This window comes from Streptomyces sp. NPDC048275 (assembly GCF_040652275.1).
In the GTDB taxonomy this organism is placed as follows: Bacteria; Actinomycetota; Actinomycetes; order Streptomycetales; family Streptomycetaceae; genus Streptomyces.
Map to the genome: position 1 here is coordinate 56,259 of NZ_JBEZLR010000023.1, position 50,380 is coordinate 106,638.

Genomic DNA, 50,380 nt, shown 5'->3' on the forward strand with positions numbered 1-50,380 from the left:
CCGAGGTCTCCCGGGCGCACACCCGGCCGGGCGCGGGCCCGCGCCATCTCACCTTCCACCCCGACGGCCGCTTCGCCTATCTCGCGAACGAGGTGGACGACTCCGTGGTGGTCTGCGCCTACGATCCGGCGAGCGGGCGGCTCACCCCGGGCGACCCGCAGTCCACGGGCACCGGCGAGGGCACGAACTATCCGGCCCAGATCCTGGTGACGTCGAACGGGTCGTACGCGTATCTCGCCAACCGTGGCCACAACAGCCTGACGCGTTACGCCGTCGAGGCGGGCGGCGCCCGGTTGCGGCTCCTGGACACCGTGCCGGTCGGCGGCGACTTCCCACGCCACATCGCATTCTCGCCGGACGAGCGGCTGCTGTTCGCGGCGAATCAGCGGTCGAGCACGGTCAGCGTCTTCCACGTCGACCGGGCCGGCGGCGAACTCCGGCTCGCGGGCGAGCCGTTCGCCTCACCCGTCGCCGTCTGTGCGCTGCCGCTGTAGCGCGCGGGGGCAGGAAGCGGAACTCGCCTGCGTGAGCAGCACGTGCATCCGCTCCGTGAGCTGCGTGACATCGTCAGCGGGCATGTGGAAGGGCAGGCGTACGTCGCCATTGCCGCGCGCACGCTCGATGCGCAGCGTCAGTCCGTGCCGGTCGACGGCGAGCGGCTGGACGCGTACCGCACCGTGCAGGCTGTCGGGCTCGACGAGGCGGGTCAGCCGCTCGACCGCGTCCGGGTGCGCGTCGGCGAGGTGGGTGATCAGGTGGGACTCGGCCGTCGCCAGCGGGTCGGGGCCGGCGTCGGCGAACTCGCCCAGGTCGACCACGACGGCGCCGGACGCCTCGCGCAGCACCACGCGCGAGGGCCGGAACTCCAGATGCCCGTCCTCCAGGACGAACGAGCCGGCCATCCACAGCCGGGCGCGAATCCGGTTGCGCACCGGGACGGGCGCGACGTCGGCGAACTCGAGGACGGCGGACGGCTCCCCGCGCGGGGCGCAGATCGCGGCCGCGAGCAGCGCGCTGTCCTCCGGCACGTGCAGGAGCACCCTGCCGTCCGCGGTGACGGTGTGCGCGCCGACGAACTCCTCGCGGCCGCCCTCCGCGGTCACCGCGCACGACCACGCCGCGGCGAGCACCGAGCGGGCACGCTCGGCCGCGGCGGGCGCGGCCGTCCAGCTTTGACGGTCACCCATTCGGTCTTCCATCCCGACAACCTCCCTTAGGTAAGCCTTGCCTAACCTACCCAAGTTCTGGGTGTACGCCAACACGCCACACCATCCTGTGAGCACTCTTTTCGGCGCGTGAGCGCACCCGGCTCAGGGAGTGACCGCACCCAGTAGCGCCCGGGCGCACAGATCGCGCACCTGCTCCCGATTCAGCTCCGCACCGCCCCTGAGCCACTCCAGACAGACGGCCGTGGTGAAGGCGAGCCAGCCACGGACGGCGATCCTCAGCTCGGGCCGGTCGGCGGGCAACCGGCCGAAATCCGGGTCCGCCGCCAGCGCCGCCAGAATCTGCCGTTCCTGCGCGGCCAACGCCTGCCGGTAAACCTTGCGTACAGCCTGGTCCCCCGCCGCCTCGGCGCGATGGAAGGCACGAAAGCCGTGCGCATGCGCCTCGGCGTACTCCAGGAAGGCATCGAGCCCGGCACCCAGTTGCTCCCGCACGGGAACCCCGGGCACCGCCGCCGTCAGCCGCAGCATCCGCGCACTCTCGCGCTCCACGACGGCCGAGAAGAAGTCCCGTTTCGTCGGGAAGTAGTGGTAGAGCAGACCGCGCGAGACTCCGGCGATCTCGGCGACCTGCTCGATCCACACCTCGTCGTACGGGCTCTCCGAGAACAGTCTCGCCCCGACGGACAAGAGCTGCTCCCTGCGCTCCTCGGTACTCAGCCGACGGCGCGGGCGACCCCCTCGCTCCCCCTGCTTCCCGGTCATGCCAGCACTTTACTTGACGTCGGTTCAACAACGGGATCACACTGAGAACCGCTATTGAACCCGCGTACAACAGAGTCAACCTGCCGCAGACACAAGGGAGATGGCGTCATGGCTCAGACGACACAGGCCGCGCTGCCCAAGGGGTTCCGCAGCGCGGAACTGGGCTGGCCGGAGCTGCACCGCATCCCCCGTCCGCCGTACCGGGTCCCCGTGCTCGGGGATGTACTGGGCGCGGGCGTCCGCTCGCCGCTGCAGGACTCGATGCGCATCGGGCGCCGGCTCGGGCCGATCTTCCGGCGCAAGGCCTTCGGCAAGGAGATCGTCTTCGTCTGGGGCTCCCGGCTCACGGCCGAGTTGGCGGACGAGGCCCGGTTCGCCAAGCATGTGGGGCTCGGGATCGCCAATCTGCGGCCGGTCGCCGGGGACGGCCTGTTCACGGCGTACAACCACGAGCCGAACTGGCAGCTGGCGCACGACGTCCTGGCCCCGGGCTTCAGCCGCGAGGCCATGGAGGGCTACCACCCGATGATGCTGGCCGTGGCCGAGCGGCTGCTGGACCGCTGGGACCGGGAGCGGGCGGCGGGACGCGCCGTGGACGTGCCCGGCGACATGACGAAGCTGACGCTGGAGACGATCGCCCGCACGGGCTTCGGCCATGACTTCGGCTCGTTCGAGCGCTCCCGCCCGCATCCCTTCGTGGCCGCGATGGTCGGCACCCTGACCTACGCGCAGCGCCTCAACGTCCTGCCCGCGCCGCTGGCTCCCGTGCTGCTGCGCACCGCCACCCGGCAGAACGAGGCCGACATGGCCCATCTCAACCACACCGTCGACAAGGTCGTGGCGGAGCGCCGACGCGGCGGCGGAGACGGGGACCTGCTCGACCGGATGCTGGAGACCGCCCGTCCGGGGACCGGGGAACGACTGACGCCCGAGAACATCCGGCGCCAGGTCATCACCTTCCTGATCGCCGGCCACGAGACCACCTCGGGCGCGCTCTCGTTCGCCCTGCACTACCTCTCCCGGCACCCGGACGTCGCCGCCCGCGCGCGGGCCGAGGTGGACCGGGTCTGGGGCGACACACCCCGGCCGGGCTACGACCAGGTCGCCAAACTGCGGTACGTGCGCCGAGTGCTCGACGAGTCGCTGCGGCTGTGGCCGACGGCGCCCGCCTTCGCCCGGGAAGCCCGTCAGGACACCGTGCTGGACGGGGTGCACCCGATGCGCAGGGGTGCGTGGACGCTGGTCCTGACGGCGATGCTGCACCGGGATCCGGAGGTCTGGGGTGCGGACGCGGAGGCGTTCGACCCGGATCACTTCGACGCGAAGGCGGTACGGACCCGGCCGGCGCACACCTTCAAGCCGTTCGGCACCGGGGCGCGGGCCTGCATCGGCCGCCAGTTCGCACTGCACGAGGCGACGCTGGTGCTGGGGCTGCTGCTGCGCCGCTACGAGCTGCGGCCCGAGCCGGACTACCGGTTGCGGGTCTGCGAGCGGCTGACGCTGATGCCGGAGGGGTTGCGGCTGCACCTCGAGGGCCGCGCACCCGCACCGGACTCAGCGACCGCCCGCCCAGTGGCCCGGGCGGGTGACTGACTCGGGCAGCCTGGTGCCGGCACTGCCCCGGGCCGCGTTCACCTGAGGCTGGGTCAGGAAGAACGCGCCGGTCAGATCGGCGTCCGTGAGGTCGGTGTCGCGCAGATCGGCGCCGATCAGATCCGCGCCGCGCAGATCGGCACCGGTCAGGTCGGCGGCGATGAGGTAGGCGCCGCGCAGGCTGGCGCCGCGCAGGTCGGCCCCCTTGAGCCGGACGCCCATCAGGTCGGCGCCCCGGCGGTCCTTCTTCTTGCCGCGTCCCAGGCCGGCGCGCACGAGTTCGCTGGTCCGCAGCAGCAGTACGTTGACGTCCTGCCGGTGCGCGCCCACGTCCAACTCGCCCAGTTCCTCGGGGGTTCGGCGGGTGAGCCGCTCCGTCTCGTCGAGCGCGCGGCGGACGTCGGCGTGCACCGGGCGGGCCGCCGGGAGCGTCAGCGCCTCGTTCAGGTACCAGAGCAGTTCGTGGAGTTGGCGGACGACGGGGAACACATCGAACATCTGCCGCGCGTGCTCGCGCGTGCCCGAGCGCCAGTCCTGGCCGCCGAAGGTGACCTGGGAGACCTTCTGCCCGGCGCCGAAGCAGTCGTACACGGTGCAGCCCGTGAAGCCCGTCTGCCGCAACCGTGTGTGGATCCCGCAGCGGAAATCGGTCTCCAGGTTCGAGCAGGGCTTTCCGGCGTCCTTGTCGATCGCGAAGTCCGCCGAGCGGGCGAACGGCAGCGCGACACAGCACAGCCCGAAGCACTGGCCGCAGTCGGCCCGCAGATCAAGGCGCCGGTCCAGGGCCACACCGCTGTCTTCTTGCATGGACCCAGCCTACTGAGCCGATCACGGCCGAGCCGGACGATATACGCGTACTCGAGCAGCCGACGGTACTGTTCGGACGGCGTGAGCCGCAGCGCCGTGCCGCCCAACTCCCTTACGGGGCAAGGAACTCACCGATGCCCTGTCGGGATCGGAGAGGTCCTCTCCACACAGGCGAAAACAAGCTCCGCTATGACTGAGCCAACACCCACATACAGAGGAACGCCCCGGACGCAGGAGAGACACCATGTGCACCCACCGGCCGCCGTGCCCCACCGTCGACAGCCCCGACCATCGAGCCGCCGTCATCGTGTCCGCCCACCCGGAACAGGGCTGGAGCCTGCTGTGCAACGGCACGCTCGTCTTCGACGACACCGGTGAGCTCCTGCCGGACGGACGGGTCGTGGGCCCACTGCGGACGACGCTCGTGGGCCCTGCGACGCCGGTCGCCGCCTGAGGCAGGGCCTAGGCCCTGTCGTCAAATTCCCGCCTGCCTCGCGACGCCATGCACGCACTCTCGCCGCACCGGGCGCAGACCCACGTACAACCAGTACGAGGGTCTGCGCCCGGCACGCCGAGAGCACGCACCTGACGCCACGAGGCCCGCCCTCCGGGCGGACGACGCGAATTTGACGACAGGGCCTAGGGTTCAGACCTCGTCGCGCGTCAGCGCCAGCAGCCGGTCCAGGACCCGCGGTCCCCCGGCCCGTACGCCGTCGTGCTCGAACTCGTCGGTCACCCAGGTCCGCAGACCGCCGATGGTGCGGGCGGTCCGCAGGGCGTGCTCCGTGTCGACGTACATGTCGTCGTGGTACACGGCCGCGGCCACCGGGACCTTGTTGGCGGCGAGACGGGCGGGGTCGTAGAGCGGCCGCCAGTCCGTGCGCGAGGCCAGTTCCTCGGCAGTCTCGCGCAGGGGGCGCAGCGCCGGATCGGTGTCGAACATCCAGGGGTGCACGGACTCGCCGGTGAACAGCAGCGGTCCGTCGTCGGTGAGCGTCTTGGCCGCGTCGAACTGCGGGAACTCGGCCCGCACCCGCTCCGCGGACCAGGCGGTGGGCCGGTCGTCCTGGCCGTAGATCGCCTCGTGGACCAGTGCGTACAGCGGGTGACCTGCGTACGACAGGAGTCCTTGCACCTCCTCCTGGAAGGCGTCGGACAGTGCCTGGCCCTGCGGGGTGCGGACGAAGGCCTCCTCGAGGAGGTAGTGCAGGCGGTGGCTGCCCTCGCTGCCGCCGAGGAGGATGCCGAGGGACTGGAAGGCCTCGACGGTGAGCCGGTAGCCGCCGGGCAGGACGGGCTCGTGCCGCACGAGGTACTCGGCGATCTGCCGGGCGCGCTCCACGTCCTGCGGGTAACGCGCGTAGTGTGCGGCGACCTTGCGTTCGATACGGGGATACGCGGCCCGGTAGACGTCGTCCGCGTGCGCGTCCAGTGCGGGCAGTCCCCCGGTGATCAGGGCCGCGCGCAGGCCCTCCGGGGCCGTCGAAAGGTAGTTCACCGTGCAGAAACCGCCGAAGCTCTGGCCGAGTACGGTCCAGGGGTCGCCGCCGGTGAGCCCGGGGCGGATGGCCTCGCAGTCGCGGACGATGGAGTCGGCGCGGAAGTGCGTGAGGTAGTCGGCCTGTGCGCGCGGGCCGCCGCGCAGCGGCAGGGTCTGACGGTTGGCGGGCGTGGAGTGCCCGGTGCCGCGCTGGTCGAGCAGCAGCACCCGGAACTCCTTCAGCGCCCGGCCGAGCCAGGCCTGCTTGCCGACGAAACGGTTGGCGCCGAAGCCGGGGCCGCCCTGGAGGTAGACCAGCCAGGGGAGGTCCTGGTGCGCCTTCTCGCTCGCGACGGCCTCGCGTGCGAACAGCTCGATGCTCTCCCCCGCCGGGTCGTCGTGGTCGAGGGGCACACTGAAGCGGTGGTCGGTGAGGACGACACCGGGCTGGCGGTAGCTGACGGTCAACAGGGCTCCCGAGACGTACGGATTCCAGGCTCCGTCCCAGTTGAACACATGATCCCGGAGGCGCCGCGCCCGGGGATCAAGAAAACCGTACTGAATGGTGACTCAGCGCGTGAGTGGTGACTCAGCGCGCCGACAAGCTGGAGCGGCGCACCACCAGCTCGGGCTGGAGCACCACCCGCTGGTGCTCGTGCGGCGTGGACGCCGTCTCGGCCTCCGTCTCCTCCAGCAGCAGTTCGGCGGCGAGGGCACCCATGGTCATGGCGGGCTGGCGTACGGAGGTGAGCGGGACGGCCGCCGCGGCGGCGAACTCGATGTCGTCGTAGCCGACGATCGCGAGGTCGTCGGGGACGCCGACCCCCGCCGCGTACATGGCCTGCAGGACGCCGAGCGCGAGCAGGTCGTTGGCGCAGAAGACGGCGGTCGGGCGCTCGGCGAGGCCGAGGAGCCGGGCGCCCGCGTCGCGTCCCGCGGCCACGTCGAGACGCTCGGTGGGCAGCTCTCGCAGCGCGCTCGGCGGCAGCCCGGCCTCCGCCAGGGCGTTCAGCGCGCCCGCCCGGCGGTCGCTGACCTGGTTCAGGCCGGGCGGCCCGCTGACGTACGCGATCGACCGGTGGCCGGCATCCACGAGATGGCGTACGGCCAGCGCGCCGCCCGCCACGTCGTCGACGGAGACCGAGCACTCGGTGGTGCCGTCGGCGACCCGGTCGACCAGCACGAAGGGGATGCCGTTGCGGCGGAACGTCTCGATGTTGCGCCCCGTGGCGTCGGCCGGTGTGAGGAGCACTCCGCGCACCCGCTGTTCGGCGAAGAGCGACAGATAGTCGGCCTCCTCGCCGGCGCTCTGCGCGCTGTTGCAGACCATCACACCGAGCCCGGCGTCCCGTGCGGCGCGCTCGGCGCCGCGGGCCACGTCCACGAAGAACGGGTTGCCCATGTCGAGGACGAGCAGGCCCATGATCCGGCTGCGCCCGGCCCGCAGCTGGCGCGCGGACTCGCTGCGGACGTAACCGAGCCGGTCTATGGCCGACAGGACGCGCGCCCGGGTCTCGGAGGCGACGCTGTCCGGGCGGTTGATGACGTTCGACACCGTGCCCACGGAGACTCCGGCGACGCGGGCGACGTCCTTGATACCCACCGACTGGGCCATCGGGCGGAAACCTCCAGGGGGACAAGTAGTGGTGGGCGGGCCTTCACATTACCCGCGCGCCCGCCGACATCGATGGTCAGACGGCAGTACGAAGTCGTTCATGACGGCAGCTTGAAGTCGACGACTTGGAGCGCCGAGGGTGTCGTCCCGCTGGACTTCTCCTGGTACATGATCGACAGCGTCCCGTCTTGCGGGACGCGTGTCTCGTCGATCACGACCTCGCCGAACGCGTTGAGGCCGCTGCCGTCGTACAGGAGCTTCCAGTCGGTGTACCCGGACGACTTCGAGGCGGCGGCTATCCGGCCGAAGGGCATGATCGCGTAGACGTTGTCGTACTTGTCCAGGATCAGCTTGGTGCGCTGGCTGGAGTTCAGCGCGATGGGGATCTCGGTCTTCGTCCAGCTGCCGGAGGCGTTCTTGCGGAGGTGGAAGGCGCGGCCGTTGGTCGTCCGGTCGGTGACGTAGTTGGTCGTGCACTGGCCGAAGCGGCCGGGCACATAGCTGATGATCGCGTGCGGCAGCCCGGTGGAGTCGGTGGCCTGGCTTTCCTGGTTCATCAGGGAGTGGTCGGGGTTGAGGGGGTCGACGACGAGTCCGGGGTCGGTGACGGCCACCTTGTCGGAGCCGCCGGTGGTGCCGACGAGAGTGCCCGCGTCGTTGCGCCAGGTGCGGCCGCGGTCGGTCGAGTAGACGTAGCCGGTGTCGTGATTGGTGATGCCACCGCCGTTGCACATCACCGCGGCCGACTGCTCGCGCCAGGTGAAGAAGGAGTGCAGCCGACCGTTGACGTCGTAGTCGATGCCGTGCAGGTACATGTTGCGGGCGGTGCTGGAGCCGTGCTCGCTGGTGTACGTGCCGGTCGAACTGGACCACTCCCCGAGAGCGGTCCAGGACGAACCGTCGTACTCCGCGAGGGCGTTGCGCCCGTTTCCGGAGATGGCGACCCGATAGCTGAGCTGGAGCTTGCCCTCCGGTGTCGAGACGAACTGCGGGTAGGTGAACTGCGTGGTGAGCGCGAGCCCGTCGAGGCTCGTCTGTACGGCGCCGAAGACCGCGGAGGTCCAGGCTGTCGAGGCGGCGTTGTCGAGCAGCCCCGCCACCGACTTCACGTAGAAGAAGCCGTCGCTGTGGGAGTCCATGTTGAGGTGCAGCCGGCCGTCGGTCTTCGACACGCCCATGGAGATCACGTTGTGCGAGTCGTCGCTCTTGAGCTTGTGGCCGAGGGTGACCGTCGACCAGCTTGACGCGCCGAGCGCACGGCGGGCGACGACCGCGCTGCGGTCGGCGGTGTACCAGACGGCGTACTGGTGGCCCTTGTACGTGAGCAGACCGTTCTTCTGGAACGCGTTGTTGTTGACCAGGCCGTCGTACGACACGAAGTACACGGCCTGGGCGTCCAGTCGGGTGCTGCCGGTACGGGTCACCGAGGGGCCCGGGTCGGCCGCCCGTGCCGTGCCCGGGGCCGCCACGGTGGTGAGCAGGGCCGTCGCCAACAACGTGCGTCGTCTCATGTGCGGAGCTCCTGGTTCGGGCAGGGGAATCGGGCGAGGGAGTCAGGCGAGATGGAAGACTTCCGTGAGGGGCTTCATGGCCTCGTCGGGCCGGGCACCGTCCAGGGATTCGAAGAAGGGTGCCATCTCGGCCTGCCAGCGGGCGTTGACGTCGGTGGCCTCCATGGCGGCCTGGGCCGCCGTGAAGTCCTCGGTCTCCAGATAGCCGACGAGCAGTCCGTCGTCACGCAGGAAGAGCGAGTAGTTGTGCCAGCCGGTGGCCGAGAGAGCTGCGAGCATCTCGGGCCACACGGCCGCGTGCCTCTCGCGGTACTCCACGAGCCGGTCCTGCCGGACCTTGAGAAGAAAACAGACGCGCTGCATGAAGTACCGCTCCCGCGTGAGACGGATCAGAAGTCGAACTGGTCGATGTTCTCGGCCTTGAAGACGGTCGGCTTGCCCAGGTTGATCACGCCGTCCTTGCCTATGGTGAAGGAGCCCATGGCACCGGCCTCGAAGCTCTCGCCCTCCTTGCCGCTGATCTGCCCCGAGGACAGCGCCACCGCCGTACGCGCGGCCAACTCGCCGAGCTTCGCCGGGTCCCACAGCTCGAAGGCGTCGACGGTGCCGTTCTTGACGTACTTGCGCATGTCGTTGGGGGTGCCGAGGCCGGTCAGCTTGACCTTGCCCTTGTACTTGGAGCCGGACAGGTACTGGGCGGCGGCCTTGATGCCGACGGTGGTCGGGGAGATGATCCCCTTCAGGTTCGGGAACTCCTGGAGCAGGCCCTGGGTCTGCTGGAAGGACTGCTGGGCGTCGTCGTTGCCGTACGCGACCTTGACCAGCTTGATGTCCTTGTACTTCGCGTCCTTGAGCTCGTCCTTCATGAAGTCGATCCAGGTGTTCTGGTTCGTGGCGGTCTGCGCGGCGGACAGGATCGCGATCTCGCCCTTGTAGCCGATCTGTTCGGCGAGCAGCTGCACCTCGGTGCGGCCCAGGTCCTCGGCGCTGGCCTGCGAGACGAAGGCGTTGCGGCACTCGGGCTTGGTGTCGGAGTCGTAGGTGACGACCTTGATGTCGTTCGTCATGGCCTGCTTGAGCGCGGTGCACAGGGCACCCGGGTCCTGTGCGGAGACCGCCATCGCGTCGACCTGCTGCTGGGTGAGCGTGTTGACGTACGACACCTGGCTGCTGGTGTCGGTGGCGCTGCTCGGGCCGACCTCCTTGTAGCTGGAGCCCAGTTCCTTGAGGGCCTTCTCGCCGCCCTTGTCCGCGGAGGTGAAGTACGGGTTGTTGACCTGCTTGGGCAGGAAGCCGACCGTCAGGCCCTTCTTGGTGGCCGCCTTCGGGTCGGCCTTGCCGGCGGTCGCGTTCGAGCCGCTCTCGCTCTTGACGTCCTTCTTGGTGGTGCCGCCGCAGGCGGTGACGGCCAGGGCGAGGGAGGTGACGGCGGCGAGCGCCGCACAGCTACGACGGATCGAGGACTGGCGCATGACGTGGATTCCTTATGAGGGTGAGCGGAACGGTTACGAGGCTGGAGTCGAGGCGGCTCTGCGGCCCGCCCTCGCTATGGAGATCTGCCGCGCGACCCGGGGGCCGAGCACGGAGACGACGAGCAGAACGCCGGTGACGACGATCTGCGACTGGGCGGAGACGTCCTGGAGGCTCATCACGTTCTGCGCCGCGCCGAGCAGGAAGACTCCCGCGATGGCGCCGCCGAGCGTGCCCTTGCCGCCGTCGAAGTCGATGCCGCCGAGGAGGACGGCCGCGATGACGGAGAGTTCGAGCCCGGTGGCGTTGTCGAAGCGGGCGCTGGCGTAGTGCAGGGCCCAGAAGATGCCGGTGAGCGAGGCCATGAAGCCGGTGGCGACGAACAGGAGCAGTTTCTGCCGCTTGACCCGGATGCCGGCGAACCGTGCGGCCTCCTCGTTGGCGCCGACCGCGAACGCCGAGCGCCCGAACGGGGTGGCGTGCAGGACGACCACCGCGATGGCGAGCAGCACGAGGAAGGGCAGGAACGCCTGCGGGATGAAGGTGTCGCCGATGCGTCCGGCCGCGAAGTCCAGGTACTGGGTGGGGAAGTCGGTGACCGCGTCCGAGCCGAGCACGATCTGCGCGATGCCTCGGTAGGCGGCGAGCGTGCCGATGGTGACGGCGAGCGACGGCAGGCCGAGCCGGGTCACCAGCAGGCCGTTGACGAGCCCGCACACCACGCCGAGGAGCAGGCACAGCGGGATGATCGTCTCGATCGACATGCCCTGGTTCCACAGGGCGCCCATCACCGCCCCGGACAGACCGGCCGTGGACGCGACCGACAGGTCGATCTCGCCGGACACCACGAGCAGGGTCATCGGCAGGGCGATCAGCGCGATGGGCAGCGTGTTGCCGATCAGGAACGACAGGTTGAGGGCGTTGCCGAAGCCGTCCACGAACCCGAAGGAGAACAGCAGCAGGACGAGGAGGAGGGCGCCGACCACCGTGTCCCAGCGGACGGCGCGCGCGAGAGGCGAGTCAGCCATGGCGGGCGTTCCTCTTCTTCAGGGCGGAGGCCACGCGCAGCGCGACGACCCGGTCGACGGCGATGGCGAGGAGGAGCAGGATGCCGTTGATGGCGAGCACCCACACGGAGCTGACGCCGAGGGCGGGCAGCACGCTGTTGATGGAGGTGAGCAGCAGCGCGCCGAGCGCGGCGCCGTAGACGCTGCCGGAGCCACCGGTGAAGACGACACCGCCGACCACCACCGCGCTGACGACGGTCAGTTCGTAGCCGTTTCCGGTGCTCGAGTCGACGTTGCCGAACCGGGCGAGGTACAGCGCGCCCGCGAGTCCGGCGAGGCCGCCGCAGACGATGTACGCGGTCAGGATCCGCTTGCGGACGGGGATCCCGGCGAGCCGTGCGGCCTCCGGGTTGGAGCCCAGCGCGTACAGCTCGCGGCCGCTGCCGAAGTGCTTGAGGTAGTACGCGGTGACCAGCAGCACGGCCAGCGCGATCAGGGCGAGATACGGGATCGCCGAGATGCCGCCGGAGCCGAAGTCGACGAAGCCGCCGGGGAGGTCGGCCGCGGTGATCTGGCGGGAGCCGACCCAGATGGAGTCGATGCCGCGGATGATGTAGAGCGTGCCGAGGGTGACGACGAGTGCGGGCACCTGGCCGAGGCTGACGAGCAGCCCGTTGACCAGTCCGCAGCCGATGCCGAGCAGCACCGCGAGGAACACCGCGACGACGGGGTTTCCGCCGTCCTGCAGATAGATGCCGGCCGCGAAGGCGCTGATGCCGAGCGTGGAGCCGACCGACAGGTCGACGTTCCGGGTGATCACGACCAGGGACTGGCCGGTGGCAACGAGCACCAGGATGGTCGCGTTCAGCAGCAGGTCCTTGATGCCCTGCTCGGAAAGGAACTCGCTGTTGCCCATCTGGGTGATGGCGATCATCACCAGGAAGACGACCAGGATGGCGAGTTCGCGCATCTTGAAGACGCGGTCGACCAGCCGGGTGCCGTTCGACCTGGGCACTTCGGCGGCGGGGGCGGGGTTGGGCGCGGTCACCGTCATGCGGCGGCCCTCCCGGTGGCGGCGGCCATCACGGATTCCTCGGTGGCTTCGGAGCGTGGGATCTCGGCGGTGAGCCGGCCCTCGTGCATCACCAGCACGCGGTCCGCCATGCCGAGGATCTCGGGCAGATCGGAGGAGATCATCAGGACGGCCACGCCGTCGGAGGCCAACTCGCTGAGCAGTCGGTGCACTTCGGCCTTCGTACCGACGTCGATGCCACGGGTCGGCTCGTCGACGATCAGTACCTTGGGGCCGGTGGCGAGCCACTTGGCGAGGACGACCTTCTGCTGATTGCCGCCGGACAGAGTCGACACGGTGTCGGCGATCCGGGCGTACTTCACCTGCAGCTTGACCGCCCAGTCGAGGGAGCGGCTGCGCTCGGCGCCCCGGTCCATCAGGCCCGCCTTGACCGTCGTCCGAAGCCCGGTGAGCCCGATATTGCGCTCGATGGACATGTCCATCACCAGGCCCTGGGCGCGTCGGTCCTCGGGGACGAGGGCGAGCCCGGCGGCCATGGCCGTGGACGGCGCCCCGTTCGTGAGCGCCTTGCCGTCGACCTCCACCCCGCCCGCGTCCCAGCGGTCGACTCCGAAGACTGCTCGGGCGACCTCGGTACGCCCCGCGCCGACGAGGCCGGCGAGACCGACGATCTCGCCGCGCCGTACGTCGAAGGAGACATCGGTGAAAACGCCCTCGCGGGTCAGACGGCGCACGCTCAGGGCGACCTCGCCGGCCTCGACGTCCTGCTTGGGGTAGAGCTCGTCGAGGTCGCGGCCGACCATCCGGCGTACCAGGTCGTCCTCGGTCATTCCATCGAGGGGCTCGCTGGAGATCCAGGCGCCGTCGCGCAGGGTCGTGACGCGCTGGCAGATCTGGAAGATCTCCTCCAGGCGGTGCGAGATGAACAGCACCGCCGAGCCCTGCTCGCGCAGGGTGCGGACGACTCCGAAGAGTCGGGCCACCTCGCTGCCGGTCAGAGCGGCGGTCGGCTCGTCCATGATCAGGACGCGGGCGTCGAAGGAGAGCGCCTTGGCGATCTCGACGATCTGCTGGTCGGCGATGGACAGCCCACGCGCCGGCCGGTCGGGGTCGAGTTCGACGCCGAGTCGCTTCATCAGCGCGGCGGTCGCCTCGTGGGTGGCCTTGTGGTCGATACGGCCGAGGGCGCGCCGGGGCTGGCGGCCCATGAAGATGTTCTCGGCGATCGACAGGTCGGGGAAGAGCGTGGGCTCCTGGTAGATCACCGCGATGCCCGCGTCCCGGGCGTCGGCGGGACCGTGGAAGACGGTGGGCTCGCCGTCCAGCAGCACCCGACCGGCGTCCGGTCGGTGCACGCCGGCGAGCGTCTTGATGAGGGTCGACTTGCCCGCGCCGTTCTCGCCCGCGAGTGCGTGCACTTCGCCGGGGAACAGCTCCAGGGACACGTCCCGCAGGGCGCGTACCGCGCCGAAGGACTTGGAGATGTCCTCGAGCGCCAGTACGGGGGCCGGACCCGCGTCGGACCGGTGGGTCATGGGGGCTCCTCAACGGCGCGGGCAAAGAAGCCTCACGACGTCGTGAAAGGTTTCAACTAGGTTGCCGGGACGTTAGACAGGTCGCACAGGTCACGTCAATGGGTCCGAGTCGAAATTTTCGATAGTGAGAGGTAGCAACCGAGTCACGGAGAGCGGTCTTCGTCCAGGGGGGTTGACAGCCCTTCTAGGGGCTCATAGCTTCAGCCCGTCTGAATCGTTTCAGAAGACTTGTCAGAGGAGCCCTGAAGTGACCGAGCTTGCCGCGGTGAAGACCGCCCTCAAGACCCAGGCAGTAGAGACGCCGTCGTGGGCGTACGGGAACTCGGGAACCCGCTTCAAGGTGTTCGCGCAGCCCGGAGTCCCGCGCAACCCGCGCGAGAAGCTGGACGACGCCGCCCAGGTGCACGCTTATACGGGTGCCGCGCCGACCGTCGCTCTGCACATCCCCTGGGACAAGGTCGACGACTATGGGGCGCTGGCCAAGTACGCCGAGGAGCGCGGCCTGCAGCTGGGCACGATCAACTCCAATACTTTCCAGGACGACGACTACAAGCTGGGCAGCATCTGCCACCCGGACGCGACCGTGCGCCGCAAGGCCCTTGATCACCTGTTCGAGTGCGTCGACATCATGGACGCGACGGGTTCGAAGGACCTGAAGCTCTGGTTCGCCGACGGCACGAACTATCCCGGGCAGGACGACATCCGCGAGCGCCAGGACCGTCTCGCCGAAGGACTCGCCCAGGTCTACGAGCGGCTCGGGGACGACCAGCGGATGCTGCTGGAGTACAAGTTCTTCGAGCCCGCCTTCTACACGACGGACGTCCCGGACTGGGGCACCGCGTACGCGCACTGCCTCAAGCTCGGCCCCAAGGCGCAGGTCGTCGTCGACACCGGCCACCACGCCCCCGGCACCAACATCGAGTTCATCGTCGCCACGCTGCTGCGCGAGGGGAAGCTCGGCGGCTTCGACTTCAACTCCCGCTTCTACGCCGACGACGACCTCATGGTGGGCGCCGCCGATCCCTTCCAGCTCTTCCGGATCATGTACGAGGTGATCCGCGGCGGCGGCTTCGCGCCGGAGGTCGCCTTCATGCTCGACCAGTGCCACAACATCGAGGCGAAGATCCCGGCGATCATCCGCTCGGTGATGAACGTCCAGGAGGCCACGGCCAAGGCTCTCCTCGTGGATCGCTCTGCCCTCGCCAAGGCGCAGCGGGCCGGTGACGTGCTCGCCGCCAACGCGGTGGTGATGGACGCGTACAACACGGATGTGCGGCCGCTGCTGGGTGAGGTGCGCGCCGAGCTGGGGCTGGACCCGGACCCGGTTGCCGCGTATCACCGGTCCGGGTGGGCGGCGAAGATCGCTGAGGAGCGGGTCGGTGGGCAGCAGGCGGGGTGGGGAGCGTAGCGGCTGCCTCGCGTCTGTCGGGTTGGGCCGGCACCGGGCTGCGGGCCGCAGGTGGCTGGTCGCGCCCACGCGGCGAAGCCGCAAGATGTCACAGCCCCGCGCCCCTGAAGGGGTGCTCACCTCACCCTCCTCTCCATTTTTCACGTAAGGATTGATCACGCATGGCAACCCATCCCGAAGCCGCCGCCCTGCTGGCCCGGTCGCACCGGCTTGGTGCTGATCCGCGCAACACGAACTACGCGGGCGGCAACACCTCCGCGAAGGGCACCGACACCGACCCCGTGACCGGCGGTGACGTCGAGCTGATGTGGGTCAAGGGGTCGGGGGGCGACCTCGGCACGCTGACCGAGTCCGGGCTCGCCGTGCTCCGCCTGGACCGGCTGCGGGCGATGACGGAGGTCTACCCGGGCGTCGAGCGCGAGGACGAGATGGTCGCCGCGTTCGACTACTGCCTGCACGGCAAGGGAGGCGCGGCCCCGTCCATCGACACGGCGATGCACGGACTGGTGGACGCGGCCCACGTCGACCACCTGCACCCCGATTCCGGTATCGCGCTGGCCTGCGCGGCGGACGGCGAGAAGCTGACGGCCGAGTGTTTCGGCGACAGCGTGGTGTGGGTGCCGTGGCGCCGGCCCGGCTTCCAGCTCGGGCTGGACATCGCGGCGGTCAAGGAGGCCAACCCGCGGGCGATCGGCTGTGTCCTCGGCGGCCACGGCATCACGGCGTGGGGCGACACGGCCGAGGAGTGCGAGCGCAACTCGCTGCACATCATCCGCACCGCGGAAGCCTTCCTCGCCGAGCGCGGGAAGGGCGAGCCGTTCGGGCCGGTCGTCGAGGGGTACCAGGCGCTGCCCGAGGGTGCGCGCCGGGACCGGGCCGCGGCGCTGGCGCCGTACATCCGCGCCCTCGCCTCCCAGGACCGTCCGCAGGTCGGCCACTTCACCGATTCCGACGTCGTCCTCGACTTCCTGGCGAGCGCCGGGCACCCGCGCCTCGCCGCCCTCGGCACCTCCTGCCCCGACCACTTCCTGCGGACGAAGGTCAGGCCGCTCGTCCTCGACCTGCCGCCGTCCGTCGGCCTGGACGAGGCGATCGCCCGGCTGAAGGAGCTGCACGCGGAGTACCGCGAGGAGTACGCGGCCTACTACCAGCGGCACGCCGACGCCGACTCCCCCGCGATGCGCGGCGCGGACCCGGCGATCGTGCTGGTGCCCGGTGTCGGCATGTTCTCCTTCGGCAAGGACAAGCAGACCGCACGCGTGGCCGGCGAGTTCTACGTCAACGCGATCAATGTGATGCGGGGCGCCGAGGCCGTCTCGGCGTACGCGCCGATCGAGGAGTCGGAGAAGTTCCGCATCGAGTACTGGGCCCTGGAGGAGGCCAAGCTCCAGCGGATGCCGAAGCCGAAGCCGCTCGCCACCCGGGTGGCGCTGGTGACGGGCGCGGGCAGCGGCATCGGCAAGGCGATCGCCGAGCGGCTGGTGGCCGAGGGCGCGTGCGTGGTGATCGCGGACCTGAACGCGGAGAACGCCGCCGGGGTCGCCGAGGCGCTGGGCGGTCCCGACAAGGCCGTCGCCGTCACCGTCGACGTGACCTCCGAGGAGCAGATCGCCGAGGCCTTCAAGGCGGCGGTGCTCGCGTTCGGCGGCGTCGACCTGGTCGTCAACAACGCGGGTATCTCCATCTCCAAGCCGCTGCTGGAGACCACCGCGAAGGACTGGGACCTCCAGCACGACATCATGGCCCGCGGCTCCTTCCTCGTCTCGCGCGAGGCGGCCCGGGTGATGATCCAGCAGAGGCTGGGCGGCGACGTCATCTACATCGCGTCCAAGAACGCGGTGTTCGCCGGCCCGAACAACATCGCCTACTCCGCGACCAAGGCCGACCAGGCACATCAAGTCCGGCTTCTCGCCGCCGAGTTGGGCGAGCACGGCATCCGGGTCAACGGTGTGAACCCGGACGGGGTGGTGCGCGGCTCGGGCATCTTCGCGGGCGGTTGGGGCGCACAGCGCGCGGCCACCTACGGCATCGAGGAGGAGAAGCTCGGCGAGTTCTACGCCCAGCGGACCATCCTCAAGCGGGAGGTGCTGCCCGAGCACGTCGCGAACGCGGTGTTCGCCCTCACGGGCGGGGACCTCACGCACACCACCGGTCTGCACGTCCCGGTCGACGCCGGTGTCGCGGCGGCATTCCTGCGATGAGCGAGCACCTCAACACCTTCGCCGCGGTCGACCTCGGCGCGTCCAGCGGGCGCGTCATGGTCGGCCGCGTCGGCCCCGACACACTGGATCTGACGGAGGCGCACCGCTTCCCGAACCGGCCCGTCCGCGTCCCCGAAGGACTGCGCTGGGACATCCTCGCGCTGTACGCGGGGGTCCTCGACGGGCTGCGGGCGGCCGGGCAGGTCGACTCCGTCGGCATCGACAGCTGGGCCGTGGACTACGGCCTGCTGGACGCCGACGGAGCGCTGCTGGGCAACCCGGTGCACTACCGCGACGCCCGCACGGAGGGTGTCGCGGAGAAGGTGTGGGCCACTGTGCCCGCCGCCGAGCTGTACGCGGCGACCGGGCTCCAGTACGCGCCCTTCAACACCCTGTACCAGCTGACGGCAGCCCGCTCGACGGCTCAACTCGCCGCCGCCGAACGGCTGTTGTTGATCCCCGATCTGCTGACGTACTGGCTCACGGGCGAGCCGGGCACGGAGCTCACCAACGCCTCGACCACCCAGCTGATCGACCCGCGCACCCGCGACTGGTCGTACGACCTCGCGGACCGGCTCGGCGTCGACCTGAAGCTGTTCGCGCCGCTGCGCCGGCCGGGCGACCCGGCCGGTCTGCTGCACCCGCACGTCCTGGAGGAGACCGGGCTGAGGGGCCCGGTCCCGGTGACGACCGTCGGCTCGCACGACACCGCCTCCGCGGTGGCCGCCGTCCCCGCCGTCGGCGAGCGCTTCGCCTACATCTGCACCGGCACCTGGTCCCTGGCCGGCCTGGAACTGGACGCGCCGGTCCTCACGGAGGCGAGTCGCGCGGCCAACTTCACCAATGAACTGGGCCTTGACGACACGGTCCGCTATCTGCGGAACATCATGGGTCTGTGGCTGCTCCAGGAGTGCGTACGCGCATGGGGGCACCCCGACCTGGAGGAACTGCTGCGGTCCGCCGCCGAGGTCGCGCCGCTGCGGTCCGTGGTGGACGCGGGCGACGCGGCCTTCCTGGCCCCCGGCCGGATGCCGGCCCGGATCGCCGACGCCTGCCGCAGGGCGGGGCAGCCCGTGCCCGAGTCCCGCGCCGAGATCACCCGCTGCATCCTCGACTCCCTCGCACTCGCCCATCGCAGGGCGATCCGCGAAGCCGAGTCCCTCGCCGACCACCCGGTCGACGTCGTGCACATCGTCGGCGGCGGCACCCGAAACGCCCTGCTCTGCCAACTGACCGCCGACGCCTGCGGTCTGCCGGTGGTGGCGGGCCCGGCGGAGGCGGCGGCACTGGGCAACGTCCTCGTGCAGGCCCGGGCCCACGGCCTCGTCGGCGACCGTACGTCGATGCGGCGACTCCTCGCCCGTACGCAGCCCTTGCGGCGGTACGAGCCCCAGGGCGACGCTGCGGCATGGCGCGCGGCCGAGGACCGCCTCACTCGTCCGTGAGCGGGGACTCCCGTGTCACCTGCCCGCCGCGTACTCTGCACCCATCCGATGACCGATCCCAAGGAGCCGCGATGCGTGTCGCCCTGTTCCTGACCTGTGTCAACGACACGCTCTATCCGGACACTGGCCGCGCCGTGGTGAAACTGCTGACCAGACTGGGCGTCGAGGTCGACTTCCCGATGGCCCAGACGTGTTGCGGGCAGGCGCACTACAACACCGGGTACCGGCACGAGGCCGAGCCGCTGGCCCGGAATTTCTCCGATGTCTTCGGTGAGTACGAGGCGATCGTGACGCCTTCCGGGTCGTGCGGCGCGATGGTGCGGGAGCTGTATCCGCGGATGGGCGAGCGGGCGCGGGCGGAGGGCCGCGGGGACACCCTTGCGGCCACGCTCGCCCCGGTCGTGCCGAAGACGTACGAGCTCACCGAGTTCCTGGTGGATGTGCTCGGCGTGACGGACGTAGGCGCGTACTACCCGCGCACGGTGACGTACCACCCCACCTGTCACGGCCTGCGCAGCCTGGGTCTCGGTGACCGGCCGCGCCGGCTGCTCCAGGCCGTCAAGGGACTTGAGCTGCGCGAGTTGCCCGGCGCGGACGAGTGCTGCGGCTTCGGCGGTACCTTCGCCGTCAAGAACCCCGATGTCTCGGCGGCGATGGGCGCCGACAAGGTGCGCAACGCCGAGTCGACGGGCGCAGACGTGCTGTGCGCCGCCGACAACTCCTGTCTCATGCACATCGGCGGCACGATGGCCCGGCTGGAGACGGACATGCGGCCGGTGCACATCGCGGAGATCCTGGCGAGCACGGAAGAGGAGCCGAGCGCATGAGCAGCGGGACCTTCGTCGGCATGCCGGCCTTCCCCGTGGCCGCCCACGAGGCGGTCAACAACCCGACCCTGCGCGGCAATCTGCGCCACGCGACCCACACGATCCGCGCCAAGCGCGCCACCGCGGTCGCCGAACTCGACGACTGGGCCGCCCTGCGCGAGGCGGGCAAACAGATCAAGGACCACACGCTCCGTCATCTCGACCGCTACCTCGTGCAGTTGGAGGAGTCGGTCACGGCGGCCGGGGGCGTCGTGCACTGGGCGGCCGACGCCGACGAGGCGAACCGGATCGTCACGGAGCTGGTGAAGATGACCGGCGAGACGGAGGTCGTCAAGGTCAAGTCCATGGCCACGCAGGAGATCGGCCTCAACGAAGCCCTCGAGGCGGCGGGCATCCACGCCTACGAGACCGATCTCGCCGAACTCATCGTGCAGTTGGGCAAGGACCGCCCCTCGCACATCCTCGTCCCCGCCATCCACCGCAACCGGGGCGAGATCCGTGACATCTTCGCGCGCGAGATGAGCGAGTGGGGCCGCCCGGCCCCCGAGGGCCTCACCGACACGCCCGCCGAACTGGCCGAAGCGGCCCGGCTGCACCTGCGCGAGAAGTTCCTGCGCGCCAAGGTCGGCATCTCCGGGGCCAATTTCATGGTCGCCGAGACCGGCACGCTGATGGTGGTGGAGTCCGAGGGCAACGGCCGGATGTGCCTGACCCTCCCCGAGACGCTGATCTCGGTCGTCGGCATCGAGAAGATCGTGCCGACCTGGCGGGACCTGGAGGTCTTCCTGCAGACCCTCCCCCGCTCCTCGACGGCCGAGCGGATGAACCCGTACACCTCCATGTGGACGGGAACCACAGACTCCGAGACAGCCGACGGCCCCCAGACCTTCCACCTGGTCCTCATCGACAACGGCCGCACCGACACGCTCGCCGACGAGGTCGGCCGCCAGGCCCTGCGCTGCATCCGCTGCTCGGCGTGTCTCAACGTCTGCCCGGTGTACGAGCGGGCGGGCGGCCACGCGTACGGCTCGGTCTACCCCGGCCCGATCGGCGCCATCCTCAGCCCCCAGCTCCGGGGCACCGGAAGCGAGATCGACGCCTCGCTCCCTTACGCCTCCTCGCTCTGCGGCGCCTGCTACGAGGTCTGCCCGGTCGCCATCGACATCCCGGAAGTCCTGGTCCACCTGCGGGAGCGGGTCGCCGAGGGCGGCCAGGTGACGCGACAGGGCAACAAGGTCGTACTCAAGCCCGCGAAGGGGCACGCGGCCGAGCGAGCGGCGATGCGGGTCGCTCGGTGGGCGTTCAGCCACCCCGGCGCACTGCGCACCGGCCAGCGGCTCGCGTCCCGGACGCGCCGCTTCCATCCGCGGACGATGCCCGGTCCGGGCAAGGCATGGAGCGAGACCCGTGATCTGCCGACAGTGCCCGCGGAGCCGTTCCGCGACTGGTGGCAGCGTACGCAGGGCGGAAAGGACATCACCAAGTGAGCAGCAGGGAACTGATCCTGGGCCGGGTGCGGCGCGCGCTCGCCGATGTGCCACGCGACGACGACACGCCGTACGAGCAGGCCGTTCAGCGGAGTTATCTGCGCGAACACGGTGCGCGGAGTGTCGAGGAGACGGTGGATCTGCTGGCGGAGAACCTGGCGGACTACCGGGCGATCGTGCACCGCTGCGAGGCGGCCGAGCTGGCGGCGACGATCGCCGGGCTGCTGGCCGCGCACGGCTCGACGTCGGTGGTCCTACCGCCGGGTATCGACGAGGCATGGCTCACTGCGGCCGAGGACGTAACACGCGTGCCGGACCGGCTCGACAGCACCTCGCACGAACTGGACCGGGTCGACAGCGTCGTCACCGCCTGCGCCCTGGCGATCGCCGAGACCGGCACCCTCGTGCTGGACGGCGGCCCCGATCAGGGCCGCCGTCGCATCACCCTGGTCCCCGATCACCACATCTGTGTGGTCCGCGTCCCCGACCAGGTCGTCGCCTCCGTACCCCAGGCCCTGGAGCGCCTCGACCCGACCCGCCCGCTGACCTGGATCTCCGGTCCTTCGGCGACCAGCGACATCGAGCTCGACCGGGTCGAGGGGGTACACGGCCCACGCACCCTGGAGGTGGTGCTGGTCAGCGGTCAGCCGAGCGCCGAGGTCACCTCGTAGGCACCCGACGGAAGCCGGCAGGGGGCGGTGCCGCCCTCCGAACCGAGGAAGTCGACGCCGGGTACCCGGGACAGGGGTGTCAACATTTCAAAAGCGGACGCCTTCATTCAGCGGTGAGCGGTACCAGGCTGATGAGCGGAGCGTGACCGCCACGGTTAGCGTGAGGGAATGATCCGGTTCGAGCAGGTCACCAAGCGCTACCCGGACGGCACGACGGCCGTGGACGGCCTCTCCTTCGAGGTCGCCGAGGGCGAACTCGTCACGCTCGTCGGCCCGTCGGGCTGCGGCAAGACGACGACCATGATGATGGTGAACCGGCTGATCGAGCCGACGTCGGGCCGGATCCTCGTGAACGGCGAGGACGTCGCCATGGTCGATCCGGTGCGGCTGCGGCGGCGGATCGGTTACGTCATCCAGCAGGTGGGGTTGTTCCCGCACCGGACGATCCTCGACAACACGGCGACGGTGCCCTCGCTCGTCGGCTGGAAGAAGACGAAGGCCCGGGCACGCGCCGCCGAACTGCTCGATCTGGTGGGTCTGGACCCGAGGACGTACGGATCGCGCTATCCGGACCAGCTCTCGGGCGGCCAGCGGCAGCGGGTCGGCGTGGCGCGGGCGCTGGCCGCCGACCCGCCCGTACTGCTCATGGACGAGCCCTTCGGAGCGGTGGACCCGGTGGTCCGGGAGCAGTTGCAGGACGAGTTCCTGCGGATGCAGGAGGCCGTGCGCAAGACGGTGCTGCTGGTCACGCATGACATCGAGGAGGCGGTGCGGCTCGGCGACCGCATCGCGGTGTACGGGCAGGGGCGCATCGAGCAGTTCGACACACCGGGGGCGGTGCTGGGTACCCCGGCCACGCCGTACGTCGCCGAGTTCGTGGGCGCCGACCGTGGGCTGAAGCGACTGTCGGTCACCGAGATCCAGCCCGACGACCTGGAGCAGCCGCCCATCGCCCGCCTGTCGGAGCCGGCCGAGCGGGCCGCCGCCCGGCTGTACGCGGAGAGCGCGCGCTGGGCCGTCGTCCTGGACGCCGAGGGCGATCTGCACGGCTGGGTCGGGGTCGGCGCACTGGAGGCGGGCGGCTTGGTCGGTGAACTGGCCCACCGGATGAACTCCTGGGTTCCGGTGGGCGCCCCCTTGAAACAGGCCTTCGGCGTGATGCTCCAGCACGACGCGGGCTGGGTCGCGGTGCTGGACGGTGCGCGCTTCCTCGGCGTACTGACCCCGGCGAAGCTGCACGAGGCGCTGCGCCGCTCCGTGGACGCTGACGCGTTGGGCGTGCCCCGGGGGCAGGTGTCGTTCGACTCGGTGGCCGATGCGTAGGCGCTCCGCCGGTTGGGGGGCAGGGCGGGCCGCTGGAACACTGCGGGCTGTTTGTGGCTGGGCGCGCCCGCGCGGCGCAGCCGCACACGTCGCAGCCCCGCGCCCCTTACAGGGCGCCGTCAGGCGGTCGGCGTACGCCCGGAGATGCGCACCTCGGGGTCGAGGCACCAGTCGAGGACCGACGGCCAGGAACCGTAGCCCGCGTCCAGGTCCAGGTGGGCGCCGCCGGGGACGATGTCGGTGTCGAGGCCGAGTGGTACGCCGTACTCCTTGGCCGCGCCGGCCGGGCAGTACGGGTCGTCGTCCGTGGCCACCAGCCTGCTCACGCCCGCTGCGGCTCGTAGCTGCGCCGCGGTGGCGCCGGGCCGGCCGAAACCGGCGATGTCCTCATAACCGGCGATGACCTGCTCGGACGGCGGTGTGACCAGCAGGACCCGGTCGGCCCGTGCCGTGCCGCGGGCCACGGCATGCAGCCACAGCGGGACGGCAAGGCTGTGGCAGACGACCACCCGCTCGGGCTGCGGTGCGTCGAGGTGGGCGCGGAGTCGGTCGAGCCAGACGTCCAGTCGCGGGTGGTCGGGGTCGGGGAGCTGTGGGTAGGTCACGGTGTGGCCGCGGGCGGTCAGTTCGTCCGCGAGCCAGTGCTGCCAGTGGCCTTGCGGCCGGTGGTTCTGCCAGCCGTGCAGGATCAGGAAGGAAGGCGAGTGCGAGGTCATGACAGTGATCTTGGGTCCTGCAGTCCTCACGGTCCAGTTAGTGTTTTTTCATGGAACCGGTAAGCGGCACCTTCAGTATCGATCTGCGCCGTCTCGGTGCCCTGCGCGAGCTGGACCGCCGGGGCAGCCTGGCGAAGACCGCCGAGGCCATGCATCTGACGCCCTCCGCGGTGTCACAGCAACTGGCCGCGCTCTCGCGGGAGCTGGGGGTACCGCTGGTCGAGCGGCAGGGGCGGGGGGTCCGGCTCACCGGGCAGGCGCGGGTCGTGCTCCAGCACGCGGATGTGATCGCCGCCCAGCTGGAGCGGGCCCGCGCCGATCTCGCGGCCTGGGGGCTCGGGGAGCGCGGCGCCGTGACCATCGGGGCCTTCTCCAGCGCGATTTCCGGGCTGCTGCCCGCCGCGCTGGTGGAGCTGGCCGAGCAGCGTCCCGACATCGGGATCGCGGTGGTGGAGGCCGAGCCGCCGGACCTGTTCACCCGGCTCGACGCGGGTGAGATCGATGTGGCGGTGGCCGTGGACTTCGCCGCGGCGCCGCCGTTCACGGATCGGCGCTATGCGCGGACCGATCTGCTCGTCGACGTCCTCGACATCGCGCTGCCCGCCGGCCACCGCCTTGCCGCTCTGGACCGGATCCCGCTGCGGGAACTGGCCGCCGATCCCTGGATCGTCGGGGACGCGCGCAGCTGCTGCGGTGCGGTGACACGATCCGTCTGCGCGGCCGGCGGCTTCACCCCGGAGATACGGCACGCGGTCAACGACTGGCAGTCGCTCGCCGCACTCGTCGAGGCAGGGGCGGGTGTGGCGCTCGTACCCCGTCTGCTGCAGCCGCTGCACCGCCCCGGCCTGGTCCTGCGCGCCCCCGAAGGACCGCCGCCCACTCGTCATGTCTTCGCGGCGGTCCGGGCGGGCGCGGAGAACGACCCGGTGCTGACCGCCGTACGGGAACGGCTGACGGCGGCGGGCCGGCGAGCACAGTGCCGCGGACCTGTCACTTCAGCAGCCCCTTTTCCTGCAGATACGTCCGCGCCACGTCCTCGGGCAGCCGCCGCCAGCTGTCCACCTGCTGGTTCATCGACGCCAGGTCCGCGGTCGTGAGTACGTCGTTGAGCTTGCCGAGCGCCTTGGTGACGCCCTCGCCGCCGGCGCGCGAGCGGTTGACGACGGGCACGATGTAGTCGGCATTCTGCAGGTGTTTGTCGTCGGCGAGCAGCACAAGTCCGAATTCGTCCAGGGTCGCGTCCGTCGTCGTGGTCAGCACCATCTGGTCCTGACCGCTCTGCACGGCCCGCTTCGCCTGTGTGGTGCCGACGCCCTTCGGGTCGACGGCGGTGATGTCGATGCCGTACGTCTTCTTCAATCCCGGTTCGCAATAAGGCCGTTGGACGCATTCGTCGCCCGCGGCGAGCCGCACCCCCAGGCCGGACCGGCCGAGGTCGCTGAGCGTCTTGAGGTGATGCTCACGGGCGTACGCCTCGGTCACGGCAAAGGCATTCTGGTCGACGGCCCTGCCGGGGTCGAGCACCGTGAGGCCGCGGGGCGCGGCCAGCTTGCGCAGAGCGGCCATCGTGGCGTCCAGGTCGGGCGAGCCGACGGGCGGGGCGTCGACGCCGTTGGTCTTGGCGTTCAACCAGTCGGCGAAGGTGGCCGCGTACTCCGGGACGACATCGATCTGACCCGATTCCAGGGCGGGTTCGTAGAGTTCGCGGTTGGCGACGGTCAGCATGGACGTCCGGTATCCGGCCTGGTCCAGCAGCAGCGCGTACATCTGGGCCAGCAGGTCGCTCTCGGTGAATCCGGCCGAGCCGATGGTCAGCTGCTTGCTGTCGCCGGGCGGTGCGGTGACCGCTCCGCGGTTCTCCAGGGACGGGCCGGTGGTGCAGCCGGTGAGCAGAAGCACGGCGACACTGGCGACGACGGCCTGTCGTCTCATCGTGAGAGCCCGCTCCAGCGCGGCGCCAGACGTTCGGCGACCTCGAAGATCCCCTCGACGATCAGCGCGAATACGGCGACCAGGACGGCGCCGGCGACGACTTGCGGGGTGCTCGCCAGATTGAAGCCCGCGGTGATGATCCGGCCGAGCCCGCCACCGCCCGCGAGCGCGGCGATGGTGGCGGTCGCGACGAGCTGCACGGCGGCGATCCGTACGCCGTTCATGACCATGGGGAGCGAAAGGGGCAGTTCCACGTGAAACAACATCTGTCGCCCGGTCATCCCCATCCCGCGCGCCGCCCGCACCACGCTGCGGTCGACCTCGCGCATGCCGACGTACGCGTTGGTGAGCAGCGGTGGCACGGCGAACAGCACGAGCGCGACGACCGTGGGGCCTTCGCCGAACTTGCCGAGCGGGGTGAGGAGCAGCAGGACCAGGACGGCGAAGGTGGGGACTGCGCGTCCGATGTTGGAGATGTTGACCGCGAGCGCGCCACCCTTGCCGAGGTGGCCGAGGACGAGGGCGATCGGCAGCGCGATCAGACAACTGACGACCAGGCAGACGGCGGTCAGCACGACATGCTGGGCGAGGCGGTGCCAGATGCCGTCGCTGCCCGACCAGTGCGCCGGGTCGGTGAGCCAATCCCACGCGTCGGTGACCGTCTTCATTCGAGGCCGTTCACGAGCGGGCCGCTCTGGCCCACGGGGTGATCAGCCACTGCACACCGAGCAGCAGCAGATCCGCGGCCACGGCGATGATCACGCACAGCACGGACGCGGTGAGGACCTGGGCCTTGAAGTAGGTGTTCATGCCCGCATAGATGAGGTTGCCGAGTCCCCCGAAACCGACGATCGCGCCGACCGTCACCAGCGAGATGGCCGAGACGGTGGCGATGCGCAGGCCGGCCATGGCGGCGGGCAGGGCGAGCGGGAGCTCGACGGTGAGCAGGAGCCGGACGGGCCCGTAGCCCATGCCGCGCGCGGCCTGTCGGGTCTCCTCGGGGACGGCACGCAGGCCCGCGAGGACGTTGCGCACGAGGAGGGTCAGCGAGTAGAGGACGAGTCCCGCGACGACGAGGGTGGCCGAGAGCCCGTACACAGGCAGCAACAGCGAGAACATCGCCAGGGACGGGATGGTGTAAAGGATCGTGGTCACCGCCAGCACCGGCCTCGCGGACCAGCCCCAGCGGCGGCCGAGGACTGCCAGCGGGACGGCCACGACCAGGCCGACGAGCACCGCGATCGAGGTCAACTGGAGGTGCTGGGCCACGGCGTCGACGAGGATCTGTCGGCGGGTGCTCAGATACTCACCGCAGATCCACTCGTTGCGCGCGAGGCAGTCGTCCGGGGGCGCGGTCACCTGTCCATTGCATCGGGGGCGGACGGGTGTCGGCGCGTTCTGGTGGCCCGTACGGGGTGTCGCGGCGCCGCACTGGCAACCGCCCGGACCATTGGCGACGATGGAACGCGAAGGACGACGGTGTACTGCCGGCGGCCAGGATCCCGACTCCGGAGGGGACGATGACCTCAGATATCCGCTCGGGAGACGACGAGCCGAGCGGGGTCCCGGAGGAATCGACCGCACCTGCCGAGGCGACGGACCAGATTGTCGAACTGCGGGAAGAGGTCGACCAGTTGAAGGAAGCCGTCACCTCGCACGCCACCGTGGACCAGGCAATCGGCATGATGGTCGCGCTCGGCCGGGTGACGCCCGACCAGGGATGGGCCGTACTGCGCGAAGTCTCGCAGCACACCAATATCAAACTGCGCACTGTCGCGGAAATGATTCTGGAATGGGGGCGGAGAGGAGATCTTCCACCCGATGTTCGCGCGGTCCTGGAAGACACCCTCGACAAATACGGGCCCACACAAATACCCGGCGGCCCGCCCACGCCATAGCCGCGGCTTTGGTTTGGATCGAAGCCAACCTGGTAGTTCAGAAAGAGGCGGCACGCTGGCCAACCGCTCCCGGGAGGGTTCGGCAGTGAGCTCGCCCCCAGCAGCCCGGACGAGGTGACTCGCCGGGCGGCTGGGAATGCCGACCGCCGATCGGCCCCTAAGGGCTGTCGTCACATTCCCGTCGTCCGCCTGGAGGGCGGGCCTCGCGCCCGCCGCGGAGCGGCTGATGTCTGCCGTAGGTGCGTGCTGCGGCGGGTGGGGGTCCCCCCTGCTCGAAGAGCTTGGGGGAGCGTGCATGGCGTCGCGAGGCAGGCGGGAATGTGACGACAGGGCCTAAGCCGCGTCTGCGAGTACCTGCTCACGCACCGTGGCGCAGCACGAGCTGAGCAGGCGGGAGACGTGCATCTGGGAGATGCCGAGCTGCTCCGCGATGTGGCTCTGCGTCATACCCCGGAAGTAGCGCAGGTAGAGGATTGTCCGCTCGCGTTCGGGGAGCGCACGCAGGGCCGGTTTCACCGCCTCGCGGTCGACGATCAAGTCGAATCGGGTGTCCGCCGCGCCCAGGACGTCGGCCAGTGCGCAGTTGTCGTCTCCGCCGGGCAACTCGGCGTCCAGCGAGAGGGCGGCGAAGCTGTCCAGGGCCTCGACGCCGGTGCGTACGTCGTCCTCGCTCAGGTGTGCGTATGCGGCGATCTCGGCGACAGTGGGTCGTCGGCCCTGCGTCGTCTGCGACAGCTCCCTGAGTGCGGAGCGCACCCTGTTGCGCACCTCCTGGACGCTGCGCGGGACGTGCAGGATCCACATGTGGTCGCGAAAGTGGCGCTTGATCTCGCCGTTGATGGTCGGGATGGCGTAGCTCTCGAAGGCATTGCCGCGCTCGGGATCGTACCGGTCCACGGCCTTCACCAGGCCCAGTGCCGCCACCTGGGTGAGGTCTTCGACGGACTCACCCTTGCCGCGATACCGGCCGGCCACGCGTTCCGCCATGGGCAGCCACGCCCGGACCAGTTCGTCGCGCAGCGCCTGTCGCTCGGGGCCGTCGGGCAGGCCGGCGAGTCGTGCGAATTCGGTGGCGGTGTCGGGGGCGTCGTCATGCGGGTGTCGCTTCGCTTGGACCGTGGTGCGCATGGTGCTCACAACTCCCTCAGGGGTTGCCGACTGGACAGTCCCCATGGGAGGGCGCGCACAAAACGGTCGGGGACACACCCGCGATCTGGCGGACCAGCTCCCACGGACGTGCCTGCTGTCCGAAGCACTGGACAAACGATTCCCGTTTGTCGGGCAGCCAAAACAATCGCCTATCCGATGTGACGCGGGGCAATGAGCCGAACCTGGAGCGTAATGATTCGGCCCAGCAATTCCCCTCTAGCGAATTCGCCGTGTAAACGAGCGATTCGGGGAACTCGCCCCATAGGAGGTTGCGGTCATGATCCCCATTCTGCTGGTACTGCTTCTGATCCTGATTCTCTTCGGAGCCGGTTTCGCGGTGAAGATCCTCTGGTGGCTCGCTGTCATCGTGCTCGTGCTCTGGCTGCTCGGCTTCCTGTTGCGCGGCAACACGCGCGGCGGGTCCAGGTCGCGCTGGTACAGATGGTGATCGTCCATCAGAACTCGTGCGCATGATGCCCGGTCCACCCGACTCCGCCGTCGGCGTTGACTGCGCGGCCACACCGTGGAAATCTGATACTCAATGCAGAGAATAAAATTCTCATCGATCTCGCGGTCACAGACCGGCGGGACACCTGCGTTGCGGTGTCGAAGGGAGCGTTGCACACGGTGAACGACTTCGAGGCGATGGACTTCTTCCGGGACGACGGGCTTGTCGCGGATCCGTACCCGTACTTCGAGGCCCTTCGCGGGAAGTGCCCCGTACAGCGCGAAACCCATCACGACGTGATGATGGTGACGGGGTACGACGAGGCGGTCCAGGTGTTCAACGACACCGAGACCTTCTCGTCGTGCATCTCGGTGACCGGCCCCTTCCCTGGGTTCCCGGTCCCACTGGAGGGCGACGACGTCACGGAGTTGATCGAGCTGTACCGGGACAGGCTCCCGATGAGCGACCAGCTTCCGACACTCGATCCGCCCGTGCACACGGATCACCGCGCCCTGCTCATGCGGCTGATCACACCGAGACGCCTCAAGGAGAACGAGGCGTTGATGTGGCAGCTCGCCGATCGCCAACTGGACGCGTTCCTCACCGGCGGCGAGGGCGAGTTCATCGGAGGGTTCGCGGCCCCCTTCACCCTGCGCGTCATCACCGACCTGCTCGGCGTGCCCGCGGAGGACCGCGAGGAGTTCGTCGGCGGGCTGGAGCACCGGCCGCAGTCCGACGCCGGCGTCGGGAGTACGGAGACGGAGCTGGCGCACGCTCCGCTGGAGTACCTGTACGCGCGCTTCTCGGCCTATGTCGAGGACCGCCGTCGTGAACCCCGTGACGACGTGCTCACCGGTCTGGCCGGTGCGACGTTCCCCGACGGCCGGGCGCCCGACGTCGCCGATGTGGCGCGGGTCGCCACCAATCTCTTCGCGGCGGGCCAGGAGACCACGGTCCGACTCCTCAGCTCCGCGCTCAAGCTGCTGGTCGAACGCCCGGAGCTGCAAAGGCTGTTGCGGGAGGAACGTGACCGCATCCCCAACTTCATCGAAGAGGCGCTGCGGGTGGAGAGCCCGATCAAGGGCGACTTCCGGCTGTCCCGGGTGCGGTCCACGGTGGGCGGCGTCGACATCCCGGCCGGCACCACGGTGATGGTGCTGAACGGGGCCGCGAACCGCGATCCGCGCCACTTCGATGAGCCGGAGACCTTCGACGCCACCCGCGCCAACGCCCGCCATCACCTGGCGTTCGGGCGTGGCGTTCACACCTGCCCCGGTGCGCCGCTCGCCCGGGCCGAAGGCCGGGTGGCCATCGAGCGGCTCCTCGACCGCACGGCCGACATCCGGCTCTCGGAGCATGTGCACGGCCCCGAGGGCGCCCGCCGGTACCGCTACCTTCCGACGTACATCCTGCGCGGCCTGACCAACCTGAACGTGGAGTTCACCCTCGCCGAGGAGCAGCCGCGGTGAAGGCTACGGTCGACGAGGACCGCTGCCGCGGGCATGGAGTCTGCTGGTCGCTGTGCCCCGAGGTGTTCGACCTGACCGACGACGGCTACGCGGTGGTGCTCACGCCCGAGGTGCCTGCCGAGTTCGAGGAGACGGTTCGTACGGCCGTCGGCAGCTGCCCCGAGCGCGCGATCACGGTGGACTGACGACCTACGGCTTCGGTCCGCGCACGGCATGGGCCGAGGCCATGTCGGTTCAGGCCGATCGCGGCGGGGACTCGAACCCGGAGATGATCACGGCGCTGGTGTCGGCCGCGGCGTGCCGCAGCGGCTTCGCCTCCTCGTGGGCGGCCGACTCGTACCAGGCACGGGCCGCTTCCACCGATTCGCATGCGCGCACGACCGTCCGGTCGCCGTGCCATGTGCCCTCCAGAACCTGGGGCCGGGAATCCAACGCCAGGACGGAGCCACCGCCTTGGACCATCAACCCAGAGGCCGCCCGCGGACGGCGGCGCAGACACCGCCGTCGACGAGAAGGTCGATGCCGGTCAGGAAGCCGGCTTCGGCCGACAGCAGGAAGGCGACGGCGGCGGCGACGTCCTCGGGGCGCCCTTCACGGCCGAGCGGAGTCTGCTCGAGGAGTACCTGCATCCCGGGATGGCTGTCGGATTCCTGCCGGCCCTGGGGTGTGTCGATGAGGCCGGGCGAGACCGAGCAGATACGGGCGCCGAGCGGCCCGATGCGCACCGCCTCCCGCTGGACGAAACGGTGCACACCGCGCTTGGCCCATGAGTAGGCCACACCGGTGTCCTCCACGGCCGGCCCGAGGGCGTCGTTGATCCGCTCGAGGAACCGCTCGTTCAGTGGGTCGTCCAAGACCGTGTCGACCGCGGGATCCGGCGCGGTGCCGCCGAGCAGGGGGGCCATCGAGGCGAAACACACCATGGCCGTCCCGGCAGTGGCGAGCGGGCGGAGCGCCTCGGCCAGCCGCGCGGTCCCGACGAGATCGACGGTGAAGATACGACGCCAGTCGGCCATGGTGGGCGAGATGCCCGCGGCGTGCGCGACGGCGCGCAGGGTGCCGATCTCGCCGACGCGCACGGCGAGCCGGGCCAGGCCGGCGACGTCGGTGATGTCGAGGACGAACGGTTCGACCACCGCTCGGCGCCCCCGGGCTGAGAGGTCCTTGGCCGCGGCGGTCACGGTCGCCTCGTCGCGGTCGACGAGCAGCAAGGTGTCCACCGTGTCGGTGAGCCGCTCCGCACAGGCCAGTCCCATTCCGCGACCGGCGCCGGTGACCATCCCGACAGTCGTCATGCGTCGCGCCCTCCGGCCGCTCGCGATCGCGCCGGAACGGGCACCGGAACGGACTCGTGCCGGTCGCCCCAGTACCGCTCCAGCCCCGGCTGCGAGGCGCGGCTCACGAGTTCGACCCGATAGCCGGTCGTCGCGCTGCGCAGGAAGGCGAACGGGGCGCCGTCCACACCCGCACGCGTCGCCTCCGTCACGAAACCCTGGGCGGCGAGTTCGGCGGTGTCCGCGGCGACGTCGTCGGACCAGTAGCCGACGTGATGCACGGCGCCGCCGGCCGCCGGTTCCCAGAGGGTCCCCGGGACGCGCCGGACGATCTCCAGCCGGGGTGACGTCCTGGAGAACACGCAACCGATGTCGACGACGGCGTCACCGCCGGACAGTGTCACCGGAAGCGGTCCGCCGATCTCGTCGCACCACTCGTACCCGAACAGGGCGGAGAACTCGGCCAAGGTCGCCTCGAAGTCCTCGACGACGATGCCGAGATGGAACAGATCCTCGGCCTTCAGCACCCGACCGCCGGCCGCATGCCCGTGCCCCATCGCTTTCAACGTGTCTCCCTCGTCATTGAGTTCAACCGGACGCCGACCATCAACTCAAAGAGGAGTATTCTTCCAAATGAGAATGATATTCTCACACGCTGTCGCGGAGCGCAATGGAGAGGGTGTCCCTCGTGCGGCCGGCCCGTCGCCACGGCCCCGGAAATCCCGTCCTCCGCCCGGGCCGATCAGCTGTCGTAGTCGACGCTCAGCGTCTCGGAGACCGGGAACGACTGGCAGGTGAGGACGTAGCCCGCGTCGACCTCGGCGGGTTCGAGGGCGAAGTTGCGGCGCATGTCGGCCTCGCCGTCGGTGACCAGGGCGCGGCAGGTGCCGCAGACGCCTCCCTTGCAGGCGAAGGGCAGGTCCGGACGGTTCTTCTGGGCGCCGTCGAGGATCGTCCGCCGCCGCGACAGGGTGGAGGTCGTGATGCGGCCGTCGAGGGTGACGGTGACCTGGCTGACCGGCCCCTCGGTGGCGACGTCCTCGTGGTGCAGCTCCCGTACGGGCTCGTCGTCGGCGTAGAACAGCTCCTGGTGGACGCGGTCGCCGGGGACGCCGAGCCCCGCCAGGACCCGCCGGGCGTCGCGGACCATGCCGTGCGGGCCGCACAGCCACCAGTGGTCGGCGACCTTCACCTCGACGAGCCCGTCGATGAGCGCCGACAGCCGGCCGGCGTCGAGGCGGCCGGACAGCACCTCGGCCTCGCGGGGCTCGCGGGACAGCACGTGGGCGAGCTGGAAGCGGGCCGGGTACAGGTCCTTCAGGTCCGCCAGTTCATCGGCGAACATCACCGTGTCGGTGCGCCGGTTGCCGTAGAAGAGGGTGACGGTCGAACGGGAGTCCGCGGCGAGTACGGATTCGGCGATGGACAGCATGGGCGTGATGCCGGAGCCCGCCGCGATCAGCACATGATGGCCGGGGGTGGTGAGGTCGGGGGTGAAGGCGCCGGTGGGGGCCATCACCTCCACGGTCTCGCCGGGGCGCACGTCACGCACCAGCCAGGAGGAGAACAGGCCGCCGGGCACCACCCGCACACCGATGCGCGGCGCCGAACCGGCGGGAGAGCAGATGGAGTACGAGCGGCGCTCGTCACGGCCGTCGATCTCGCGCCGCAGGGTGAGCGACTGACCTGGCGCGAAGGCGAACTCCTCGGCCAGCGCCTCGGGGATGTCGAATGCGACCGCGGCCGCGTCCTCGCACAGCGGCTGCACGGCCGCGACCCGCAGGGAACGGAAGACCGGACGCCGGCGGACACGCGGACGTACCGCCGGGGCGGGGGCGGCCGGGACCGACAGGTCTTCCATCAGATCTCCTTGACGTACTCGAACGGCTCGCGGCAGGCGAGGCAGCGCCACAGCGCCTTGCAGGACGTGGCGGCGAAGCGGGAGGTCTCCTCCGTGTCCGCCGAACCGCAGCGGGGGCAGGTCACGGCGGTGCGCCGGGTGGTGGACAGCACGAGCGGCACCGGACCCGCGGCCCGGCGGGGTGCTGCCCCGGGCGGCGCGATGCCGTGTTCGGCCAGCTTGGCGCGGCCGGCCGGGGTGATCCAGTCGCTGGTCCAGGGCGGGTCGAGGACGGTACGGATCTCCACGCGCGTGTATCCGGCGCCGCGCAGCCGCGCGGCCACGTCGGCGCGCATCTCGGCCATGGCCGGGCAGCCCGAGTAGGTCGGCGTCAGACTCGCGACCACCGTGCCGTCCTCGGTCACCTCGATCTCGCGCAGGACTCCGAGGTCGGCCAGGGTCAGCATGGGCAGCTCGGGGTCCGGCACCTGCTCCGCGATGCGCCGGGCCCGCCGTGCGTCCGTGAGTGTGGTCGGCATGGTCACCACGCAGCCTCCGGATGGGCGCGGGCCACACTCTGCAACTCGGCCAGCAGCGGGGCGAGATGCTCGGTGTGGTCGCCGTCGCGGCCGGCGCCGGGCAGCGGCCGCCACCCGGGCAGCGGCAGACCGGCGGCCTCGGTGACCTGGCTCAGCACGGCGACGACCTCGTCCCGTACGTCGCATGCCGTGAACAACTCTCCTATGTACGGGGTGACTTGGCCGAGTGCCGTGCGCATCCGGCGGTGCGACTCGGCGGTGCCGTCACCCAGCCGCACCGCCCATTCGGCCGCGTACTGCCGGTGGTACGTCAGCTCCTTGACGCCCTTCGCGGCAATCGCGGCCAGGACGGGGTCCGGGGAGGTGGTCAGCCGCTCGAAGTGCGCCAGCCGCCAGCTGGACAGCACCAGGAGCCGCACGATCGAGAACGCGAAGTCGCCGCCCGGGAGTTCGGCGAGGCGTACGTTGCGGAATTCGTCGGCGTCGCGGAAGTAGGCGTACGCGTCCTCACCACGTGCCGTGCCGTCGGCCTGCCCGGCGCGCGCGTACAGCAGGCGGGCCTGGCCGAGCAGGTCGAGGCCGATGTTGGCGAGCGCCACCTCCTCCTCCAGCTCGGGCGCTCGGGTGCACCACTCGGCCAGTCGCTGGGCGGAGATCAGGGCGTCGTCTGCGAGGGCGACGCAGGCCGCGGCCAGTTCACCGGCGTCGATCCCTTCGGGGACGGCGGTGTCCACGCCGTGCAGCGGGTCCTCGAAGCCGGTGCCGAACGCCCAGCGGGCGTCACTGCCGTCCTCGTACCCCTCGGCCAGGGACAGATAGACGTGGTCGTCACTCATGCCCTGCTCCTCAGATGTGCGGGACGTCGTCGGGGATGTCGTAGAAGGTCGGATGGCGGTAGACCTTGTCGGCACTCGGCGCGAAGAACGGGTCCTTCTCGTCGCGCGTGGACGCGGCGATGTGCTCCGAACGCACCACCCAGATGCTGACTCCTTCGTTGCGCCGCGTGTACAGGTCGCGGGCGTGGGTGAGCGCCATCGCGTCGTCGGCGGCGTGCAGCGAGCCCACGTGCACGTGGTTCAGGCCGCGCTTGCCGCGGACGAACACCTCGTACAGCGGCCAGGCGTCCTTTGCGCTCCCACTCATGCGGCCGTCTCCTTCCGGGCTCGCTCGCTCTGCTTGGCCGCGTGGGCGGTGGCCGCCTCACGCACCCAGGCGCCCTCCTCGTGGGCGGACCTGCGCCGTGCGATCCGCTGGGTGTTGCACGGGCCGTCGCCCTTGATGACGCGCATCAACTCGTCCCAGTCCGGGGTACCGAAGTCATGGCGCTCACGCTCCTCGTTCCACCGCAGCTCGGGATCGGGCAGGGTGACGCCCAGCTTCTGGGCCTGCGGGACGGTCATGTCGACGAACCGCTGCCGCAGTTCGTCGTTCGAATGCCGCTTGATCTTCCAGGCCATGGACCGGGCCGAGTTGGGTGAGTTGTCGTCGGGCGGGCCGAACATCATCAGCGACGGCCACCACCACCGGTCCACCGCGTCCTGGACCATCGCACGCTGAGCGTCGGTGCCGCGCATCATCGTCAGCAGCAGCTCGTATCCCTGCCGCTGGTGGAAGGACTCCTCCTTGCACACGCGCACCATGGCACGCGCGTACGGCCCGTACGAACTGCGGCACAGCGGCACCTGGTTGCAGATCGCCGCCCCGTCGACGAACCAGCCGATCACACCGACGTCCGCGAAGCTCAGGGTGGGGTAGTTGAAAATCGACGAGTACTTCTGACGGCCCTCGATCAGCCGCTCCGTCAGGTCCGCCCGGTCGGCACCCAGGGTCTCGGCCGCCGCGTACAGGTACAGCCCGTGCCCGGCCTCGTCCTGGACCTTCGCGAACAGGATGGCCTTGCGCCGCAGCGACGGCGCGCGGGTGATCCACTCGCCCTCCGGCTGCATGCCGATGATCTCCGAGTGCGCATGCTGGGCGATCTGCCGGATGAGCGTCTTGCGGTAGCCGTCCGGCATCCAGTCCCGCGGCTCGATCCGCTGGTCCCTGGAGATCGTCGCGTCGAAGTGCTCCTGGAGCTGCTCCTCGGTCACGGCGGAATGTGTCGTGGTCATCGATACCAGCTTCCCTACCGACCATTCGTTCGGTACCAGTGTGACGGGTTTCCCCGCACCGGGCAAGCCCCGGGGCCCGGCCCGGCGACACTGGATCACTTGTCGATCGGGAGGAAGTCCTCCAGGAAGAGGCCGACGCGTCCGGTGCGGGTGGCCTGGCCGGTGAGTTCCTTGACGTGGGCGGCGTCGACGGCGTCGTAGCCGACGGCGTCCATGAACCGGGTGACCTCGGCCTTGGCCGCGGCATCGTCGCCGGAGACGGGCAGGGCGCTGCGCTCCGTCGAGCCGGACGGGCGGGCCGCGCTGCACAGGCGGAAGGAATCCACGGTGCCGAGCCGCTTGACGACGCGCGAGCCGGACAGGTGACAGAAGGCTGCCCATCGACGGGCAAGGCGGTCTCGATGGGGTCTGCCGCACGCGACGGAACCACGAGGAGGTCCTCGGGGAACAGTTCCCTGCCGTCCTCGGCGGTGAGCGGGATCGGTCGGGGTTGCTGTCCCGTGCGGGCGTCGATGACGCGATTGATGGGCTCGTCGTCGAAGAGGTGCTTTTGACCCCACTGGCGCATTGCTGCGAGGACGGTGTCGAAGTCCCGTCCCTTCTCGGTGAGGACGTACTCAGAGCAAGGATGTATCGAGCCCATCAGGGGGCTGACGCGACTGTCCGGGGCGCATGGACCGCTGGAGTGTGCTGCCGAACGGCTCCCCGGCAGGACACGACCTGCTGACAGGTCCGATGCCATGGCGGGGCTCGCCGCCATCCTCGCCGAAACCGTGGTGATCATGGAGGGCGAGGAAGGAGCCGGCAACCTCCCGGCGCCGCGGAACGGACCGACACCCCTCAAGGATCTCGCTTGCTTTTTGCCAGTGAGACAACCAAGGCGGTCATAGCACTTGCAAAAAGCAAGTGGAATTACCGGAGGAGCTGAAGCCGATGTCCGAGAAGCACGAGACGATCCGAACGGAGCTGCGCCACGGGGTCCTGTGGGCCACGATCGACAACCCCCCGATCAACCTGATCGACGAGCGGTTGGTCGCAGACCTGATCGCACTGCTCGACGCGAGTGACTCCGACGACAGCGCGCGGGTTGTCGTCTTCCGAAGTGCGGACCCCGACTTCTTCATCCCGCATGTGGACGTCGAGCGGATCGCCGAGTACACGGCGACGGCGGCGACGTCCGGCGGGCCGGACGACGTGAGTCTCGGTGCGCTGTACCGCCGACTCAGCGAGGCACGCCCCGTCACGATCGCCGTCATCGAGGGCCGGGCGCGCGCCGCAGGCGGAGAGTTCCTCTATGCCTGCGACATGCGGTTCGCCTCCCTTGAGCGTGCGGTGCTCGGCCAGCCCGAGGTGGGTTTGGGCACTTTCCCCGGCGCGGGGGCGGTCCAGCAGCTCGTACGGCTGGCCGGACGTGGTCAAGCCATGCAGGTGATCCTCGGTGCCGAGGACCTCGACGCACGCGAGGCCGAACGCATCGGCGTGGTCAACAAGGCCCTGCCGGACCGGGAGTTGGTTCCCTACGTCGAGCGTCTCGCCGAGCGCATCGCCGGATTCCCGGAGGCGGCCGTACGGCTTGCCAAGCGCCGGATCAACGCGGCCGCCCTCCCGGCCAAGGAGGACGTCCAGGTCGACTCGGGCTTCTTCCAGATCCTGGCGCGTGACGCATCGAGCACCGCCCGGATCGGTGCCCTCATGCAGCGCGGGATGCAGGAGCGCTCCCGCACCGAGCTCGACTTCGGTGCGGCGGTGGGGGAACTGTGAACCCCGCCGGTTGCGGGACGGCGGACTGGGGCAGCGTGCGGGCCCGGTCTCCTGTTTCGGGGCGGTGGTGGCCCGGCTGAACGTGGTTGACATGGCATCGGAGAGGCTGGAGCGCCGGCATGTCGTCTTGGGCGTCGCCCGCGCAAGTGATGTGTCGACAGGTGCCGCGTCCGCCGTTACTTCCTGTGTTGTCGTGGCGTCGGCGGACGACGGGAATCTGCCGCCGCCCCGGCCCGTGAGGGAGGCCCGGGCGGCGGCGTCTCATACGAATGCGCTCTGTCCGGTGATCGACTTGCCGACGATCAGGGTCTGCATCTCGCGCGTGCCCCCGTAGGAGTAGAGGGCTTCGGCGTCGGCGAAGAACCGTGCGATGCCGTAGTCGAGCAGGATGCCGTTGCCGCCGAAGATCTCGCGGCTCCAGGCGACGACCTCCCGCATCCGCGAGGCGACGAAGCCCTTGGCCAGCGAGGAGTGCTCGTCACGCAAGACGCCGGAGTCCTGCAGCCGCGCGAGCTGCACCAGCATGCCCCACGACGCGGTGATGTTGCCCAGGCTCTTGACGAGGAGATCCTGCACCATCTGGAACTTCGCGATCGGACGGCCGAACGCTATGCGCTGCTTGGCGTAGTCCAGGGCCAGTTCATAGGCGCCGATCATGAGGCCCAGCGACTGCCATGCGACCCCGCCGCGGGTGAAGCGCAGGATCTCGGCGACGTCCCGGAAGGAGTGGATGTTCTGCAGCCGGTTCGCCTCGGGTACCCGGACGTCGGTCAGGGTGATCTCGGCGTTCTGCACGATCCGCAGTGCGATCTTGCCCTCGATCTTCTCCGGGCTGAACCCCGGCGTGCCCTTCTCGACGACGAATCCCTTGACGTGGTTGTCGTCGACGTCCCTCGCCCACACCACGACGTAGTCGGCGAAGGTGGCGTTGCCGATCCACTTCTTGGCGCCGTTGAGGACCCAGGTGTCGCCCTCGCGCCGGGCGGTGGTGCGCATGCCGCCGGAGACGTCGGAGCCGCCCAGCGGCTCGGTGAGGGCGAATGCGCCGATCTTGTCCATGGTGGCCATCTGGGGCAGCCATCCCTGATCCGCTGGCTCAGCGGCGAAGTGGCCATGTGCAGTCGCCGGGCCGCCGCCGAAAAGTTCAACTCCTCGGCAACCGCAACGAAATAGCGCAAATGCAACATCTCCACCTCGTCACGTCAACCCCGATCCGCCGACCTGCCCGAGCTGTCGCGCATCGGGACGGCGGCTGCCGCGGACGTAACTGTGCTCGGAGGCCGACGTAAGGTACTCAGGCGCACAGCTCGAAACGCAGAGAGCCGGTAAGCAGGCCACCAGCCGCTGTTTGGCTCTCGCCCCGGAGCGGCGCGCCGAGGAGACTGCAGATCTGATGCCGACTTGGAGGAGTTGTGATGCAGGTAGCCGTGGTCACCTTCGACGGGTTCAACGAACTCGACAGCTTCATCGCTTCCTCGATGATCAACCGATGCCGTAAGGACGGCTTGGAAGCCTTCATTACGACGCCGACCCCGGTGGTCACGTCGATGAACGGCGTCGAGGTGAGCGGGCAGCGCCCGATGGAGTTCGTGACCGAAGCCGATGTCGTGCTCATCGGTAGCGGGGTGAAGACGCGGGATGTGGTCGCCGACGACCGGCTGATCTCCAGGCTGTCGCTCGACCCTTCGCGACAGCTGATCGGTGCGCAGTGTTCCGGCGCGCTGGTGCTCGCCCGGCTCGGGTTGCTGAATGGCATGCCGGTGTGCACGGACATGAAGAGTCGGCCCTTTGTCGAAGCCTGCGACGTCACCGTGCTGGACGCGCCGTTCTACGCCGAGGGGAACATCGCTACGGCGGGCGGTTGCCTGGCGTCCCAGTATCTCGCCACGTGGGTGATGACCCGAATGCTCGGGGAGGACGCCGCGCGCGACGTCGTCGACTACGTGGCTCCGGTCGGCGAAAACCAGGAGACTGTCGAGCGCGCCATGCGTGCCGTCCACGCGGGCGAGGTCGCGCTCCGCTGACGCGCCGCAGGACGGCGCACTGCGGGAGCATCGGGGTCGTGAGCAGGTACGTGCTGCTGGTGCCTGACCGGACCATGATCTGGTGATCGGGTAGCCGTGACGCTCCCCCTCATCGTTGGCGGAGCCAGCAGGCCGGCCACGTCACGGCATCCGCCTCCACAGACTCCTGAGCAGTGCGTGCAGTGCAGGGTTGTCGTTGGTGCGGCGCCACACCAGGTCGAGTTCCACCGGTGCGGGCGTGGGCAGTTCGACCTGTTTGAAGACAATTTCGGGGTAGCGCAGCTGTGCGGCGGCCTCCGGCACCAGAGCCACGCCCAGGCCGACGTTGACGAGGGCGAGGATGCTGTGGACCTGGCTCAGGTACTGGGAGTAGACGGGCGTGACATGGGCGGACCGGAAGATGCTGATGAGCAGTTCGTGGAAGTAGCGGGCCTCGACGGGTGAGTACATCAGCAGATCCTGGCCTTCGAAGTCCGTGACCTTGAGAGCTCCTTGATGCCCCGTCAGTTCGTGTGTCGTCGGCAACGCGGCAACCAACTGTTCCTTCACCGCAGGCCTGGACACCAAGTCGGGGCCCGTGACCGAGGGGCGGACAAGGCCGAGGTCGAGGCTGTTGTTGGCGAGTGAGGCGAGTTGGTCCCGGGTGACCATTTCGCGCAGGACGATCTCCGCGCGGGGCACCTCCTCCCGGGCCGTGCTCAGCAGAGTGCCGAGGGTGGAGTGGGCGCTGGCGGCGGTGAACCCGACGGTGACGCTGCCCGCCTCTCCCGTCGACACCTGCCGGACGGCGAGCGCGGCGCGCTCGGAGTGGCGCAGGATGCTGCGCGCCTCGGCCAGGAAAGCCCTGCCCGCGGGCGTCAGCTGCACCGACTTGTTCGTGCGATTGAGCAGTTGGACCCCGAGATCGTGCTCCAGCTGCCGTATCTGCCTGCTCAGCGGGGGCTGCGTCATCCGGAGCCGCTGAGCCGCGCGCGTGAAATGTAGCTCCTCCGCTACGGCCACGAAACTCGTCAGTTGCGTGAATGTGAACAACGATGCTCTCCCGGTATCAACGTATACAAATTTTGAGTTAGACGGGAATCCTCCCGGAGTCCTAGCTTCAGGGGGCAACCAACCCCGCAAGGCACCGGAGCTTCGAGTGGTGAGTACGACGAACATGACGCCGCATGTCACGAATCAGGGCGAAGCCACACTGGACCGGATCTCCTGGCTCATTCTGTCTTCCATCACCCTTCCGCTGGCCACTCCCGTGAGCGACGCCAAGGTGTTGACGGGGCGGCAGACGCCCATGACCGAGGTGGCCTTCCTCTTCGTCGAGGTCGGCACCGAGCAGGGCCATGAGGGCATCGGCTTCAGCTACTCCAAACGCGCGGGCGGCCCCGGCCAGTTCGCACATGCCAAGGAGATCGCCCCCGTCCTGATCGGCGAGGACCCCAGCGACATCGCCAAGATCTGGACGAAGCTGGTGTGGGCGGGCGCCTCGGTCGGCCGCAGTGGACTCGCCACCCAGGCCGTCGCCGCCTTCGACATCGCCCTGTGGGACCTCAAGGCCAAGCGCGCCGGCCTGCCCCTTGCCAAGTTGCTGGGCGCCCACCGCGACTCCGTCCGCTGTTACAACACCTCCGGCGGCTTCCTGCACACCCCGACCGAGCAAGTCCTCGAGAACGCCACCGCCTCCCTGGCCGGCGGCATCGGCGGCATCAAGCTCAAGGTCGGCCAGCCCGACGGCAGGGCGGACCTGCGCCGGGTGACCGCCGTACGCGAGCACCTCGGCGACGATGTGCCCTTGATGGTCGATGCCAACCAGCAGTGGGACCGACCCACCGCACAGCGCATGGGGCGCGCCCTGGAGGAGTTCGGCCTGATCTGGATCGAGGAGCCGCTCGACGCGTACGACTCCCAGGGCCACGCCGCTCTCGCCGCCTCGCTGGACACGCCGATCGCGACGGGCGAGATGCTCTCGAGCGTGGCCGAGCACCAGGAGTTGCTGCGCCACAGCGCGGTGGACGTCATCCAGCCGGACGCACCCCGCATCGGAGGCATCACGCAGTTCCTCAAGCTGGCCGCGTTCGCGGAGCACCAGCAGCTGCAACTCGCACCCCACTTCGCCATGGAGATCCACCTCCACCTCGCCGCCGCCTACGCGCACGAGCCCTGGGTGGAGCACTTCGACTGGCTGGAGCCGCTGTTCAACGAGCGGCTCCGGATCAGCGACGGCCGGATGCACCTGTCGTCGCGACCCGGCCTCGGCATCACCCTCAGCGATCAGGCCCGCTCCTGGACGCAGGCGGTGCATGAGGTGGGCGCGCGACCCTGAGTCTCCGTACCAGGTGATCACGCGGTCGTCGACCCATTGACCAGCCATGTGCACCACCTTAACCTCCACCCTCATACGTAGACAGAATCCATATACATGGAGAGAAGTTCATGTCACTGAACACGGCGCCCCAGGACGTCGCTCAACGCCTCCGGGACGGCATGGCTCACGGTGTGCTGTCCTTCCCGCTGACCAGCTTCACGGACGACGGCAGTCTCGACCTGGACGCCTACCGGACCTACCTGGCGGACCAGTTGGCCACCCGTCCCGGCGCGGTCTTCCCCGCCTGCGGCACGGGCGAGTTCACCGCGCTGGACGAGGACGAGTACCGCCAGGTCGTCACCGCCGCCGTGGAGGTGGCCGACGGCCGTATACCCGTCGTCGCCGGCATCGGCTACGGCTGGGCCCAGGCCCTGCGCTTCGCCCGCATCGCGGAAGAAGCCGGCGCGGACGCCGCGCTGGTGCTCCCCCACTACCTGCTGAAAGCGCCACAGGACGGCCTGGTCGAGCAGGTGCGCCGGATCGCCGCGGGCACCGGCATCCCGCTCATCGTCTATCAGCGCGACCAGGTGACCTTCAGCGTCGAGAGCCTGCGCCGCCTCGCGGAGATCCCCACGGTCATCGGCCTCAAGGACGGCCACAGCGACCTGGACCGCCTCCAGCGCCTCACCCTCGCCGCCCCCGACCACCTGCTCTTCTTCAACGGCGCCGCCACCGCGGAGATGCAGGCCCGCGCCTACGCCACGGTCGGCGTCCCCGCGTACTCCTCGGCGGTCCACGCCTTCGCTCCCGAGATCGCGAACGCGTTCTTCGGCGCCCTCCAAAGCGGCGACGACAGCACCGTCGACCACCTGCTTCGCGACTTCTATGTCCCCCTGGTCGAACTGCGCGACCGGGTACCGGGCTACGCGGTCTCCCTCGTCAAGGCCGCCGCCCGACTGCGCGGCAAGCCGGTCGGCCCGGTCCGCGCCCCGCTCACCGACCCCGGCCCGCAGGACCTCGCCGAGTTGGAGAAGCTCCTGGAGACGGGCTTGGCCCTGGTCGGGGCCACCCGCTGAACCACCCGTGACGGGGCGCCCGCCGCCCCCGCCACGCACTGAGCCTCACCGGCCGTCTCGCCCACCTCCCACCTCACTACGACACACGACCGCCGCTCGCCGGACGGGCGGCGGTCGTCATCTGCGCACAGTTCAAAGGGGAACTGATCCATGCCTCTTGTCGTCGTCGGAATCAGCGTGCTGGTCCTGCTGTTCCTCATGACCAGGCTGAAACTCAACGGCCTCATCGCTCTGCTCCTGGTGGCCGTCGGCGTCGCGCTGGTCCAGGGGATCCCCGCCGCGGAGATCGGCGATGTCCTCGGGGAGGGCGTCGGCGACCAGATCGGCGACACCCTGCTCGTCGTCGGACTCGGCGCCATGCTCGGCCGCGTCATGGGCGACTCGGGCGCCGCCCAGCGCATAGCCAGCCGGCTCATCGACGCCTTCGGCCCGCGCTACGTCCAGGTGGCCATGGTCGTGACGGCCATGCTCATCGGCGTGACGATGTTCTACGAGGTCGCCTTCGTCATCATCGTGCCGGTCGCGTTCACCATCGTCCGGGTCACCCGCAAGAACCTGCTGTGGGTGGGGCTTCCGATGTCGATCGCCCTGTCCACGATGCACAGCTTCCTGCCGCCCCACCCCGGGCCCACCACCGTCGCCTCCACCTTCCACGCCTCCGTCGGCCACACGCTCCTCTACGGCCTCTTCTTCGCCGTGCCGATCGGCGCGGTCATCGCGCTGGTGTGGCCGCGCCTGCCGTTCGTCCGGCGGATGGACCCCTCGATCCCCCAGGGACTGGTCACCGAGCGGGTGTTCGAGGAAGACGAGATGCCGGGCATGGGCTGGTCCCTGTTCGTGGCCCTGGTCCCGATCGTGCTGATCGCGGGCGCCGCCGTGGCCGACATGGCGGTGTCGGACGACAACAACTCGGTCCTGCACGCCGTCGACTTCATCGGCTCGCCCCCGGTCGCCCTGCTGCTGACGCTGTGCCTGGCCGTCTGGGCCTTCGGCCCCCGCATCGGCCGCAGCTTGGAGGAGGTGAGCGCATCCTGTGTGTCGGCGGCGAAGTCCATGGCGATGATCCTGCTGGTCATCGGCGCCGGCGGCGCGTACAAGGGGGTCCTCGTCGAGGGCGGGATCGCCGACTACATCAAGGACTTCACCGACGGCTGGAACATCTCCCCGATCGTCCTCGCCTGGCTCATCGCCGTGATCCTGCGCGTGGCCCTGGGCTCCGCGACGGTCGCCGTCGTCACCGCCGCCGGTGTTGTGGCCCCGCTCGTCGCGGGCAGTGGTGTCCACCCCGAGCTGATGGTGCTGGCCGTCTCCTGCGGCTCGATCGCCTTCAGTCACGTCAACGACCCCGGCTTCTGGATGTTCAAGGAGTACTTCAACCTGTCGGTCCTCGACGCGATCAAGGCACGTACGACTTACACGACCGTGCTCGCGATCCTCGGCCTGGGCGGCGTACTCGCCGTCGAATGGGCCCTGGACGCCCTCAGCATCTGACCCGCCTCCCCTCAAGGAACCACTCCCATGACAAGCGGAAACCAGCCGACCGTCACCGCCGTCGCCGTCTACCCGGTCGCCGGTCGAGACTCGATGGAGCTCAACCTCTCCGGCGCGCACGGCCCCTACTTCACCCGCAACGTGGTCGTCCTGACCGACTCCGAGGGGCGCACGGGCCTGGGCGAGGTGCCGGGCGGCGAGCAGATCGCCCAGACGCTCCGGGACGCCGAGTCCCTGGTCGTCGGCGCGAAGGTCGGCGACTACAAGCGGGTTCTGCGCGAGATCGGGGAGCGTTTCGGCGGCCGCGACTCCGGCGGCCGAGGCCTCCAGACCTTCGACCTGCGGACGACCGTCCACGCGGTCACCGCCGTCGAGTCGGCCCTCCTCGACCTCCTGGGCCAGCACCTCGACGTCCCTGTGGCGGCCCTGCTCGGCGACGGCCAGCAGCGCGACTCGGTACGCGTCCTCGGCTACCTCTTCTACGTCGGCGACCCCGACCGCACGGACCTCGACTACGTCCGCGAACCCGACGCGGACGTGGAGTGGTACCGGATCCGCCACGAGGAGGCGCTCACCCCCGAGGCGATCGTCCGCCAGGCCGAAGCCACCTACGACCACTATGGCTTCCGTGACTTCAAGCTGAAGGGCGGGGTGCTGGACGGGGCGGAAGAGGTCAAGGCGGTCCAGAGGCTGAAGGAGCGCTTTCCCGACGCACGGATCACCCTCGACCCCAACGGCGCCTGGTCCCTGCGCGAGGCGATCGAGCTGTGCGCCCCTCTCGCCGGCACCCTCGCCTACGCCGAGGACCCGTGCGGCGCGGAGGACGGCTACTCGGGCCGCGAGATCCTCGCGGAGTTCCGTCGGGCCACCGGGCTGCCCACGGCGACCAACATGATCGCCACCGACTGGCGCCAGCTGACCCACGCCCTGGCCCTGCAGTCCGTCTCCATCCCGCTCGCCGACCCGCACTTCTGGACCATGCAGGGCTCCGTGCGCGTGGCCCAGTTGTGCAACGCCATGGGGCTGACCTGGGGTTGCCACTCCAACAACCACTTCGACATCAGCCTCGCCATGGTCGCCCACTGCGGCGCCGCGGCGCCCGGCGAGTACAACGCCCTGGACACGCACTGGATCTGGCAGGAGGGCCTGGAACGACTGACGGTCTCCCCGCCCCGCATCGTCGACGGCGAGATCAAGATCCCGCGCGCCCCCGGCCTCGGCGTCCAGCTCGACATGGACCGCCTCCTCGCCGCCCACGAGCTCTACCGCGAGAAGGCCCTGGGCGCCCGCGACGACGCGATCGGCATGCGCCACCTCATCCCCGACTGGACCTTCGACAACAAGCGCCCCTGCCTGGTGCGCTAGGACCTGTCCGGCCGATCAAGTCGCAGGAAAGCAGCGGTGCCTGCGAAGTGTCGGGGAGCGGTGTGTGCCGCGGCCTGCAACTGCTCGTCATCGCCTACGGCGGCACCCTGCACCAGCACCTGCCCGACGTCCTCGGCCCCACCGGGCACCTTCCACAGGAAGGGGTCCTGAGCGACCACGAGGTGAACTTCACCGAGGGCAGCCGGGCCGTCGCCGTGTACGGCCCAGCCGCCCGGGTCAACTCCCGTCATCACCAAGGCGTCGCTGACTCCGGTCGGCTCCGGGTCACGGCCCGCAGTGACGACGGCCTGCCCGAGCCCGCCGAGGATCCGGACAAGCGGTTCGTCCTCGGGGTGCAGAGACATCCAGAGATCTCCGGCGACCTCACACGGCCGTTCAGCCCACCTCGCGCCCCAGTACATACAGCTGCGGAAGGTTGACCACGATCGCCTCCTGTGTACTGCGCGCGATGACGACCAACGCCTCCTCGGCGGGATCGGGGTTCTCCTCGCGGTGCGGGACGAACGGGGGGACGAAGATGTAGTCGCCCGGGGAGGTGCGCAGCCGTACCTCTTCCGGCTGTGGGCCCGAGTCGTCGAGGAAAACGAACTCAGGGTGCCCGCTGACGACCTAGATGACGGTCTCGGACTCGCCGTGGTGATGGTCGGAGGTGGAGGGAGCGACATGGGTCTGGCCCATCCACAGCTTCTCGGAGCCGACCGTCCTGCCACTGACGGCGGCGAAGCGGCGCATGCCTCCGGTCTGGGCGGTGTCGCCGTCGAGCGCATCGGCGCGGATGTGTACGCCTATGGCTGGGGGCGTTCGCAGACCGGCCGGGCCATCCGGGACTTCATCCACCACGGGTCCGAGATGAACGGGCCGTCGAAACGGCCTCGTTCGAGGATGCGCGCCGTCTGGATCCAGCGGTCCAGCTCGCGGTAGCGATGGGCCTGGCCGTCCTGGTGACGCCACAGACCCATCGCAATGTGACCGACCGTGGACTGGCGCAGTCCGTTGAGACGGATCGGGCGGTCGTTTCACGTCATGTGTGCGAGGACTTCCTGCTGAAGTGGGTGACAGGGCGCTCCATTCGCTCGCCGTCCACGGTGATGTCCACCTCCTCGTTGTAGAAGGCGAGCAGGCCCTGGATGGCGCCGACGGCGGGCAGCGGGTCCGGGTAGCTCCACACGATGTACGGCGGGACCTCTGCTTCGCCGCGCCACGACCAGTACTCGGCGGTGCCCTTGTACGGGCAGCCGGTGTGGTGGTCGGTGCCCTCGAACAGGTGGACGCGGACGTCCTCGCGCGGGACGTAATAGCGGGTGGGCAGGCCGGTCTCGAAGAGCAGGACCGGCCGGTGCGTGTCCGCGACGACCGTGCCGTCGATCTCGACCACGAGGTGACGGCTGCTGGGGATGGCGTCCACCCGCTTGTGCGGGTCACGGGGGTGGATGAAGATTTCTTCCTCCTCCTCGTACCAGTGGTCCAGGCCCCGCCCGACACGCCGGAACCACTCGAAGGCGATGTGGTCGGCCAGGTCGGCGGCCGGGAAGGTCCAGGCGGCGTTCTCCAGCAACTCGCCGTCGACTTCGACGTCGTAGAAGATCTGCGAGCCGGTGTGCGTGCCGGTCGGTGGATTCTTCGCGGGACGGAGGAGCTCCTCGCGTACCTCCGCACGCGGGAACGCGTACAGCGGTACGGGAACACCCGGCTCCCAGACGAGGACGGGGTGGCGGCTGTCGACGACCGTCACCTCGCCCTTGCGGCCGCGCACCCAGCGCTCGCTCGGCTCCCACAGGAGCCCCTCGGGGGTGGCCCGCACGGCCTGGGCGGTGGGGAATGTGGTCATGAGCGGCTCTCCTTCGGCTGGCTCAGGCGGTGACTTCGGCGGCATGGGGGCGGTTCTCCCGCCAGGCCTCGAGCTGCTCGGGGCGGCCGAAGACCCGCAGGTACTCCACCACGTTGCCGCTGGCCCGCTCCCACACCGACACGGGTTCGAAGTCGGAGCCGTCGGGGTCGGCGAAGGCCGGCAACGGTTCCACGACCGTGTCCAGGCTCGGGTGGACGAACACCGCGGAGGAACGGCGCGGCACCGAGCCGCCGGCCACCACACGGTGCCGTCCGGGGCGCAGCCTCCCCTCCGTCCAGTTGGTCAGCAGGGCGCCGATGAACACCTGCAGGACGTCCGGCCTGATCGGTACGGGTGCCCAGGTGCCGTCGGGACGCTGGCCCTGCAGCCCGGCGTAATCGCCCTCCTGGGTTGCCTGGACGGACCCTTGGCCGCCAGGCAACCCGCAGTCTGGAAGGGACCGAACTCGTCGGGCTGTAGTGCGTAGGCACCAGGACACGTGAGTGGCTGGTCCGGGTGCACCAGGGGAAGACGGCGGCGGGGACGATGCCCCGCGGGACGCCGGAGGGAAGTGTTGGAGGCGCGTGAATCTCGCGAATCCCCTTGCCCAGCGGGTGTCTGGAGTGATCAACAAATGACGACAGCTCTTTACCGGATCGGACGGTGGGCCTTCCGGCGGCGCCGGCTCGTGGGTGGTCTGTGGCTGGGTGTCCTGGTGCTGGCCGTCGTCGCCGCCATGGCGCCGGCCGGGGAGGAAGAGGACCTCTCCATGCCCGGCACCGAGTCGCAGAAGGCGTTCGACCTGCTGGACGAGCGCTTCCCCCAGAGCAACTCCCAGGGTGCCGAGGCCCGCTTGGGCCATGCCCGGGCTTCGGCCTTGCCGTAGCGCGGTGCGTCGTTCACGGTCACGACCGACGGCTCCGGCCAGGTCTCCGGCTTCGCGAGGCCGAACTCCTTGCCGTGCTTGGATGGCCGGCCGCCCTTGGGCTGGTAGACGCGGGGCGGGGCGGGCAGCCGCAGGTTACGGTCCGAGCGCAGGCGGCCAACCAGTTCAACCGGTAGGTCCCGCAGCAGCCAGGACAGGCGCATCACGCCGTAGCCGGCGTCCATCACGATCAGTATGTCCCGGTCACCAGTCCGCCACTGGCCGACCGCGATGAGACGTTCGGCCACCTTGCGGAGCTGGTCGGCCGTGATGGGCGCGGCGTCGTCGGTGGGTCCGGGGCGGACCACGTCCAGCACGGCGGTCCACGAGGTGCGGTGCGAAGTGAGCGCGGCAACGAAGGAATACGGCCAGCCCGGGATGATCTGCGCGGCCGCGCGGGAACGGCCGTGGACGTGGCAGAACAGCCGCTCCGGTGAGCACGCGGCGTCCGAGCGCAGCCACGGGGAGACGTCCACGGAGAGCACGATCCGCCCGTTGAAACGCGGCAGCGGCAGCGACACCAGAAGGTCCCGCAGCCTGTCCACGTCCAGACGGCCGTGGTTCAACGCGCCGTACAGCGAGCCATAACCGCGACGGTGCTCGGTGACCAGCGACAACTCCACCGGCATCTTCACCGGACCATCCGCACACAACAGCGCGTCGGCCAGCTCGAAGAACGCATCCGCCCGCGCCGACAGACACCCGTAGAAGGCCGTCCGAAAGCGTGACAGTTCCGCGAACACGTCCCGGTCGCTGACCCGCGCCAGCATACTCATGGTGAAGTCGGCCCGGGGCGCGGTTCCGGTCTTTCGACCGGCCCGTTTCCCCGGAGCCGCTTCCCGAACCGGGCATGCGACTTGGCACCGCACC

At 69.7% G+C, this 50,380-nt stretch carries 50 protein-coding genes and 5 pseudogenes (1 of these 55 running past the window's edge); 23 read left to right on the top strand and 32 right to left on the bottom strand.

Going from position 1 to position 50,380, the window contains the following annotated elements; genetic code table 11:
* On the top strand, window positions 1–494 hold the 3' portion of the coding sequence (locus AB0D57_RS16495; protein ID WP_362072285.1) for a lactonase family protein. Its footprint begins 733 nt before the window's first position; 494 of the gene's 1,227 nt are visible here — the last part of the coding sequence; its start codon lies off the left edge, out of view; the stop codon is at window positions 492–494.
* Here AB0D57_RS16495 and AB0D57_RS16500 read toward each other — a convergent pair.
* The gene (locus tag AB0D57_RS16500) at window positions 462–1,187 is read right to left on the bottom strand and encodes a DUF2470 domain-containing protein (RefSeq protein WP_362072287.1); all 726 of its coding nucleotides are present in this window, start codon (window positions 1,185–1,187) and stop codon (window positions 462–464) included. The two genes, AB0D57_RS16495 and AB0D57_RS16500, sit on opposite strands and share 33 nt — an antisense overlap.
* Window positions 1,188–1,310: 123 nt before the next feature.
* Window positions 1,311–1,931, bottom strand: coding sequence for a TetR/AcrR family transcriptional regulator (locus AB0D57_RS16505; protein ID WP_362072289.1), 621 nt, complete (start codon window positions 1,929–1,931; stop codon window positions 1,311–1,313).
* Window positions 1,932–2,039: 108 nt separating this feature from the next.
* Here AB0D57_RS16505 and AB0D57_RS16510 point away from each other — a divergent pair, with 108 nt between their 5' ends.
* Complete coding sequence (locus AB0D57_RS16510; protein ID WP_362072291.1) at window positions 2,040–3,524, top strand: cytochrome P450; 1,485 nt, start codon at window positions 2,040–2,042, stop codon at window positions 3,522–3,524.
* Here the strand turns inward: AB0D57_RS16510 and AB0D57_RS16515 are convergent.
* Window positions 3,486–4,331 carry a pentapeptide repeat-containing protein gene (locus tag AB0D57_RS16515; RefSeq protein WP_362072293.1) on the bottom strand — a complete coding sequence of 282 codons (846 nt, stop codon included), beginning with the start codon at window positions 4,329–4,331 and terminating at the stop codon, window positions 3,486–3,488. The genes AB0D57_RS16510 and AB0D57_RS16515 overlap by 39 nt on opposite strands.
* Window positions 4,332–4,575: 244 nt before the next feature.
* Here AB0D57_RS16515 and AB0D57_RS16520 point away from each other — a divergent pair, with 244 nt between their 5' ends.
* Window positions 4,576–4,785 carry a DUF5999 family protein gene (locus AB0D57_RS16520; RefSeq protein ID WP_362072295.1) on the top strand — a complete coding sequence of 70 codons (210 nt, stop codon included), beginning with the start codon at window positions 4,576–4,578 and terminating at the stop codon, window positions 4,783–4,785.
* Between the two features lie 192 nt (window positions 4,786–4,977).
* Here AB0D57_RS16520 and AB0D57_RS16525 read toward each other — a convergent pair whose 3' ends face one another.
* The 8 genes from AB0D57_RS16525 to AB0D57_RS16560 all read right to left on the bottom strand — a co-directional run bounded on the left by AB0D57_RS16525 (window position 4,978) and on the right by AB0D57_RS16560 (window position 13,982).
* Entirely contained in the window at window positions 4,978–6,279 is a 1,302-nt protein-coding gene (locus AB0D57_RS16525; protein WP_362072297.1) for an alpha/beta fold hydrolase, read from the bottom strand.
* A 121-nt stretch (window positions 6,280–6,400) separates the two neighbouring features.
* On the bottom strand, window positions 6,401–7,426 hold the full coding sequence (locus AB0D57_RS16530) for a LacI family DNA-binding transcriptional regulator (RefSeq protein WP_362072299.1): 1,026 nt from the start codon (window positions 7,424–7,426) through the stop codon (window positions 6,401–6,403).
* Between the two features lie 98 nt (window positions 7,427–7,524).
* Window positions 7,525–8,937 carry a BNR repeat-containing protein gene (locus tag AB0D57_RS16535; RefSeq protein WP_362072301.1) on the bottom strand — a complete coding sequence of 471 codons (1,413 nt, stop codon included), beginning with the start codon at window positions 8,935–8,937 and terminating at the stop codon, window positions 7,525–7,527.
* A 42-nt stretch (window positions 8,938–8,979) separates the two neighbouring features.
* On the bottom strand, window positions 8,980–9,300 hold the full coding sequence (locus AB0D57_RS16540) for an L-rhamnose mutarotase (RefSeq protein WP_362072303.1): 321 nt from the start codon (window positions 9,298–9,300) through the stop codon (window positions 8,980–8,982).
* A 26-nt stretch (window positions 9,301–9,326) separates the two neighbouring features.
* The gene (gene rhaS / locus AB0D57_RS16545) at window positions 9,327–10,409 is read right to left on the bottom strand and encodes a rhamnose ABC transporter substrate-binding protein (protein WP_362072305.1); all 1,083 of its coding nucleotides are present in this window, start codon (window positions 10,407–10,409) and stop codon (window positions 9,327–9,329) included.
* 33 nt (window positions 10,410–10,442) lie between these two features.
* The gene (locus AB0D57_RS16550) at window positions 10,443–11,435 is read right to left on the bottom strand and encodes an ABC transporter permease (protein ID WP_362072307.1); all 993 of its coding nucleotides are present in this window, start codon (window positions 11,433–11,435) and stop codon (window positions 10,443–10,445) included.
* Window positions 11,428–12,468 carry an ABC transporter permease gene (locus AB0D57_RS16555; protein ID WP_362072309.1) on the bottom strand — a complete coding sequence of 347 codons (1,041 nt, stop codon included), beginning with the start codon at window positions 12,466–12,468 and terminating at the stop codon, window positions 11,428–11,430. Before AB0D57_RS16555 ends, AB0D57_RS16550 begins: the two co-directional genes overlap by 8 nt.
* Window positions 12,465–13,982, bottom strand: coding sequence for a sugar ABC transporter ATP-binding protein (locus AB0D57_RS16560; RefSeq protein ID WP_362072311.1), 1,518 nt, complete (start codon window positions 13,980–13,982; stop codon window positions 12,465–12,467). The genes AB0D57_RS16555 and AB0D57_RS16560 overlap by 4 nt, the downstream gene beginning before the upstream one ends.
* A gap of 247 nt (window positions 13,983–14,229) precedes the next feature.
* Between AB0D57_RS16560 and rhaI the strand changes: the two genes are divergently transcribed.
* The 7 genes from rhaI (at window position 14,230) to AB0D57_RS16595 (ending at window position 23,344) form a co-directional block, all read left to right on the top strand.
* A complete protein-coding gene (rhaI, locus tag AB0D57_RS16565; protein WP_362072313.1) occupies window positions 14,230–15,390 on the top strand; it encodes an L-rhamnose isomerase in 1,161 nt (386 codons plus the stop codon).
* Between the two features lie 161 nt (window positions 15,391–15,551).
* On the top strand, window positions 15,552–17,591 hold the full coding sequence (locus AB0D57_RS16570; RefSeq protein WP_362072315.1) for a bifunctional aldolase/short-chain dehydrogenase: 2,040 nt from the start codon (window positions 15,552–15,554) through the stop codon (window positions 17,589–17,591).
* The gene (locus AB0D57_RS16575) at window positions 17,588–19,036 is read left to right on the top strand and encodes a rhamnulokinase family protein (RefSeq protein ID WP_362072317.1); all 1,449 of its coding nucleotides are present in this window, start codon (window positions 17,588–17,590) and stop codon (window positions 19,034–19,036) included. Before AB0D57_RS16570 ends, AB0D57_RS16575 begins: the two co-directional genes overlap by 4 nt.
* 71 nt (window positions 19,037–19,107) lie before the next feature.
* Entirely contained in the window at window positions 19,108–19,863 is a 756-nt protein-coding gene (locus AB0D57_RS16580) for a (Fe-S)-binding protein (RefSeq protein WP_362072319.1), read from the top strand.
* A complete protein-coding gene (locus AB0D57_RS16585; protein ID WP_362072321.1) occupies window positions 19,860–21,350 on the top strand; it encodes a LutB/LldF family L-lactate oxidation iron-sulfur protein in 1,491 nt (496 codons plus the stop codon). Before AB0D57_RS16580 ends, AB0D57_RS16585 begins: the two co-directional genes overlap by 4 nt.
* Window positions 21,347–22,021, top strand: a complete 675-nt coding sequence (locus AB0D57_RS16590) for a lactate utilization protein C (protein WP_362072323.1) — start codon at window positions 21,347–21,349, stop codon at window positions 22,019–22,021. The genes AB0D57_RS16585 and AB0D57_RS16590 overlap by 4 nt, the downstream gene beginning before the upstream one ends.
* A 168-nt stretch (window positions 22,022–22,189) precedes the next feature.
* Window positions 22,190–23,344: a betaine/proline/choline family ABC transporter ATP-binding protein gene (locus tag AB0D57_RS16595; protein ID WP_362072325.1), complete on the top strand. Its 1,155-nt coding sequence runs from the start codon at window positions 22,190–22,192 to the stop codon at window positions 23,342–23,344.
* Window positions 23,345–23,463: 119 nt separating this feature from the next.
* Here AB0D57_RS16595 and AB0D57_RS16600 read toward each other — a convergent pair whose 3' ends face one another.
* Window positions 23,464–24,060, bottom strand: coding sequence for an alpha/beta hydrolase (locus AB0D57_RS16600; protein WP_362072327.1), 597 nt, complete (start codon window positions 24,058–24,060; stop codon window positions 23,464–23,466).
* 50 nt (window positions 24,061–24,110) lie between these two features.
* Here AB0D57_RS16600 and AB0D57_RS16605 point away from each other — a divergent pair, with 50 nt between their 5' ends.
* The gene (locus AB0D57_RS16605) at window positions 24,111–25,157 is read left to right on the top strand and encodes a LysR family transcriptional regulator (RefSeq protein ID WP_362072330.1); all 1,047 of its coding nucleotides are present in this window, start codon (window positions 24,111–24,113) and stop codon (window positions 25,155–25,157) included.
* Here the strand turns inward: AB0D57_RS16605 and AB0D57_RS16610 are convergent.
* Genes AB0D57_RS16610 through AB0D57_RS16620 form a run of 3 tightly spaced genes read right to left on the bottom strand, consistent with a single transcriptional unit; the run spans window position 25,051 to window position 27,351 of the window.
* Window positions 25,051–25,992, bottom strand: coding sequence for an ABC transporter substrate-binding protein (locus tag AB0D57_RS16610; RefSeq protein WP_362072332.1), 942 nt, complete (start codon window positions 25,990–25,992; stop codon window positions 25,051–25,053). The genes AB0D57_RS16605 and AB0D57_RS16610 overlap by 107 nt on opposite strands.
* Window positions 25,989–26,660: an ABC transporter permease gene (locus tag AB0D57_RS16615; protein ID WP_362072334.1), complete on the bottom strand. Its 672-nt coding sequence runs from the start codon at window positions 26,658–26,660 to the stop codon at window positions 25,989–25,991. Before AB0D57_RS16615 ends, AB0D57_RS16610 begins: the two co-directional genes overlap by 4 nt.
* Window positions 26,661–26,670: 10 nt before the next feature.
* Window positions 26,671–27,351 (bottom strand): ABC transporter permease, encoded by a 681-nt coding sequence (locus tag AB0D57_RS16620; RefSeq protein ID WP_362072336.1) that lies wholly within the window; start codon window positions 27,349–27,351, stop codon window positions 26,671–26,673.
* A 161-nt stretch (window positions 27,352–27,512) separates the two neighbouring features.
* Here AB0D57_RS16620 and AB0D57_RS16625 point away from each other — a divergent pair, with 161 nt between their 5' ends.
* Window positions 27,513–27,890, top strand: a complete 378-nt coding sequence (locus tag AB0D57_RS16625; protein ID WP_362072338.1) for an ANTAR domain-containing protein — start codon at window positions 27,513–27,515, stop codon at window positions 27,888–27,890.
* A 333-nt stretch (window positions 27,891–28,223) separates the two neighbouring features.
* Here AB0D57_RS16625 and AB0D57_RS16630 read toward each other — a convergent pair whose 3' ends face one another.
* Window positions 28,224–29,018, bottom strand: coding sequence for a SigB/SigF/SigG family RNA polymerase sigma factor (locus tag AB0D57_RS16630; protein ID WP_362072340.1), 795 nt, complete (start codon window positions 29,016–29,018; stop codon window positions 28,224–28,226).
* A gap of 298 nt (window positions 29,019–29,316) precedes the next feature.
* Here AB0D57_RS16630 and AB0D57_RS16635 point away from each other — a divergent pair, with 298 nt between their 5' ends.
* From AB0D57_RS16635 to AB0D57_RS16645, 3 genes are all read left to right on the top strand, one after another.
* Window positions 29,317–29,487, top strand: coding sequence for a hydrophobic protein (locus AB0D57_RS16635; RefSeq protein WP_362072342.1), 171 nt, complete (start codon window positions 29,317–29,319; stop codon window positions 29,485–29,487).
* A gap of 179 nt (window positions 29,488–29,666) precedes the next feature.
* Window positions 29,667–30,956, top strand: coding sequence for a cytochrome P450 (locus tag AB0D57_RS16640; RefSeq protein WP_362072344.1), 1,290 nt, complete (start codon window positions 29,667–29,669; stop codon window positions 30,954–30,956).
* The gene (locus AB0D57_RS16645) at window positions 30,953–31,141 is read left to right on the top strand and encodes a ferredoxin (RefSeq protein WP_362072346.1); all 189 of its coding nucleotides are present in this window, start codon (window positions 30,953–30,955) and stop codon (window positions 31,139–31,141) included. Before AB0D57_RS16640 ends, AB0D57_RS16645 begins: the two co-directional genes overlap by 4 nt.
* Window positions 31,142–31,190: 49 nt before the next feature.
* On the opposite strand, the gene AB0D57_RS16650 is transcribed toward AB0D57_RS16645, so the two are convergent.
* From AB0D57_RS16650 to AB0D57_RS16690, 9 genes are all read right to left on the bottom strand, one after another.
* Window positions 31,191–31,388, bottom strand: coding sequence for a DUF1330 domain-containing protein (locus AB0D57_RS16650; RefSeq protein ID WP_362072348.1), 198 nt, complete (start codon window positions 31,386–31,388; stop codon window positions 31,191–31,193).
* A 29-nt stretch (window positions 31,389–31,417) separates the two neighbouring features.
* Window positions 31,418–32,251, bottom strand: a complete 834-nt coding sequence (locus tag AB0D57_RS16655; RefSeq protein WP_362072350.1) for an SDR family oxidoreductase — start codon at window positions 32,249–32,251, stop codon at window positions 31,418–31,420.
* Window positions 32,248–32,787, bottom strand: a complete 540-nt coding sequence (locus tag AB0D57_RS16660) for a VOC family protein (protein ID WP_362072352.1) — start codon at window positions 32,785–32,787, stop codon at window positions 32,248–32,250. Before AB0D57_RS16660 ends, AB0D57_RS16655 begins: the two co-directional genes overlap by 4 nt.
* A gap of 185 nt (window positions 32,788–32,972) precedes the next feature.
* Window positions 32,973–34,091, bottom strand: coding sequence for a 1,2-phenylacetyl-CoA epoxidase subunit PaaE (gene paaE, locus AB0D57_RS16665; protein ID WP_362072354.1), 1,119 nt, complete (start codon window positions 34,089–34,091; stop codon window positions 32,973–32,975).
* Window positions 34,091–34,609: a 1,2-phenylacetyl-CoA epoxidase subunit PaaD gene (gene paaD, locus AB0D57_RS16670; RefSeq protein ID WP_362072356.1), complete on the bottom strand. Its 519-nt coding sequence runs from the start codon at window positions 34,607–34,609 to the stop codon at window positions 34,091–34,093. Before paaD ends, paaE begins: the two co-directional genes overlap by 1 nt.
* A gap of 2 nt (window positions 34,610–34,611) precedes the next feature.
* Complete coding sequence (gene paaC / locus AB0D57_RS16675; protein WP_362072358.1) at window positions 34,612–35,445, bottom strand: 1,2-phenylacetyl-CoA epoxidase subunit PaaC; 834 nt, start codon at window positions 35,443–35,445, stop codon at window positions 34,612–34,614.
* Between the two features lie 10 nt (window positions 35,446–35,455).
* A complete protein-coding gene (paaB, locus tag AB0D57_RS16680) occupies window positions 35,456–35,752 on the bottom strand; it encodes a 1,2-phenylacetyl-CoA epoxidase subunit PaaB (RefSeq protein WP_362072360.1) in 297 nt (98 codons plus the stop codon).
* Complete coding sequence (gene paaA, locus AB0D57_RS16685; protein ID WP_362072362.1) at window positions 35,749–36,720, bottom strand: 1,2-phenylacetyl-CoA epoxidase subunit PaaA; 972 nt, start codon at window positions 36,718–36,720, stop codon at window positions 35,749–35,751. Before paaA ends, paaB begins: the two co-directional genes overlap by 4 nt.
* Window positions 36,721–36,815: 95 nt before the next feature.
* Window positions 36,816–37,046 (bottom strand): hypothetical protein, encoded by a 231-nt coding sequence (locus tag AB0D57_RS16690; protein WP_362072364.1) that lies wholly within the window; start codon window positions 37,044–37,046, stop codon window positions 36,816–36,818.
* A gap of 607 nt (window positions 37,047–37,653) precedes the next feature.
* Here AB0D57_RS16690 and AB0D57_RS16695 point away from each other — a divergent pair.
* Entirely contained in the window at window positions 37,654–38,481 is an 828-nt protein-coding gene (locus tag AB0D57_RS16695) for an enoyl-CoA hydratase/isomerase family protein (protein ID WP_362072366.1), read from the top strand.
* A gap of 261 nt (window positions 38,482–38,742) precedes the next feature.
* Here AB0D57_RS16695 and AB0D57_RS16700 read toward each other — a convergent pair.
* Both AB0D57_RS16700 and AB0D57_RS16705 read right to left on the bottom strand, forming a co-directional pair.
* Window positions 38,743–39,561, bottom strand: a pseudogene (locus AB0D57_RS16700) (acyl-CoA dehydrogenase family protein); the annotation flags it as partial.
* Window positions 39,561–39,674: pseudogene (locus AB0D57_RS16705) on the bottom strand (LysR family transcriptional regulator); the annotation flags it as partial. The pseudogenes AB0D57_RS16700 and AB0D57_RS16705, both read right to left, overlap by 1 nt.
* A gap of 222 nt (window positions 39,675–39,896) precedes the next feature.
* Between AB0D57_RS16705 and AB0D57_RS16710 the strand changes: the two are divergent.
* Complete coding sequence (locus AB0D57_RS16710) at window positions 39,897–40,505, top strand: DJ-1/PfpI family protein (protein WP_362072368.1); 609 nt, start codon at window positions 39,897–39,899, stop codon at window positions 40,503–40,505.
* 141 nt (window positions 40,506–40,646) lie between these two features.
* Here AB0D57_RS16710 and AB0D57_RS16715 read toward each other — a convergent pair whose 3' ends face one another.
* Complete coding sequence (locus AB0D57_RS16715) at window positions 40,647–41,537, bottom strand: LysR substrate-binding domain-containing protein (RefSeq protein WP_362072370.1); 891 nt, start codon at window positions 41,535–41,537, stop codon at window positions 40,647–40,649.
* A gap of 124 nt (window positions 41,538–41,661) precedes the next feature.
* Between AB0D57_RS16715 and AB0D57_RS16720 the strand changes: the two genes are divergently transcribed.
* The 5 genes from AB0D57_RS16720 (at window position 41,662) to AB0D57_RS16740 (ending at window position 47,176) form a co-directional block, all read left to right on the top strand.
* Complete coding sequence (locus AB0D57_RS16720; protein WP_362072387.1) at window positions 41,662–42,822, top strand: mandelate racemase/muconate lactonizing enzyme family protein; 1,161 nt, start codon at window positions 41,662–41,664, stop codon at window positions 42,820–42,822.
* A gap of 110 nt (window positions 42,823–42,932) precedes the next feature.
* Window positions 42,933–43,880, top strand: a complete 948-nt coding sequence (locus AB0D57_RS16725) for a 5-dehydro-4-deoxyglucarate dehydratase (protein WP_362072372.1) — start codon at window positions 42,933–42,935, stop codon at window positions 43,878–43,880.
* A 150-nt stretch (window positions 43,881–44,030) separates the two neighbouring features.
* A complete protein-coding gene (locus AB0D57_RS16730) occupies window positions 44,031–45,371 on the top strand; it encodes a gluconate:H+ symporter (RefSeq protein ID WP_362072374.1) in 1,341 nt (446 codons plus the stop codon).
* 27 nt (window positions 45,372–45,398) lie between these two features.
* Window positions 45,399–46,736: an enolase C-terminal domain-like protein gene (locus AB0D57_RS16735; RefSeq protein ID WP_362072376.1), complete on the top strand. Its 1,338-nt coding sequence runs from the start codon at window positions 45,399–45,401 to the stop codon at window positions 46,734–46,736.
* Between the two features lie 62 nt (window positions 46,737–46,798).
* A complete protein-coding gene (locus AB0D57_RS16740) occupies window positions 46,799–47,176 on the top strand; it encodes a gamma-glutamyl-gamma-aminobutyrate hydrolase family protein (RefSeq protein ID WP_362072378.1) in 378 nt (125 codons plus the stop codon).
* On the opposite strand, the pseudogene AB0D57_RS16745 reads toward AB0D57_RS16740, so the two are convergent.
* The 3 genes and pseudogenes from AB0D57_RS16745 to AB0D57_RS16755 all read right to left on the bottom strand — a co-directional run bounded on the left by AB0D57_RS16745 (window position 47,133) and on the right by AB0D57_RS16755 (window position 49,027).
* Window positions 47,133–47,597: pseudogene (locus tag AB0D57_RS16745) on the bottom strand (cupin domain-containing protein). The gene AB0D57_RS16740 and the pseudogene AB0D57_RS16745 overlap by 44 nt on opposite strands.
* Before the next feature lie 181 nt (window positions 47,598–47,778).
* Window positions 47,779–48,585, bottom strand: coding sequence for a DUF427 domain-containing protein (locus AB0D57_RS16750; RefSeq protein ID WP_362072381.1), 807 nt, complete (start codon window positions 48,583–48,585; stop codon window positions 47,779–47,781).
* A gap of 22 nt (window positions 48,586–48,607) precedes the next feature.
* Window positions 48,608–49,027: a 2OG-Fe(II) oxygenase family protein gene (locus AB0D57_RS16755; protein ID WP_362072383.1), complete on the bottom strand. Its 420-nt coding sequence runs from the start codon at window positions 49,025–49,027 to the stop codon at window positions 48,608–48,610.
* A 192-nt stretch (window positions 49,028–49,219) separates the two neighbouring features.
* Here AB0D57_RS16755 and AB0D57_RS16760 point away from each other — a divergent pair.
* Window positions 49,220–49,441, top strand: a pseudogene (locus AB0D57_RS16760) (MMPL family transporter); the annotation flags it as partial.
* Window positions 49,442–49,488: 47 nt separating this feature from the next.
* Here AB0D57_RS16760 and AB0D57_RS16765 read toward each other — a convergent pair.
* A pseudogene (locus AB0D57_RS16765) lies at window positions 49,489–50,286 on the bottom strand (transposase); the annotation flags it as partial.
* Between the last annotated feature and the right edge of the window lie 94 nt (window positions 50,287–50,380).

What these genes read in the sequence shown, in the direction of transcription:
- AB0D57_RS16500 (WP_362072287.1), bottom strand. Translation starts at nt 1,187, where the DNA reads ATGGGTGACCGTCAAAGCTGGACGGCCGCGCCCGCCGCGGCCGAGCGT.
- AB0D57_RS16505 (WP_362072289.1), bottom strand. Translation starts at nt 1,931, where the DNA reads ATGACCGGGAAGCAGGGGGAGCGAGGGGGTCGCCCGCGCCGTCGGCTG.
- AB0D57_RS16510 (WP_362072291.1), top strand. Translation starts at nt 2,040, where the DNA reads ATGGCTCAGACGACACAGGCCGCGCTGCCCAAGGGGTTCCGCAGCGCG.
- AB0D57_RS16515 (WP_362072293.1), bottom strand. Translation starts at nt 4,331, where the DNA reads ATGCAAGAAGACAGCGGTGTGGCCCTGGACCGGCGCCTTGATCTGCGG.
- AB0D57_RS16520 (WP_362072295.1), top strand. Translation starts at nt 4,576, where the DNA reads ATGTGCACCCACCGGCCGCCGTGCCCCACCGTCGACAGCCCCGACCAT.
- AB0D57_RS16530 (WP_362072299.1), bottom strand. Translation starts at nt 7,426, where the DNA reads ATGGCCCAGTCGGTGGGTATCAAGGACGTCGCCCGCGTCGCCGGAGTC.
- AB0D57_RS16535 (WP_362072301.1), bottom strand. Translation starts at nt 8,937, where the DNA reads ATGAGACGACGCACGTTGTTGGCGACGGCCCTGCTCACCACCGTGGCG.
- AB0D57_RS16540 (WP_362072303.1), bottom strand. Translation starts at nt 9,300, where the DNA reads ATGCAGCGCGTCTGTTTTCTTCTCAAGGTCCGGCAGGACCGGCTCGTG.
- rhaS (WP_362072305.1), bottom strand. Translation starts at nt 10,409, where the DNA reads ATGCGCCAGTCCTCGATCCGTCGTAGCTGTGCGGCGCTCGCCGCCGTC.
- AB0D57_RS16550 (WP_362072307.1), bottom strand. Translation starts at nt 11,435, where the DNA reads ATGGCTGACTCGCCTCTCGCGCGCGCCGTCCGCTGGGACACGGTGGTC.
- AB0D57_RS16555 (WP_362072309.1), bottom strand. Translation starts at nt 12,468, where the DNA reads ATGACGGTGACCGCGCCCAACCCCGCCCCCGCCGCCGAAGTGCCCAGG.
- AB0D57_RS16560 (WP_362072311.1), bottom strand. Translation starts at nt 13,982, where the DNA reads ATGACCCACCGGTCCGACGCGGGTCCGGCCCCCGTACTGGCGCTCGAG.
- AB0D57_RS16570 (WP_362072315.1), top strand. Translation starts at nt 15,552, where the DNA reads ATGGCAACCCATCCCGAAGCCGCCGCCCTGCTGGCCCGGTCGCACCGG.
- AB0D57_RS16575 (WP_362072317.1), top strand. Translation starts at nt 17,588, where the DNA reads ATGAGCGAGCACCTCAACACCTTCGCCGCGGTCGACCTCGGCGCGTCC.
- AB0D57_RS16580 (WP_362072319.1), top strand. Translation starts at nt 19,108, where the DNA reads ATGCGTGTCGCCCTGTTCCTGACCTGTGTCAACGACACGCTCTATCCG.
- AB0D57_RS16585 (WP_362072321.1), top strand. Translation starts at nt 19,860, where the DNA reads ATGAGCAGCGGGACCTTCGTCGGCATGCCGGCCTTCCCCGTGGCCGCC.
- AB0D57_RS16595 (WP_362072325.1), top strand. Translation starts at nt 22,190, where the DNA reads ATGATCCGGTTCGAGCAGGTCACCAAGCGCTACCCGGACGGCACGACG.
- AB0D57_RS16600 (WP_362072327.1), bottom strand. Translation starts at nt 24,060, where the DNA reads ATGACCTCGCACTCGCCTTCCTTCCTGATCCTGCACGGCTGGCAGAAC.
- AB0D57_RS16605 (WP_362072330.1), top strand. Translation starts at nt 24,111, where the DNA reads ATGGAACCGGTAAGCGGCACCTTCAGTATCGATCTGCGCCGTCTCGGT.
- AB0D57_RS16610 (WP_362072332.1), bottom strand. Translation starts at nt 25,992, where the DNA reads ATGAGACGACAGGCCGTCGTCGCCAGTGTCGCCGTGCTTCTGCTCACC.
- AB0D57_RS16615 (WP_362072334.1), bottom strand. Translation starts at nt 26,660, where the DNA reads ATGAAGACGGTCACCGACGCGTGGGATTGGCTCACCGACCCGGCGCAC.
- AB0D57_RS16625 (WP_362072338.1), top strand. Translation starts at nt 27,513, where the DNA reads ATGACCTCAGATATCCGCTCGGGAGACGACGAGCCGAGCGGGGTCCCG.
- AB0D57_RS16630 (WP_362072340.1), bottom strand. Translation starts at nt 29,018, where the DNA reads ATGCGCACCACGGTCCAAGCGAAGCGACACCCGCATGACGACGCCCCC.
- AB0D57_RS16635 (WP_362072342.1), top strand. Translation starts at nt 29,317, where the DNA reads ATGATCCCCATTCTGCTGGTACTGCTTCTGATCCTGATTCTCTTCGGA.
- AB0D57_RS16655 (WP_362072350.1), bottom strand. Translation starts at nt 32,251, where the DNA reads ATGACGACTGTCGGGATGGTCACCGGCGCCGGTCGCGGAATGGGACTG.
- AB0D57_RS16660 (WP_362072352.1), bottom strand. Translation starts at nt 32,787, where the DNA reads ATGGGGCACGGGCATGCGGCCGGCGGTCGGGTGCTGAAGGCCGAGGAT.
- paaE (WP_362072354.1), bottom strand. Translation starts at nt 34,091, where the DNA reads ATGGAAGACCTGTCGGTCCCGGCCGCCCCCGCCCCGGCGGTACGTCCG.
- paaD (WP_362072356.1), bottom strand. Translation starts at nt 34,609, where the DNA reads ATGCCGACCACACTCACGGACGCACGGCGGGCCCGGCGCATCGCGGAG.
- paaC (WP_362072358.1), bottom strand. Translation starts at nt 35,445, where the DNA reads ATGAGTGACGACCACGTCTATCTGTCCCTGGCCGAGGGGTACGAGGAC.
- paaB (WP_362072360.1), bottom strand. Translation starts at nt 35,752, where the DNA reads ATGAGTGGGAGCGCAAAGGACGCCTGGCCGCTGTACGAGGTGTTCGTC.
- paaA (WP_362072362.1), bottom strand. Translation starts at nt 36,720, where the DNA reads ATGACCACGACACATTCCGCCGTGACCGAGGAGCAGCTCCAGGAGCAC.
- AB0D57_RS16695 (WP_362072366.1), top strand. Translation starts at nt 37,654, where the DNA reads ATGTCCGAGAAGCACGAGACGATCCGAACGGAGCTGCGCCACGGGGTC.
- AB0D57_RS16710 (WP_362072368.1), top strand. Translation starts at nt 39,897, where the DNA reads ATGCAGGTAGCCGTGGTCACCTTCGACGGGTTCAACGAACTCGACAGC.
- AB0D57_RS16720 (WP_362072387.1), top strand. Translation starts at nt 41,662, where the DNA reads ATGACGCCGCATGTCACGAATCAGGGCGAAGCCACACTGGACCGGATC.
- AB0D57_RS16725 (WP_362072372.1), top strand. Translation starts at nt 42,933, where the DNA reads ATGTCACTGAACACGGCGCCCCAGGACGTCGCTCAACGCCTCCGGGAC.
- AB0D57_RS16730 (WP_362072374.1), top strand. Translation starts at nt 44,031, where the DNA reads ATGCCTCTTGTCGTCGTCGGAATCAGCGTGCTGGTCCTGCTGTTCCTC.
- AB0D57_RS16735 (WP_362072376.1), top strand. Translation starts at nt 45,399, where the DNA reads ATGACAAGCGGAAACCAGCCGACCGTCACCGCCGTCGCCGTCTACCCG.
- AB0D57_RS16750 (WP_362072381.1), bottom strand. Translation starts at nt 48,585, where the DNA reads ATGACCACATTCCCCACCGCCCAGGCCGTGCGGGCCACCCCCGAGGGG.